The following is a 46474-nucleotide window of genomic DNA, read 5'->3' on the forward strand; positions in this document are numbered from 1 at the left end:
GTAAAATGCTTCAGGGCCAGCGCTTCAGAGCGCGGCTCAACGAAAGGTCTAGCGGTCAAATCCATTGTGGCCGACTTTTGCAACAAAATCGGCCCTAAGCGGAAGTGCGGGTGGAGACGTGTCACGTCGACTGTCAGAGGCAAACCGGACGCCGCGCCCGCTTTAAGTTCACGCCGCCCCCCCGTTGCAGACGTTCTCGGAGGGATCAGGCGATGCCATACATGGTGCGCCCGTGCGCTTTGCTCAAAGGACAGCGCAAAGGCCCGGTTTGATGGGGTTCTCTCCGGGCCTCTGGCTCCGCTTCGTCGCGCGCCGGTTCGGGATCGAGAACCGTCACAGACGAGACGCCGGCAACGATTGCAACCACAGCCTGAGTCGGATGGTGAAATTGAGGCGCAAACAGCGCCGCGTATGCACGGCGATCCGCGTTGGCCTGCGGAGCACCTCAGAAAGACAAGACAAGCAGTGCCACCAGCACGAGGTTGAACGTGCCTAACGCTAGCACGGCGACATCAAAAACCCGGGTCAAACTGATCGTAGTGTCCCCCGATACACGCCAACCGGGTGAAATAGTAGAACTGCCACAGCACCCGATGATGGAAGGCTCTCCACGCAGACTGCAACTGAGTCGATAGGGAAGATCGCCTGAGGAGCCGAGAGCACTTGTCCCAACACTGCTGAAGAAGCGGGTCAGTTAAGAACCTTTGATCCATCTCAAGTCTTGGAAGCAAGTGCGACGTCAGCTTGGCCCGTTCATCGCTCTTCGAGGAGGTGAGAATGATCAGGTTGGTTGCAATTGGCGCGCTCGCTCTGTCTCTCGCGGTGTCGGCGCAAGCCGCGCCCGTTGCTCCTGTGCTCGCGCAGCCGGACAGCATAATCACGGAAATCGCTGCTGCCTGCGGCGCGGGCAGAACTCGGGTGAACGGTGTTTGCGTGGCACGAACAACCGTCCGGCAAACCCGTCGAGCCGTCCGCAGATGTGCGACCGGAATGACCTGCTAGCGCCTGGCTCAAATAGAGCAGTAGTTTCTCTCGCGGTCAGCGTAGCTGATTAGGCGAAGAAACGCGTCTCGACCGGTAGTGCCGTGGCCAATGAGCAAAGCCCCGCATGGATTGAAGAGCACCGCGTGCGCGGTGCACTGGACGACGTGATCATCGTTCCACTTGCTTTCATAGCGATCGCCGCGAACAAGATCCTGCGTTTCACTATCGCGGTTTTAATGCGATTGCTCGACTATACTTTCCCTCTGGTCATGGAGATCGTCTGGCTTCCGCTTTTCGCGGCCAAGGTTCTGGGTAACCTAATGGTCGCTGTCACCGCCGGTGCGCTGTGGATCCTTCCTCTGTCTGAGGCGAGGCGTCGAAATTGGATCGTGTCGATGCGCCGTCGCTGGTCGTGGCTCCGGCGCAAAATTAGCTATCGGGCGTTCGAGCGAAGCCTGCACGTTGCCTTTGCAAAAGGTATGGCGTGGGTGTTTCGAAAATGTCGTCATCTCACCCCGAACACTGCATTGCTTGTAATCGTGGCTGCGGTAGTGTGGCTTCCGATCTCTTTCGGGGTCGCGACAGTGATGCATGCGGTATTGTTTGCCAAATTAGCGTCTTGGCCAGCCTGGATGCAGCTTTTGCATCCGTTGGCTACGGTGATCGCTAAGAGCAAGCTTCTGGTATTGCCGGTTTATCCGGCAGCGTGGCCGCAGGCGAAGAAAAGTTCGTTCGCTCGACTCATGGGCAGGGCCTACGAAAACATCCAGCGTCAGTACGTCATTAAAAAGCTAGGCTACCGTTATAGACAGGCCGATACGGTCGGCCTCGCAGTGCTTCACGCGTTGATGCGCTCAGCCTGTTTTGCGTCGCTCGCCGGATGGCTTCGCAATGCGCACGTCGCTGAACATCTTGGCGTGGAAAGACCCACGCAGAAATTGCGTTCGTTCTTCTCCCGGTGGTCGATCAAGTTTTCAGCCGAATATTACGAAGCACAGGAGCGGCAAGCTTCGAATGTTCCGCGATAGATCGCTGCGAAGACACTGCCGGGCTGGCTACGGAGATAAACCTGTTGCAAGATGCACAGACCGGCGGGAGCCGCCCCGTTCAGTTCCCTGCCACTCCTCCATTTGTCCTTTTCTCGCGCAATTCCAACCCGATGGCGAACGCGCGATGTTCCGTCTTCATCTGATCATCGCGTGCGAGAGTTTGCGCATCAGACGGGGATACGGAGGCCGCCCTCTGGAGACGTTTTCTGACAGCAGCGCTACAAAACCGAGTGGCGGCCACCGCAACATTCTGCAGGCTGATGGGTGAACTGCCCTTTGGCTCCAATAGTCGGGCGACTTCTTGGTAGAGGCATTCTTCTCTATCGGTGACTTCGGCCGCATCGACAATCACGGTGGCCTGGATCGGGTCAAGCTGCGCGTCGGTTCTGCACGATGCGCAAAGGATTGCCACCACAATGAAGAGCAATGCTCGCGTCATCTTTTCATCTCAGAAACCGGAAAGCTCGAGAATTACCAGCCTGTCCCGATCAAAAAAGGGCGATCGCCGAGCGGAAGGTTGATCTAAGTCAACTCTGACGTGCCTGGAGAAGAGCCGGCAGGTCCGACGTTTCAAGATGCTAGGGGGCAAGGGCGGCTTGGTGGCACCAGCAATATTACCACTATCAAGTGGCTTGTAACCGCTTTCTGAACGCGTTGCGGGTCCCGTTATCCAGTGCGAAGTGCTCAGCCGAAGATGCGGCTTGATCTGAATCAATTCTGCCGACGGCAGAGAGCAACATTGCTGTTGGCCCAAGGCATCTAGGGAACGCTTTTCGCCGCGGCTGCGACTGACCAACAGACATGGATGGGCCGGGACAGGCGTAGGAGGAATGCCAGTCGAACCCGGTTTGCTGCAGGGGGACGTGATGCTCGAAACAGTGCTGGGCAGTGCAAGGTTCTTCCGGCGAACTGGTCCGCATCCACTCGCGCTCGTCGCTAGCACGGCGCGGGGTGTGGCAGACGAACGTGAACTATTGCTGGAAGGTTTGGCCCCTTTGCAAGCGGCCGGGCCGACTCAAGTGAGCTTTCTAGACAATCGCCGTTACGCTTCCGCCCTGGATCAAACCTCCGCCGGCGCGGTGCTCGTTCACCCTGATATGGCTTCACGAGTACCAGCGGCAACTGTGGCGATCCAAACGAGCGAACCGTATGCGGCTTGGGCCCGCGTTGCTGCCCTGTTCTACCCTGTACCACCGCCATGTCCTGGTGTTCACCCTTCGGCAATAATAGCGGATGGCGCTCAAATTGATCCTTCAACAGAAGTTGGACCCCTGTGTGTGATCGGAAGCGGAGCGGAAATAGGGCCGGGCTGTCGGATCGGTCCTTGCGCAGTCATCGGAAGCGGCGTCAGCATCGGTAGGGACTGCCGGATTGGCACACATGTGAGCCTGAGTTACGCGGTATTGGGAGCACGCGTTTACGTATATCCGGGTGCGCGGATTGGCCAGGAAGGGTTCGGATTCGCATCCACCAACGGCGGGTTTCTCTCGATCCCCCAGCTTGGGCGAGTTATTCTGGAAGATGATGTCGAAGTTGGTGCCAATTCGACGATTGATCGCGGATCATCGCGTGACACCGTGATCGGCGCTGGCTCCCGCCTCGATAACCTCGTGCAAATCGGCCACAATGTTACTCTCGGCCGCTGTTGCGTTGTAGTTGCACAAGTTGGGATCTCGGGTTCAACCGTGCTTGAGGATTTCGTCCGCGTCGGAGGGCAGGCGGCTATGGCGGGGCACCTCCGGATAGGGCGAGGTTCGGAGATCGGCGCGCAAGCGGGCGTCATTTCGGATCTAGCACCCGGTGCTAGGGTTCTCGGAAGCCCTGCCCAGTCGATAAAAACCTTCTTCCGACAGATTGCCACGCTTAAGAAGATCGCCGCCCAGAGGAACTGAAAAGGCGGCCAGACTGGCTTGATCTACCTCAAGGGTGTTGAGCGGCGATGCGCGTTGAGGACGAGTCGCAGGAGGAGCCTAGGCTTAGGGGGCTTTGGTAATTCCTTATGGTAAAACGCGACCCGTCACTGCCGGATGAACACCGTTGCAAGGGGTGGTCGCGGCGCGACGTAGAAACGCGCTGCGCATCTCACACAGGACAAGTGCTCGGCGATATCAACGCGCAGTCCGGATCGCAATTGGTCCGATCCGCAATCCGGACACTTTCCGACGTTTAGAGATTTAAGAATGTCTGTCTCGCTCATGGCCCACGACGGTCAGACGCCGAACGAACGCTTGATGTGCTTCGCCATAACCATAGCCGCCTCAGTATACTTTCCATTTGATACTTGCTGATCACACAGCAACAAAAAAAGCAGCGCGACAACGGCGATCATAAAGCCTTTGAGCATAACGGTCTCTCCATGAAGAGACTGCCAACCGAGCAGATCTTGATAATGGTAAGTTCAAACGAGTGTCGCCGCCGCGACGATCGCAATGGTCTCAACGTTGGCAAGGACCTATTAAAGTTCCGTAAAACAGAACCGAAGGGGCGAGCGCCCTCGATCTTCGGACCAATCAATAATCCCTCGGTGAAGCATGGGAAGACGCCTCTAACAGGCTGGTCAATATAGTTGGCGTAACCGGCAGGACCTATCAACCCGCGCCCGCTTCAGTTGTGACGAGAGGTTCGGCTATTGATTCGCTTGGTATTCCAGCGTTCCTCGAGGTCGCCCAACGATCCCTTAGAACTCACAGCTTGGATCCGCCAACGATGGCGGGCAAGGGCGCCTAGTCTCATCCGGGCGCCCTTATGCTGAGGTCTTAAGACCCGCGCCAGACGTGCAACACGCCTTCGCGAAAGCCGCCGACGAAATGATCTGACAGGTCCGCTGGCAGCATTTGGGCTGAGATCATCAAACGACCCGCTCACCATGGTCGCGAGCTCGTGTGCCGACGCATGCTCTGCCCAGCGGCGACCCAAGGCCAAACTCGTTGCCGATCTGCCGTTGCGTCCATGGTCCAGGACTATCTCCGCCTCCGTGGCCCCGGCGAAGCGGATGCCGCGCCGGGGCCTGTACGTTCTCGCCAATTCTGAGAAGCTTGGGGGCTGGAAAGAATCGGCAAGGCGCACCGTAGACAAGCAGATCTGCAGCCTGCGGCTACTGCACTTTGTGCCAATGGGTGAATGCCGACCGGAGTCGCTGTCGGGCTGCCGGCAACATCGATCGAAGTCCGCAGATGGTTCGACGAGCGCGTCGCCGCGAACGACCTCGGCGGCTCTCAGCGACACCGGAATCACTCTGGCTCTTTCGGACTACGGCCCTTAGTCAGCCTGTTATGCAGAAACCGCACGCGCCGAAAATGAGACGGCCTCAGTCTGGAAGACTGAGGCCGGGGGGCATTGAGTACCGTTGGGGTCGGTACTCTACAATTCTAATCACGACAGGCAAATTTGCGTATTGACCTAGAGGACAACAGGAGCAGCTTCCCGTATCCGAAGTTGCTTGGCTGCTTGGCTATCGCGAGCTGAGTTCACTCAGACACGCGTTCAAGCGATGGACCGGAATGACACCACGACAGTTCCGGTCCAGGTCTCCACACAGGCGGAGTCGCAGCGCAAAACCCTAATTGCCGTTGATTACTTTCGACGAGCGCAGTGCTTGCCTGCGTGTGGAGCGAAGAAGGGTGACGTCATTGGCGCTCGGGTTTGCAGGCCGGCTCAAGTGCTATTCATAGTGTACTCAAGGACAATGCCCTTCGGTGCAATTGCGAGTCCCTCTGCCCTGCTGCAGCTTGCTCCGGAGCAGTTCACTTGGAAGAGGGGGAGATCATGTCTTGTCATGCCTCGATCCGACGGCACTTCCCGGACCCGTCAATCACGACCGAGGACCGCGAGACGTCGCTGGCGCAAGAACCGCGGCGAGGTTCTATTTTGATGCTCGCAGGATTCCGAACCGAAGTTGAGACCCAATTGGTGATCGATCGACTCTTGAGTGAGTACTTTACGCCCGAATCGCGGCAGGCGTAAGCGCCTTCGCGGTCTCTTGCGCCAGTGCTCGCCATCCTTCCTTCGCGAGGACATACTTTGCTCGAGCCGGAATGGTTGGCAGGGACATTGCTTCGCCGGCGTTGATCTAGATCAACTAGGCAGTCGCCACGACGCCCGAATACAGTTGTCGTCACGGAATGTGTGATCATGCTGTTGCTTGATCTGGTTTCCAATCGTTGCTCGGGAGGTCATCATAATGAGGTGCAGATTGCTTCTGCTTGCGCTGGTCGTAGTCTCCTCAGCTTTCGCCAGTGAGGCGCGCGCCACGACGGCCGATATTCGCAGCATCACCTGTGGCGAATATCTTGCCATGTCGGCTGCCCCGTCAAGCAAGTTTTCGGCTTGGATGACCGGTTGGTTTAGTTATGAAAGTCGGAGGACGTTTGTAGATTTTGACCTGCATCGGGCAAATGTCACAAGCGTAAGAGGGTGGTGCCAATCCAACCCAAATGCCAGTGTGATGGTAGGGCTGGAAAAATCGATAGGCGTAACTGCTGTGCCTACTGCTACGCTGGATTTTAACAAGATCACCTGCGGAACTTGGCTGGCATACGGTCCAGCAGATCAAGATTTCGTAAGATACTTCATGAGTGGCTATTACAACGCAGCGGCAAGCAACAGTGTATTGGATTACGACCGCCTGCAGCGGAATTCCAGTGCGGTCGTTGCGTATTGTAAGAAAAACAAATCCCGGACTCTACCAACGGCCATTCAGAATAGAGCTACCTAGGTCGAACCAGTTTGCAACCGCTTGCGAGCAACGGAGCGCGCTGCATTAGCGTGGCTCCTGCGTAACAGCGCAATTCATTTGAGCTTCGTTCACTGTGGCATGTTGGACTAGACTCGGTTCACCGTGATTTTGGTTTTTGCCAGTTCGTTCGGCTCTGATGAGCACGCATGTGCGAAAGGCTTACCGATAAACGTTTTTAGAAGGAAGCCAACCGCCCACGTCCCGATCTGATCATTGCACTTGTCGCAGTACTGATTTTTTGAGGTCTGCCAAAAGGCGGTAGTCATTCGCCATCTGCAACAGTTTCTCCTTCATCGGCGATCCCGGCGGCAGCGCGGCCGCGTCCTCACGCATCGCGTTCTCAACTTCATCGCACTGAGCCGCGGTCAGCGGTTTTTCACACACCGGTCCCCTCCGCCAATCTGTCTGATTTGAACCAATTCAGAACGGGGCGCTCCGAATGCTTCTTTTGTGCGCGCGCTGAGAAGCTGTCACAGGCTTGTCACACGGCCTATGCGACTTCGGCGCATCTCACAGAAATTTCTTTGCCGTTTTCGCATAGCGTAGCCGTATCGCTCGGTTAGGATTATTGTCATTGCACCCTGAGCGTGTACGCATTGATTTAGTGGGCCCAAAGTGTCGCGGAGCAAAGTACTCGGTTTCGTCGATCCCTTTCAGTACGCGGCAAACGTCCGCTCGGCTGACATTGAGATATTTCCCACGGTTAAAGGCAAATTCAGTGCTCAGCTGACGCAAGTAACGTTCGCCTAACTGTGGATGCAGCGCTTCGAGGAAACTCTCCCGCGCATTCACAGAGGAACGATTAAGCCTGATCGCAAGGTATTCACCTTCCTCACCGAAGATCAACCAGAGGTCTACAACCGCGGCAGGGCTTGCTGAAGTTCTCACCCCCGGTAGCACCGATCGGACAGGCTTTCCCCGAAAGCCATCGACAGCATTTAGCGACCCTGCATCGACGAGGCTGGGCCAATTCTTCGGGTCGGCGGCCGATCAGCATCCTGGCCTTTCCGGCTTCAGCCTCTTGAGCGGCGGGCGCGAGGCTTTCATCGTTCGTCTGGCGTTGGCCGACTTGGCCGAGCGTAGCCTCGACATGCAGTACTACATGTGGGATGGCGATACGACCGGTCGGATCGTCGTCGACCACGTGATGAAGGCTGCCGATCGCGGCGTCAGGGTGCGCCTCCTCGTCGACGATCCCTTCTACAAGGACAGCGATTCCGTCAAAGCGTGCCTCGACGCTCACCCCAATGTTGAGATCCGTCTGTTCAACCCGCTCACTAACCGGCGCTGGTCAATTCTCGATTTCATTTTTGATTTCGGCCGGGTCAATCGACGCATGCATAACAAGTTGATGGTTGCTGACAACGCGGCCGCAATTGTCGGTGGCCGCAACATCGGTGACATCTATTATGGGGTGAACACCATTGCTAATTATCGCGATCTGGACGTGTTGGCAGTTGGGCCTGTCGTCCCAGATCTCTCGAGGGTTTTCGACCAGTACTGGAACAGCTGCTCAACCGTGCCGATCTCAGCCATCGTCGACAGCGAGCATGGCGCAGACGATCTCGATGTCGTCATGTTTCGATTGCGTGAGGCGATTGCGGCGGCCAACTATCCTTATCCAATCGACCATGACCTCTACCAGTTGGCGACCCAGAGCGGCGAGCTTCGCGACAATCTCGTATGGGCTAACGGCTATATTGTCGCCGACGATCCGGAAAGCATCGCCCCCGGCAGGGAGAGTGATAATGTCATTGCTTTCATCCGGGAACGGATCGCACATCTGAAAAAGGAACTTTTGGTCGAATCGCCGTACTTCGTCCTGCCGGCCGGAGCGCAGGCGACCGTTACGGGGCTGCAGCAGCGGAATGTTCGTGTGCGCGTACTGACAAACTCACTCGCTTCGAACGACATGCTTCCGGCCCACTCAGGTTATGCCAAGACCCGACGGCGGCTGCTCGGGCATGGTATGGAGCTATACGAACTGCGCCCGGACACTGACGCTTTTCGGTCTGGTTGGTCGCTCGTTTCCGGGCGGTCACGAGCGGCATTGCATGCCAAGGCCATGGCCTTCGACGGTGAAGCCGTGTTCATCGGTAGCTTCAATCTCGATCCGCGCTCTGCCGTGATCAACACCGAAGCGGGCCTCTACATCGAGAGTGCAGAGCTGACTAAAAGGCTGACTGACTACATGGGGACCGGTGTGGCTCCCGAAAATTGCTACCGCGTCCTCCTCGATCCGAAAGGGGAATTGGTGTGGGAGACGGAGAGGGACGGTCAAAAGGTGAGCTATCGGGACGAGCCCGACGCTGGCTTTCGAAGACGTTTGGCCGCCAACCTATGTAAGCTCCTACCTATCGACTCGCAACTTTGACGCTGGTTCGTTCGCGACCGACGGCGAGCAACAGCCATGACTTCCGAACGAGGCGCAGAGGCCGCTTGCAATTGTGGCCAGCACACTATCCGCGGCAACCCCTAGCGGCTTGGCATTCCACGCCCCCCGTCGAATCGCAGTCCCCGGGCTGGAAGTCTGCGAAATGACTGCCGTTCTGCCGCCTGTGATGCGTCGCCGCGCGTTCAAACAGGCCCATAGCTTGCATTCGCTCGCATGCGAACTGGGCAGGCACGCTCAACCGTTGCAGCGCTGCTGCCCGGCCTCCATCACGCTATGCTCTGCTTTGACGTGGAATTGAGCGCGCAACTCGGCACCAACGCTAGTCGTTAAAGGTTGAAAGGCTTGCTAATGTGTCGATCAATGGTTGCTGACTTATCGTAATGAAGCCGACATTTGGGCGGTCCAGATCGAGTATTACGAATATTACGCTACAGACTAGAGCAGTCGTAATGAGAACAGGAGTTCGAGTCCGGAGCGGGTCAAGCCCGCTTGCATAGCCCGCAAAGCCGCACGCAACAGCAGCCATGCCGGAAAGCATTAGTAAGACAATGTGCGGAATGAAGTTTTGCAACGCCGCAAGACGCTTTCCTTGGTCGTCGATCATCTCGTTAAGCGCTTGGATAAATAACCCTGTTGGCACCATACTATTATCTTTGGCAGAAAGAGCTATTACCTGCTGCCATAGCGCTTCTTGGATCGTGTTCGAACGATCAACAAGCGTCGGAAGTTCCGCAAAAGGCTTGCCGGCCGGAACGATCCGTATCTGGGCATATTCCCGAAGGAGCTTCAGTGATTCGGCCCGATGAGGTGCTGGCAGGAGGCGTGCGCGCAGAGCCGTCGTGCCAATCGCGTTCGCTTCAACGAGAACCGCTTCGCGCCGAGCTTCGAAACGTGTGAGCGCCATCAGAAAAGTGAACCCAATAATCAAAGCTAGCAATCCCAAAAGCGATTGCTCCAGCGCAGAGATGTTGGCGCTCGCGCCGTGACCCTCGGTCCGTATTCCCAGTCGCCATCCAAATTCGCTCGCTAGAAAGACAATGGCGGCGCCAATTGAGAAAATGACGAGAAAGTAGAAGTTGTACAGTTGCCCCACGACCTCACCTTGAAAATTCCCCCGGTCGCTTGTGATGCTCAGAACAACTGATCATACTTTTGATCGAGATCATGGTCTTGGTATTAGTCATCCGCTGACCGGAGCGCGAGCGGGCCTCCACTGCTACCCACAGGGCTTCTGAACATTAATATATTGTCTCGCAGCCGGCCGTCGCCGGATCGCACACAAATGTAGACACATGATCGCCATTGCCTTGATATACTTAAGTTTTTTAGGCCTAAACCTTCCCTACGCAGGGGGATGGTCTGGCCCGAGACCTGTGATGGGCTCAGAGTTGGTCGGTGGCGCAGTCAGGCGACGAGCCGTGGCCCTCCATGCTCCAGGCCCTCGGCGACAGGCTCGCCGACGATCCGCCGCAGCTCGGTCGCGATTCCGTCCAGCACCGCCCGCTTTTCCTTCATCCGTTGGGAGTGGTTGTAGACCTTGCCCGTGACGGTCGGCACGATGGTCTCGCCCTTCTTTGTCACGGCGTGGTCAAGGCATTTGGCGATGGCAGCATCGTCAAAGCCAAGATCGCCGGCCAATGTTGCCGCTGTCCGGCGCAGGTCGTGCGGCGTGAACCGCTTGAGTCCGAGCAACTCGCAGAGACCGGTGGTCTTGGTCTTGTTCTTGTTCGTTTCGTGTTTCGTGCCGCGCAACGCGTCGGCCATCGCTTTGCGGTGGATCGGCTGGCCCTTGTATATCGGGCTCTCGAATACGAACTGCGGATCATCCGAGGTCAGCGCCTCCTTGATGATCTCAAGAGCCAGATCCGACAACGGCTGCTGGATCACCCGCCGCTTCTTGACCCGCTTGAGAGGTACGTCAAAACGCGGATATTTGCCTTTGATGTCAAACAGCTCGTCGCGATGCGCACCGAGCACTTCGCGTGATCTCAGCATGGTCACCAGCTCGAACTTGAGCGCGAGGCGGGTGCGGCGGTCATAGGGCAGATCATTGCGGTCGAGGCCATGCCAGAAAGTCCTGATCTCGTCCTCGGAGAGAACCCGAGTGCGCGGATGCTCGGGATCGAGCTTGGGCAGGTTGATGCAAGGGCTGGCCGTCACATAGTCGCGGCCTGCCTCCGCCGCCCAGTTGAACAGGCCCGACGCTGCCTTGCGCATGTGGCGCGCGTTGCTGACCGAGGGCCTGCCAAACGTCCCCGCGACGATGTCGTTCGATAGCGTCGCGATGTCATGCTTTGTGACATCGCCCGCGAGTGTTTTACCAAGCCGGGCACCGAGGAAGCGGCGCAGGTGGGTCGCCGTATTTTCCCAAGCCTCCAGCCGGGGCCGCATCTCGCCGTCCGGCTTACGGACTGGCTTCTTCATCCAGTCGATCCGCTCCTCGATGATCTCGGCGACGGTCTTGCCGCGCTTTGCATTGTTGGCCTTCTGGTCCCGGAAGGTCTGGGCGAGAGCCTCGCCACCCCTTGCCTTGAGGCCATAGACCCTGCTGCGCGCGTCCTCGACCGTGAAGGTCTCCGCATTGTAGACGCCGAGCCAGCCGGTGCGCTGCTTCCCGGTCTGCCTGTCGGTGAACTTGAACGAGAAGGTTGCTGCGCCAACCGCAGTGATACTGACATAGAGGCCGGCGCATTTGCGGTCGTAGAACTTGGTACGCTTGGCAACCCGCTTCTCGCACAGGCGGTCGGTCAGGATGACGCTGCTGTTGCGGCCGCGCTTGCCGACGGGGGAGGGGGCGATGCTACTATCCATGTGGTTTCGGCTCCTAAGGCTTGGGACCAAAGGGCTCGGCTTGAAGGCTTTCAGTTTGTCGTGCGGACGCTGAAAGACTTAGGGCCGGGCCCTTAAGTTGGTGAAGCCCGCTGAAACAGCCTGCATCAGGGTAGTCGAAAAGCCCTTATTTTAAAGTCTTTTGTTAGTTTCGGCGTGTTTCACCGAATGCCAAAATATAGACGTGTGGTCCTGGCCGTCGTTGCTACGGTCAAGCCCTGACGAATGCGGCATCTGCGTCAACCGGCGCGGTGTCGGTGACTTTCGCTGGGGTGAGGGAGGCCAGAACGAACTCGGCTCCCGGGAGAGCACGGCATAAGCCGTCCAACCATCGCGCAGGGAAGGCCGAGTGATTGGCTACACCTGTATGCCGCTGTGCGGTTTTCCTGCGTGTGCTTTTCGCGCAGCGGACCGCGGGTGCCAGGTCAGCACCCGGCCTTCCCTGCGCCCTCTTGGACAAGAGGGTGGAATGACCAAGCAAAGCTCGGGCGAGATCAGCCGCGAGGCTGCGAAGCTGTGTCTGCAATTCAAAAATGCGAGCTGGAAGCGTCGCGTTACCGCGTCATACTCCGTCATTGCGAGCGCAGCGAAGCAATCCAGAAATGCATCCGTGGAAAATGTCTGGATTGCTTCGTCGCAAGAGCTCCTCGCAATGACGACGTGGAGGCAGTTTCGCTTGATCGCGCTAGGCTTCCCGCATCACCGTCCCGCTGGTGCAGACATCGCGCCGTTGGAATAGCGCGACCAGTCGGGCTCGGTCGGCTGCGACGGCCACAGCGCGGCGTTGGAGTCGCGCACCGACTGGGTGATGGGATGGGGTTGCGCCTTGCGGACATGACGGCGGTCGTTCGCCGCGGCAGTCTGGATGATGGCGGCGGCAATCAGCGTCGCGCCGAGAATGATAAAGGTCTTTTGCATCGTTACTTTCTCCCGTAACGGCGCCCGGCTGTGAGATGTTTGTGTGGTCGCCGTTGCGGCTGACATGGCGATGCGCCCAGCCGATATCAGCGTTCGCGACATCACATTGGGGCGAGCCAATTTTCTAGCCTCGGCTAAATATTCGGCAATCGCGCCCGCAGCCCCGATGGACTTGACCTGCGCAATCCGGTTCAATGGGCCAAATCTGGTTTCTGGGCGACAATGATGTCGAAATATCTGCTGGTCCTTCTGCTGATCGCCTCGCCGGCCGTGGCGCAGGTCAAGCTGACCCCAAAAACCTCGGCGGCGCATCCGGACCCCTGCGCGCCGATCGGACGGACCGCGGACGGCAAGCTGGTCTACTCCATGAAATGCGAGAATTTGCCGGTGCCGCCTCCGCCGCCGCAGGCGGAACTGAGGGAGGCGCCGCAGCCCGCCGCCGAGCCGGAGCCCGAGACGCGGCGGAGCGGCGTTTTCGGCTGGTCCTACGACCGCAGGTAACCGGCCGCGCCCCTTGCGCGAAGCCCGACGGAGTGCTCTTTGCCTGAAAATTCCCCGTGGGGCCACCGCCCCCGATCCAGAGAGATGAGATGACCAAACTCGTGATCCGCGCCGGCGACTTCACCTTCGATGCCCGTTTCGAGGAGCAAGCGGCGCCCAAGACTGTCGCCGCGTTCCGCAAGGCGCTGCCGTTCGAAAGCCACATCATCCACGTGCGCTGGAGCGGCGAGGGCGTGTGGATGCCGCTTGGCGACCTCGATTTCGGTGTCGGCTACGAGAACCACACCAGCTATCCTGCGCCCGGCCAGATCATCCTCTATCCCGGCGGCATCAGCGAGACGGAGATCCTGATGGCCTATGGCGGCGTGCACTTCGCGAGCAAGATGGGCCAGCTCGCCGGCAACCATTTCATCACCTTGACGTCCGGCCTGGAGAATCTGGCGACGCTCGGCAAGAGCGTGCTGTGGAAGGGCGCGCTGCCGATCCGCTTCGAGGAAGTCTGAGTGACTGGTACCCGCTACCCGCGCGATCTCCGCGGTTACGGCCGCAACCCGCCGCACCCGCAATGGCCCGGCAACGCGCGGGTCGCGGTGCAGTTCGTCGTTAATTTCGAGGAGGGCAGCGAAAACAACATCCTGCATGGCGACCCTGCCTCGGAAGCGTTCCTGTCCGACGTGCTCGGCGCACAGCCTTGGCCCGGCCAGCGCCACGCCAATATCGAATCGATGTTCGAATATGGCTCGCGCGCCGGCTTCTGGCGGCTGTGGCGGATATTCAGCCAGCGGAAGTGGCCGACCACCGTGTTCGGCGTCGCCACAGCGCTGAAGCGCAATCCGGAAATCGTTGCTGCCATGAAGGAGGCGGGCTGGGACATCGCCAGCCACAGCCTGAAGTGGATCGAGCACAAGGACATGACCGAGGCGCAGGAGCGCGCGGAGATCGCGGAAGCGATCCGCGTCCACACCGCGGCGACCGGCTCGCGGCCGCTCGGCTGGTACACCGGACGCTCCTCGATCAACACCAACCGTTTGGTGATGGAGGAGGGCGGCTTCCTCTATCTCAGCGATTCCTACGCAGATGATCTGCCCTATTGGGTCAAGGGCGCGAGCGGCAAGCAGCTCGTCATTCCCTACACGCTCGACGCCAACGACATGCGCTTCATCAATCCACAAGGCTTTGCCGAAGGCGAGCAGTTCTTCACCTACCTGAAAGATGCCTTCGACGTGCTCTATGCCGAAGGCGAGAGCGCGCCGAAGATGATGTCGGTAGGCCTGCACTGCCGTCTCGCCGGTCGCCCCGGCCGCGCGGCGGGGCTGATCCGCTTCCTCGACTACATCGGCAAGCACGAGCGCGTCTGGGTGCCGACGCGTTTGCAGATCGCACAGCATTGGCACGACAAGCTCGCGCACCTTGCGGCCGACGCATTCGAGATCGGGTGAGGGCGATGTCGCAGATACCGCTGTCCGATCTCAATGTCGCGAGCTTCGACGATTTCGTCGCAGTACTTGAAAACGTGGTCGAGTACTCGCCTTGGATTGCCCAAGAAGCCGCGGCGCGCCGTCCGTTTGCCGGCATCAATCCACTGCTCGACGCGATCAAGGCGGCGATCGCGAGCGCTGAGCCCGAGGTGCAACTGGCGCTGATACGTGCGCACCCCGACCTTGCCAACAAGACTCAGCGCGCAGCGGGACTCACGCCTGACTCGAGTGCCGAGCAGAATAGCGCCGGCCTCGACCGTCTGTCGGACGCCGAATACGCGGCCTTCGAGCGGGCGAACAATGCATATCGCGAAAAATTTGGTATCCCCTATATCGTCTGCGCGCGCCGGCATACCAGGGATTCCATCCTGCGGGACTTCGAGGCGCGGCTGCAGAACATCGCCAAGACCGAGACACGCCGCGCGCTTGAGGAAATCTCTCGTATCGCTGCTCTGCGTCTCGATCAGCTCGTCATCGCCGATGACAAGCTCAAGGTGCACGGCCGGCTTTCGACCCATGTACTGGACAATCACGCCGGCAAGCCCGCGCCGGGTATTCCGGTCGAGCTGGTCGAGCTCGCCGCGCTCGGGGAAAGCCGCGTCATCGCGCGCACCGTCACCAACGCAGACGGCCGCACCGACCAGCCGCTGATCGGCGGCCGCCCGCTGCCGATCGGCCGCTACGAGCTCCGGTTTAGCGTGGCCAAATATTACGCCGAGCGCAACGTGCAGCTCTCCGACCCGCCGTTCCTCGACGAGATCCCGCTACGCTTTGCGATCAGCGAGCCGGAAAGCCACTACCACGTGCCGCTGCTGGTCACGCCGTGGAGCTATTCGACCTATCGCGGCAGTTAAACATGTTGCGCGGATGAGGCGACCGCTGCTGCATCCGCTTCCGCCGCTGCGCCGCCGCTCAACCCGTTGAAGAAGGCGTTGAGCAGCACCGAGACGATTGCACACAGCAGGATGCCGGACTCCAGCAGCGGCTGCAGATCATGCGGCAAATTCCTGAAGAAGCCGGGTGCGGCGAGCGGGATCAGGCCGAAGCCGATCGAGATCGCGACGATGAAGAGATTGTAGCGATTGGTGCGGAAGTCGACCGAGGTGAGGATACGTGCGCCTGTCGCCGCGACCATGCCGAACATCACGAGGCCGGCGCCGCCGAGCACGACCAGCGGCACGGCCTCGACCAATGCGGCGAGCTTCGGCAACAGGCCGACCACGAGCATGATGCAGCCGCCCGTGACCGTCACCCATCGCGAACGCACGCCCGTGACCGAGACGAGACCGACATTCTGCGAGAACGACGTGTACGGGAAGGTGTTGAAGATGCCGCCGAGCAGCGTGCCGACGCCGTCGGCGCGCAGGCCTCGGCTCAGGGCTTCGCGGTCGACCGTCTTGCCGGTGATGTCGCCGAGCGCCAGGAACATGCCGAGTGATTCGATCATCACCACGATCATGACGACGCACATGGTGATAACTGGTACCAGATGGAATTGCGGCATGCCGAAGCGGAACGGGATCACGACCGCGCCCCAGGAGGCCGCAGCGACCTTGTCGAAATGCATCACGCCCAGAATGGTCGCGAGCACGGCGCCGGCGATGATGCCAAGCAGCACGGCGACGTTGGCGAGGAAGCCGGTGCCCCATTTGATCAAGCCGAGAATGAACAGCAACACGAACAGCGAGATGCCGAGCCCCTTCAACTGTCCGTAGGCCGGATTGGGAAAGCTGCCGGCGACGCCGTCGACCATCCTGGTCAGCGTCGGCAGACCGCCGCCGGCCCAGTTGATGCCGACCCGCATCAGGGAGATGCCGATGACGAGAATGATGCTGCCGGTGACGACGGGCGGGAACAGCGGTAGCAGCCGGCTGACGAACGGCGCCGCGACGATGCCGAACAGGCCGGCGGCGATCACTGAACCGTAGATGCCGAGCAGGCCGATCTCAGGTGAAGCCGCCATCGACAGCATCGGACCGACGGATGCGAACGTCACGCCCATCATCACAGGCAGGCGGATGCCGACACCGGGAAGACCGAGGCATTGCACCAGCGTCGCAAGTCCGCAGGCGAACAGGTCGGCGCTGATCAGGAAGGCGACATCCTCCGGCGGCAGCTTCAGCGCGCGCCCGATGATCAGGGGCACCGCGACCGCGCCGGCATACATCACCAGCACATGCTGAAGCCCGAGCGCCAGCAGGCGCGGGACCGGCAGGACCTCGTCGACGGGATGCACTTCGCTGCTCATGGATTAATCCCCCGAAATATGCCTATCCAAACTTATCGTGCAGCGCCGGAAACAGCCGGTCCGGCTTGAATGGCGGCGCAGTGAAGCGGATGCCGGTGGCATCGGCAATCGCGTTGCCGAGAGCGGCGGCGACCGGATTGTACGGACTCTCGCTCATCGACTTCGCCCCCAGCGGGCCGATCGTGTCGGAGGTCTCGGCGAAGAAGACCTCGGTGCGGGGCACATCGGCGAAGGAGGGCAGGTGGTAGTCTCGGAATTTGGGGTTGGCGACGCGGCCATCCGCATCGATCACCATCTCCTCGTAGAGCGCGGCACCGAGCGCCTGCGCGACACCGCCTTCGACCTGACCACGGCACTGCATGGGATTGGCCACGACGCCGGCGTCCGCTGCATGCACGCTCCTGAGAATCCGGAGCTCGCCAGTGGCCTTGTTCACGGCGACGCGAAAACCCTGCACGTTGAAGCCGACCGAACGCGGCGTGCCGCCGGAATTGCCGGCGCCTGCGAACGGCTGTCCGCGTTCGCGCGCGAGCCTTGCCAGCTCCACAAAGGACATGCGCCGCACGCCACTGACGACGGCTTCGCTATCGAGCGTGCAACTGCCGACGTCGCAGAGCCATGCGCCGGCGGCGGCCGCCTTCAGCTCGGTCGCAAGCTGCATGGCTGCGGCATGCGTCGCCTTGCCTGCCACGAACATGCCGGCGCTGCCATAGGCGCCGGTGTCGTGGCCGCCATGGGCGGTGTCGGACTGGCGCAGGCGGATCCGGTCGACGGTGGTCGCAAGCGTGGTCGCCGCGATCTGCCGGTGCACGGTGCTGGTGCCGTTGCCGAATTCGGCGGTGCCGACGGTGAGGTCGAAGCTGGCGTCGTCGTTGAGCGTGACCATCGCATCCGCGAGATGGCCCGCCGGGGGCACCGTGTCGATCATGGTCAGCGCGACGCCGTCGCCGATCAGCCACTCCGGCGACAGGTCCGGCTGTGGACCATCAGCCTGCATCGCGCGCTCGACGAGGTCGAGGCACTGGTCGAGCCCGTAGGAGCCGTAGTGCACGTCGTGGAATTCCGACGGCGGCGGCGACACCATGGGATCGCCGGGCTTGATGACGTTGCGCCGGCGCATCTCGTAAGGGTTGATGCCGAGCTGCTTGGCCAATTCGTCGATCGCGGCCTCGACCGCGATGAGTGTTTGCGGCAGACCATAACCGCGAAACGCGCCTGCTGGCACCGTATTGGTGTAGACCGCGTAGCCGTCGACCCGCTTGTTCGGGCAATTGTAGACGCTGATGGATTCGGCCAGCGAGTGGAACATCACTGGGCCGGCGTGATTGCCGTAGGCGCCGGTGTTGGAGAGCACGTCGAGCTGGAGCGCCGTGAGCTTGCCGTTCGCGTCGGCACCGGCCCTGACGTGGACCCGCATCGGATGCCGCGTCGAGGTTGCGATGAACTGCTCCTCGCGGGTGAGCTCCAGCTTCACCGGCCGTCCGGTCTTGAGCGCGGCGAGCGCCAGAATGTCTTCGACGAACATCTCCTGCTTGCCACCAAAGCCGCCGCCGACGCGCTCGCAGAAGACGCGGACCTTGTCCATGGGAAGTTCGAAGATATCAGACAGCGCGCGTCGGGTCAGGAACGGCACCTGCGTCGAGGTGCGGACATTGAGCACGCCGGAAGCATCGAGCCAGGCGAGGCCGCCATGGGTTTCCAAAGCGGCATGCTGCACACGGTGACTATGGAAGGTGCCCTCGAAGGTGGCGGCGGATGTCGCGAGCGCAGCCGCCACGTTGCCGAATTCGCCATGCGTCTCCGCAGCGAGGTTGCGCTGGGCATAGGCGATGCGGTTCGCGGTGGTGCGATCGGGATGAATGACGGGCGCGCCGGGCGCCATCGCCTGCTCCGGATCGACCAGCGCGGGCAAAATCTCGTAACTGACCTTCAGCCGGCGGCATGCGTCCTCGGCCGCGGCTTCGCTGTCTGCGACCACGGCGGCGACCTTCTGGCCGATGAAGCGGACGATGTCGTCGAGAACACGGGTATCCTCGGGATCCATCCAGTCCTTCTCATGCCGCGCGGTCGACATCAGAGTGGTTGGCGCATCCTCATGCGTCAGTACCGCGTGCACGCCGGGAACGCGCAGCGCTTCCGACTTGTCGATCGCGACGATCCTCGCGTGGGCGTGCGGCGAACGGAGCAGCTTGATATGCAGCAGGCCGTCGATCTGCGTGTCGAACGTGTAGCGCGCCTTGCCGCGCACGACATCGGGGCCAGCCGGCGCCGGCAGGCTGCGGCCGAATGCGGCGCCGGCTTCGACGCCCGCCTCGACATTGGCCTTGCCGAGCAGCGCGTCCTCGATCGCGCGATAGCCGGTGCAGCGGCAGATATTGCCCTTCAGCGCGACGCCGAGATCGGTGCGCTGCGCCTGGTTCAGCGAGGCACAGGTCAGGATCATGCCGGCGGTGCAAAAGCCGCATTGAAAGCCCTGCGCATCGAGGAAAGCCTGCTGCATCGGATGCGCGCCGCTGTCACCGCCGAGGCCTTCGATCGTCGTGACCGCGCGCCCGTCGGCGCGGAACGCCGGGATCAGACAGCTATGCACCGGCTCGCCGTCCAGCAGCACGGTGCAGGCGCCGCAATCGCCGGCGTCGCAGCCCTTCTTCACGCCGAAATGGCCGAGCTCGCGCAGAAACGTGCGCAGGCACTGGCCGGCGCGCGGCTCCTGTGGAAACGTCGTGCCATTAACCTCGAAGCTCATGCCGGCGGTGCTCCGAGGAGTTCGTCGCGGATCTCTTCGGCGAGCCGCAGTGTCATGTGCTTGCGCCAGAGCGGCTTACCGTGGATGTCGGTATGGTAGAGATCGTCCGTGATCTGCTGCGCGATGGAATCGCGAAGCGCTTTCGTGTCGGGGACCTCGCGAAAGGACAACCGGATCGGCCGCACCGTCGAGGCGGTGACCGTGAGCGTCAGCGTGCCATCGGCATCCAGACTGCCGATCAGGAGCGCCGCCGAGCGGCCGACCGGCGCCAGCGAGATCTGGCGGAAGGCCGTACGACGTTTCAACGCGGCGATCGGAATATCGATCTGCCGGAGCAGGTCCCCCGGCGCCAGACGGTTGAGCTGGTTGCCGCTGACGAAGTCGAAGACGGGCATCACCTGTTCGCCGCCGCCGGCCTTCCAGATGGTGCAGACGCCGTCCAGCGCAGCGGTGAGCGAGATCATCGGTCCCGCCGGAAGCGACATGCAGAGATTGCCGCCGACGGTCGCCGTCTTCCAGATCTTGAACGAAGCCAGGAAGGCGCGGCAGCACTGGTTGATCAGCGGCGCCGCGAACCAGTCGGGTGGGCAGGCGAATCCATCGAGCTGCGCAACGGTGCAGGTGGCCGCGATGCTGAAATGGCTCTCGGTGACCGTCAGCGCCGGCCACTTGAGGTCGGCGAGATCGATGAGCCGAGTAAGGTGAACTTGCGGCTCCGAGAACAGCCAGGTGCCGCCCGCGAGCCAAGCATCACCTGGCGTCCAAACGGGCAGCTGCGTGCGCGTTTGCGGATGGGCGACCGCTGTGATGGTATTCAAGTCCATGGCGACGCCAACGCTTCCAACGAGTGAATCGAACCAGGAGAAAGTCTTGCAAGACGAGCGCCAAGTCGCAACAACAAGTCGCAGCAAAAGTGCAATCAGGCCCGCCCCTGCCTTGCAGGCCTGTCGTCGGCGGATGTGAGGAGGAGCAGGTTGATGAGCGACGCAAAGCCGATCTGGATCAGGGATCCCCTGGCTATCCTCGCCGATGGCGCCGAGCGCGGGATCGTGGTGAGAGGCGGCCGGATCGTCGAGCTGGTGCCGGCCGGCGCTGCGCCTGCAACCGCTGACGTCGCGGTGTTCGATGCTGGCGACCACGTCGTGCTGCCGGGCCTCATCAACACCCATCACCATTTCTACCAGACGCTGACGCGGGCGCTGCCGGCGGCGATGGACCGCGAGCTGTTTCCCTGGCTTCAGGCGCTCTATCCGGTGTGGGCGAAGCTGACGCCTGAAGCTCTCGAGCTCGGCGTCACCGTGGCGATGTCCGAATTGCTGCTGTCGGGCTGCACCACCACGACGGATCATCACTACGTTTTTCCGGCGGGGCTCGAAGACGCCGTCGATATCGAGGTGGCGGTGGCCAGGCGGCTCGGCGTGCGCGTGCTGCTCACGCGCGGCTCGATGAACCTGTCGCAGCGCGACGGCGGTCTGCCGCCCGATAGCGTCGTGCAGGATGAGGACACCATCCTCGCCGACAGCGCGCGGGTGGTCGCCAAGCACCACCAGCGCGGCGCGGATGCGATGGTGCAGATCGCGCTCGCACCTTGCTCGCCGTTCTCGGTGACGACGTCCCTGATGCGCGCCACCGCCGATCTCGCAGACAAGCTCGATGTGCGCCTGCATACCCATCTGGCCGAGACCGAGGACGAGAACAAATTCTGCCAGGAGATGTATGGCTGCCGTCCGCTCGACTATCTCGAACAATGCGGCTGGCTCAATGCGCGGACGTGGCTCGCCCATGGCATCTTCTTCAATGCAGACGAGATGAAGCGGCTCGGCAAGGCGAAGACGACGATCAGTCATTGCGCCTGCAGCAACCAGCTTCTGGCCTCCGGCTGCTGCCCCGTCTGCGAAATGGAGGAGGCCGGTGTGGGCATCGGCATCGGCGTCGATGGCTCGGCCTCGAACGATGGATCGAACCTGATGCAGGAGGTCCGGGCTGCGTTCCTGCTACAGCGGGCGCGCTACGGGGTGACGAAGGTCAGTCATAAGGATGCGCTGCGCTGGGCCACCAAGGGCTCGGCGGCCTGCGTCGGTCGACCGGAACTCGGTGAGATCGCCGTCGGCAAGGCGGCCGATCTCGCGCTGTTCCGGCTCGACGAGCTACGCTTCTCCGGCCATGGCGATCCCCTGGCCGCGGTCGTCCTGTGCGGGGCCCACCGGGCCGATCGGGTCATGGTGGCGGGGAAATGGGCCGTGATCGACGGAGCGATCCCGGGCCTGGATGTCGCCGATCTGATCAGCCGCCACAGTTCCGCGGCGCGGGCGATGCAGGCGGGATAATCAGCAAAATAGAAAGAGGGGGCGACCACAAGTGCCGGGTGCTTCTGGCCACCCCCTCCGAACCTCCTCCGGGAGGAGCAGGTGATTTAGGCGATGCAAGAAGCGTGCTACTTGCCCGGCAGCTTGTCGTCGATGCCTTTGACATAGAAATTCATGCCGAGGATCTGGCCGTCGTCGAGATTGGCGCCGCCCTTGCACTCGACAGGCTTGCCGTCCTGCCCAAGGACCGGGCACTTGAACGGATGCAGCTTGCCCGCGGTGATCGCGGCCTGGGCATTCTCGGCGATCTTCTTCACGTCGTCAGGCATGTTGGTGTAGGGCGCCATCGCGAACATGTGGCTGTCGAGGCCGCCCCAACTGTCCTCGGATTTCCAGGTTCCGTCGAGCTCGGCCTTGACCCGGGCGATGTAGTAGGGACCCCAGGTATCGAGGATCGAGGTCAGCTGGGTCTTCGGCCCGAACTTGATCATCTCGGAATCCTGGCCGAAGGCGAGCTTGCCGCGTTCGCTGGCGATCTGCATTGCCGCGGGCGAATCCGTGTGCTGCATGATCACATCCGCGCCCTGGTCGATCAGCGCCTTGGCGGCGTCGGCCTCCTTGCCCGGGTCGAACCAGGTGTTGGCCCAGATGATCTTGACCTTGATGTTCGGGTTGATGGTCTGCGCGGCGAGGATCGTCGCGTTGATGCCGGAGACGACCTCGGGAATCGGGAACGAGCCGATATAGCCGAGCACGCCGGACTTCGACATCTTGGCCGCGATCAGGCCCTGGATGTAGCGGCCCTGGAACCATTTGGCCGAATAGGTCGACATGTTCGGGTTGCGCTTGTATCCGGTCGCGTGCTCGAAATGTACGTTCGGATATTTCTTCGCGACCTTCAGCGTCGGATCCATGTAGCCGAACGAGGTGGTGAAGATCAGCTTGTTGCCGGCGCGGACGAGCTGCTCGATGGAGCGCTCGGCGTCGGGGCCCTCAGGCACGTTTTCGAGAAAAGTGGTCTCGATCTTGTCGCCGAGCTCCTTCACCAGGGCCTGGCGTGCCAGCTCATGCTGATAGGTCCAGCCGAGGTCACCGACCGGGCCGAGGTAGATAAATCCGACTTTCAGCTTGTCGGCGGCGGAGGCTGCACTGACGCCCCCGGCAAGCAAGAGCCCGGCAGTCAGCGCAAGAAGTGATTTCCTCATCATCAATCTCCAAACATCAGGGGAAAGCCACGATCCGCAACGTGCGCGCCCCATCGCGCCCGCCCCGGAAATGAAACGCTAGCGGTCAGGCACGAACACGGTGCCAAGCGCAGCCGGTGCGGTGGATCCGCCCGTGCGCGCGCGGGAGAGCAGGACCAGGACGATGACAGTCGCAAGGTAAGGCAGCGCCGACATCAACTGCGAGGGAATGCCGACGCCCCAGCCCTGCGCGTGCAGCTGCAGGATCGTCACCGCGCCGAATAGATACGCGCCGACCACGAGGCGGCCCGGCCGCCAGGACGAGAACACCACCAGCGCCAGCGCGATCCAGCCGCGGCCTGCGGTCATGCCCGGAATGAAGAACGGCGTATAGGCGAGCGGCAGATAAGCGCCGGCAAGTCCGGCGCAGGCGCCGCCGAACATCACGGCGAAGGTGCGGATGCGCAGCACGGGGTAGCCGAGTGCATGCGCAGACACGTGGTTGTCGCCGCAGGAGCGCAGGATCAATCCTGGCCGCGTGCGGTACAGGAACCACCAGACGCCGGCGACCAGCGCCAGCGAGAAATAGACGAAGGCGTCCTCGCCGAACAACACGCGGCCGACCAGCGGAATATCCGTGAGACCGGGAATGTTGAGATGCAGCGCCGGCGTGATGCGCTCGCCGACGAAACCGGCGCCGATCAGGCCGGAGAGTCCGACGCCCAGGATGGTCAGCGCCAGCCCTGTCGCAACCTGGTTGACCGCAAGCCCGAGCGCCATCAGTGCGAAGACCAGTGACATCAACGTGCCGGCGACGATGCCGAACAGTGCGCCAATAAAGATCGAGCCGGTCAGCCACGCACCTGCAAAGCCACATGCGGCGCCGACGATCATCATGCCCTCGACACCGAGATTGAGCACGCCGGATCGCTCGGTCACGAGCTCGCCGGTCGCCGCGATCAGGAGCGGCGTCGAGGCGGCGAGCACCGCGAGGATGATGGCTTCAATGAGTTCCACGAGCCACCTGTCGGTTCGGGAAGACCAGCTTGAAGCGGTAGAGAATGAGGGAATCGCAGGCGAGCACGTAAAACAGCAGGATGCCTTGAAAAACCTTGGTGACGTCCAACGGGATCTTCATCGCGATCTGCGCCTGCTCGCCGCCGATAAAGGTCAACGCGAGAAAAAGGCCTGCAATTAATATTCCAAGCGGGTTCAGCCGGCCGAGAAAGGCGACGATGATCGCGGTAAAACCGTAACCCGGCGAGATGCCGGGCTGGAGATGCCCGACCGGACCTGCGACCTCGATGATGCCGGCGAGACCCGCCAGCGCGCCCGAGACGGCGAAGGTCAGGATGATCAACTGGTTGGAATTGAAGCCGCCGAACCGTGCGGCGCGGGGCGCCGCACCGACCACGCGAATCTCGAATCCCTTGATCGTTCGCCCGAGCAGGATCGCCACCGCCGCGACGACAAGAAGGGCGATGATGGAGCCAAGATGCAGCCGGCCGCCTTCGATCAGCAGCGGCACCGTTGCGACCGGATCGAACTCGGCGGTGGTCGGGAAGTTGAAACCGTGCGGATCGCGCCAGGGGCCGCGCACGAGATAGTCGAGGAAGAGATCGGCGACATAGACCAGCATCAGGCTGGTCAGGATCTCGCTGGCGCCGAACTTCACCTTGCAGATTGCCGGGATCAGCGCGTAGAGCGCGCCTGCGGCAGCGGCGAGCACCAGCATGACCGGCAGCACCCAGATGCCAGCGTCGGTGCCCTGCGTCTTCACCGCAATCCAGCTTCCGGCGACCGCGCCGATCAGGAACTGCCCTTCGGCGCCGATGTTCCAGGCATTGGCGAGATAGCAGAGCGACAGCCCGATCGCGATCATCACCAGCGGTGTCGCCTTCACCGCGATTTCCTGCAGCGAATAGCTGTCGGTCAAAGGCGCGATGAAATACGCGTGCAGCGCGAGCAGCGGATTCTTGCCAAGGATCGCGAACAGGATGACCATGGTCACGATCGTGAGGCCGATCGCGATCAGCGGAGAGATCAGCGCGATCGTGTTGGAGCGCTCGGCGCGCTTCTCAAGCACCAACTGCATGCGCGGCCTCCCTCGGCTCCAGCGTGCTGCCGCCCATCAACAGGCCGAGTTTTTCGCGCGTCGCCTCGCTGGTGGCGAGCGGTGCGGACAGATGGCCATGGAACATCACCGCGATGCGGTCGGCGATTTCCGCGAGTTCGTCGAGGTCCTGGCTGGTCACGAGCACGGCAGCGCCTGCGGTTGCGAGATCAAGCAGCGCCTGGCGGATGACGGCGGCTGCACCGGCGTCGACGCCCCAGGTCGGTTGGCTCACCACCAGCACCGCGGGATTGCGCAGGATCTCGCGTCCCACGATGAATTTTTGCAAATTGCCGCCGGAGAGGGATGCTGCTTCCGGATCGCGCTTGGCCTTGCGGACGTCGAAGGTCTCGGTTGCGCGGTCGACCGTCTTCAGGGTGGCCGCAGTATCGATGAAGCCGTGATGGACCATGCCGCTGGCGGCGTGCCCGGTGAGCAGCGCATTCTCCGAAAGTTTCATGCGCGGCGCGGTGCCGTGGCCGAGCCGCTCCTCGGGAACGAAAGCCGCGCCGAGCTTGCGGCGCTGCGTGATCGAGAGATGGCCGGCAGCAAGGCCTTCGATCACGATCGTGCCGGGATCCTTCGACAGGCGTTCGCCGGACAGCGCGGCGAACAGTTCGTCTTGGCCGTTGCCGGCGACCCCGGCGATGCCGAGGATCTCGCCGCCTTTCAACTCGAACGAGATGTGCTCGAGCCGCACGCCATGCGCCTCGCCGGGGGCGAGCGAGAGATCGTTGACGACGAGGCGCGGCACCGTGGTCTGCCGGCCGGCGGCCGCCTTCACCTCCTTGATCTCGCCGCCGACCATCATGCGCGCGAGCGAAGCGGCGGTCTCAAGCCTGGGATTGCAGGTCTCCACCTTCTTGCCGCCGCGCAGGATCGTTGCCGTGTCGCACAGGCGCTTCACCTCTTCGAGCTTGTGGCTGATATAGAGGATGGCGCGACCTTCGGCCTTGAGCCGCTCCAGCACGACGAAGAGCTGGTCGGCTTCCTGTGGCGTCAGCACCGCGGTGGGCTCGTCAAGGATCAGGAATTGCGGATCCTGCATCAGCGCGCGGACGATCTCGATGCGCTGGCGCTCGCCGACGGACAATTGCCAGACCTCGCGTTTGGGATCGAGCGGCAATCCATAAGTCTTCGACACCTGCTCGAGCCGCGCCGACATGTCCTTGAAAGATTCTTTCCCGTCGAGGCCGAGCGCAACGTTCTCAGCGACGGTGAGATTGTCGAACAACGAGAAATGCTGGAACACCATACCAATGCCGCGGCTGCGCGCTTCCGAGGGACCGGACAGCACGATCGGCTCCCCCTGCCAGCAAATCTGGCCGGCGCTGGGCTGGATCAGCCCGTAAATCGCCTTGACCAGCGTCGACTTGCCGGCGCCGTTCTCGCCCAGCAGCGCGTGGATTTCCGTTGGCCAGATATCGATGTCGATGGCATCGTTGGCGAGGAAATCCCCATAGCGCTTGGTAAGCCCGATCGTCCTGAGGAGCGGGGACTCGCCGGAATGCAGGCCGTTAGTCGTTGAATCCAACATTCGCTGATGCGCTTGCATGGGGAGAAGTGCCTCAATACTGAGCTAGTTTGAACCGCCGCGTAAGGTGTGAAAAAGCGTCATCCCTTGCTCAACGCTTCGGCAGCACGAGGTGTCGGCGAGTCGCGGCTCTCGCCAGTGGCGATCGTCCTCAGATACCTTCCGAGCAGCCTTGGCAGTCACGGCTTGCGTGTAACGCCTGTTGCAAATTTGTGACGGCTCAAGCCAAATCGGAACCCGCTATGCAGGCTTGGCGTGAAGTTGAGCAGAGACGCGCCATCGAGCGTATGCATTTGCGAACACCTCGACAGTGGCTCCCGCCCATCTTGTCTGCATTGTCCGGCCGACATGAAAAGGCGAGCGAAATCAAATGGGAATATCCGGCAATGGCCACTCTCGCCCGACGGCGTGGCGGTGACTTTGGCCTTCCAAATCCGCCGGTGAAACGCAGCGCCCTGTGCAAACAAGCGGCATGCCTTGAAACAAGTTGAGGCTTCTCACTCCGGGAGATCGGCGCAAGTGTCGCACCCAAGGGACGTTCATTTTTACGTGTCCAAACTTGGGGGTATTCAGGATGTCGTTTCGTTTCAAGGCAATTGCAGCAGGCGCGCTGTCACTTGCTACGGTTGCTACCAGTGGCCTGGCTCAGGCGGCGGATCTGCCGGTCAAGGCTGCCAAGAAAGCGGCCGACCTTCCGTTCTTCCTGGTGATCGACGACCGCGTCACCTTCTCCTATATCTTCAATGCCTCGCAGCCCGGTGCGTTCACCAACACCAACGGCGTGATCAACGCCAAGACGACGAAGCAGGTCTACTCCTTCACCCACTTCGATGCCTGGACCTACGGCACCAATTTCTTCACCATCTCGATGTTCAAGTCGGACCACAACGATCCGGCAGGCCCGTGTACCGCCACAGGCGTGGTCGTTTCGCCGGCTGCGGGCTTCGCAGCGACGCCGACGAGCTGTGCCGGCGCGACAGAAATCTACGGCCTTTTCCGCTCGACCTTCGGCTGGAACGAGATCTTCAACACCAAGGCCTTCACGCAGGGCCCGCTGCATAACATCTCGTTCGAGGTTGGCATGGATGCCAACACGGAGAACCGGTATTTCGGCGCCGCCAAGCGCGACGTCGTCGCCGGTCTGCAGTTCGCCTTCGATCTTCCCTATAAGGGCTACTTCAACGTCGCGCCGCTCGTGTACTGGGAGTTCGCCAACCACAACTCCTTCTCGCAGTGCGGCGCCGGTTGGTCCGCTCCGTGTATTGCCGACGGCAACACGTCGTTCAAGCCGACCTGGGCGATCGAAACCAACTACTATATGGACCTCGGCTTCCTGCCGCAGAACATGCAGTATTTCTCGATCAGCGGCCGCGCGGCGTGGTACGGCAAGAAGGGCACCGACACTGAGCCGCTTCCCGCCAGCGTCGCCAACGGCGTCTATCCCACCAAGGTCGAGTTCAACTCCGAGCCGATCCGCCTGACCCTCGATGCTTCGAAGGCGGTTTGGGGTGAGAAGTACTCGCACTTCGTGGACGTCTGGGTCGCCTACCGCTATTGGCAGAACAAGTTCGGCCTCGATCACAACAACGCCGTGGCCTGCACCACCCTGGCCGGTGGCGCGAGGGTGAGCACCGGCTCCTGCACCGAGTCCTCGCTCTACTCCGGTGTCACTGTGAAGTTCTAGCCACCTGACACGCTTCAGGTGAACGACGATGGCGCCGCGTCAAACCTCCGCGGCGTCATCTTCGTTTGTGGGTAGGAACGTAGGGGATGAGCCGTCGGCGCGCTCTACGAAATTGAATTGGTGTTTGCTACTTCGTCCACACGCCATCGTGCAGCGCTTCGGCCTCGTCTTCGAGCAGCGGCCCCGCAACCTCTGTCGGCCGCTGGCCACTGGCAAAGACCTCGCGACAGGGCAGGTCGAGCGTCGGGTTCTCCGGATGATCGCCGGTGATGCCGCGCAGGCGGTGCTCGCTGAGCCCATAGACGACACGACCGATGCCGGCCCAGTAGATCGCGCCGGCGCACATCGCGCAGGGCTCGGCGGAGGAATAGAGCGTGGCCTTCGCCAACACCTCGCGTCCGAGCGTGCGGCAGGCCTGCGTGGCGGCGAGGCGCTCGGCATGCGCGGTGCCGTCGTGATCCGGCATGTAGCCGTTCTCGGCCTCGATCAGCATCTTGCCTTCAGCATCGACGACGATGCAACCGAAGGGATGATTGCCGTGGGTGAGGGAACGGCGGGCGACCGCAAACGAAAGGCGGAGGAAGTGCTCGTCGCGCTCGGACCCGCCGCTCATCGCTCTTCCCTGGTCAATGCCCCGCCATATGCCGGCCGACAACGGTCAGATCGGCTTCGCTGGTCCGTGCTTCATACACGAATTCGCCGTGGAACATCACCACCAGCCGATCGGAGAGTTCAAGGAGTTCGTCGAGGTCCTCGCTGACCAACAGCACCGCGGCGCCGCGGTTACGCGCGGCCATGATCTCGGCATGGATTTGCGCCACCGCTGCGAAATCGAGCCCGAAACAGGGATTGGCTGCGATCAGCACCTCGACGTCGCCGCCGAGCTCGCGGGCCAGCACGGCGCGCTGGACATTGCCGCCCGACAATGCCGAGATCGGCGTGTCAGGCGTGCGGGTCTTGATCTTGTACTGGGCGATCTTCTTCCCGGCGTCGACGCGGAAGGCGCCGCGGTTGAGCCACCAGCCGCCGCTTGCGAAGGGCGCGCGGTCGAACTCGCGGAAGGCGATGTTGTCGGCGACACTCATGCCGCCGACACAGGCGTTCTTCAGCGGCTCCTCCGGCAGGAGCGACATATTGTGCCGCCGCATCTCCTCGCGGCTGGCATGATAGGGATCGCCGGCGACGCGGATCTCGCCACTTTCAGCTTCGCGCTGCCCGGCCAGCACCTCGACGAGCTGGCGCTGGCCGTTGCCGGAGACGCCGGCGATGCCGACGATCTCGCCGGCACGGACCGTGAGGGAGACGTCGTGCACGGCGATGGCGCCGGCGTCGTCGCGCGCGCGCATCTTCGCCAGCTCCAGCCTCGCCTTGCCAGCCTCACCGGTGCGCGGCGGCTGTACCGTCAGCTCCTCGGCGCCGATCATGGTGCGCGCCATCGCGTCCGGCGTCAGTTCGGAAACCTTGCCGGCGCCGGCGAGCTTGCCGCGGCGCAGGATCGTGACGTCGTCGGCGAAGGCCATGACCTCGCGGAACTTGTGCGTGATCATCAGGATGGTGAGCTCGCCCTTGACGACCATGTCGCGGAGCATGCCGAGCACTTCGTCGGCTTCCGCAGGCGTCAGCACTGATGTCGGTTCGTCCAGGATCAGGAAGCGGCGCTTCAGGTAGAGCTGCTTGAGGATCTCGCATTTCTGCCGTTCGCCCGCGGAGATGTCGGAGACTCTTGAGCTGAGCGGCACCTTGAACGGCATGCGCGCGAGAAAGGCCTCGAGCTCCTTCATCTCTTTCGGCCAGTTCACGACGGCCGGCACGTCATCGCGCGCCAGCACCAGATTTTCGGCGACCGTCATCGCCGGCACCAGCGTGAAATGCTGGTAGACCATGCCGAGGCCGAGGGCGTGGGCGTCCTTCGGATTGCCGATCGCCTGCTCGCGCCCCCCGACGAGGATGTCGCCTTCGGTGGCGTGATAGTAGCCCATGATGCATTTGACGAGGGTCGACTTGCCGGCGCCGTTCTCGCCGAGCAGCGCATGGAACGAACCCGGCCGCACTTTCAGCGCGACATTGTCCAGCGCCAGGAAATCACCGAAGCGCATGGTCATGGCGATGGCATCGATGCCGAAGGCGCCCGAGGGCGGCGGCGTTTCGCCGACGATCACGAAATCTCTCCGATGAAAGCGTCGGAGGTCGAGACCGCACCGAACACGCCGCCCTGCATCTTGATCATCTTCAGCGCGTGCTCGTGATTGCTCTTGTCGGTCGCACCGCAGCAGTCATGCAACAGCACGCATTCGAAGCCGCGGTCGTTGGCCTCACGCATGGTGGTGTGAACGCAAACGTCGGTGGTGATCCCGGTGAGCACGATGTTCTCGATGCCGCGCACGCGCAGAATCAGCTCCAGATCGGTGGCGCAGAACGAGCCCTTGCCGGGTTTGTCGATGATGGGTTCGCCAGGCAGCGGCGCGAGCTCCGGGATGATGTCCCACCCGGGCTCGCCGCGCACCAGGATGCGGCCGCACGGGCCGGGATCGCCAATGCCGGCGCCGATCTGCCGGGAACGCCAGCGCTTGTTGGCGGGCAGATCCGAGAGATCGGGACGGTGGCCTTCGCGGGTATGGATGATGTGAAAGCCTTGGACGCGCATAGCTGTCAGCAATTTCTTGATCGGCTCGATCGGCGCCCGCGTTAGGGACAGGTCATAGCCCATCTTGTCGACATAGCCGCCGACGCCGCAGAAATCGGTCTGCATGTCGATGATGATGAGCGCGGTGTTCTCGGGGCGGAGATCGCCGTTATAGGGCCAGGCATACGGATCGGACTTGATGGTGCGCTCGGGCATGGTTTCGCTCTCTAGCGGGTGATCGACAATTCGGCCGGGGCTCCGGTCAGCGTGCGTTTCGGCGAGCAGGTGATGATCATGATCGCCAGCGTCAGGATGTAGGGTGCGGCGTTGAAGAGGTGGTAGCCGGAGGTGACGCCGACCGATTGCAGCGCCGGGCCCAGTGCTGCAGCACCGCCAAAGGCGAGCGAGGCCCACAGACACAGCATCGGGTCCCAGCGCGCGAAGATCACGAGCGCCACGGCCGTGATGCCCTGGCCCGAGGACAGGCCCTCGTTCCAGCTTCCGGGATAGAACAGCGACAGGAACGAACCGCCGATGCCGGCGAGGAAGCCGCCGACCATGGTCGCGCGCAGGCGGATCAGCAGCACGGAGTGGCCCATCGCACGCGCAGCGTCCGAACTCTCGCCGGCGGTGCGGATCAGGAGGCCCCAGCGCGTGGTCCGGAAGGCCCAGTAGAGAATTGGCGCGAGCGCGACGCCGATCAGGAACAGCACGTTGACCCGTAGGGCCGCCCGTACCTGCGGAATGTCGCTCCACCAGCCGAAATCGATTGCGGGCAGTCGAGGCGCTGTCGGCTCGATCAACGGTTTGCCGAGATAGAAAGCTAGGCCGGTGCCGAACAGCATCAGCGCGATGCCGACCGCAATGTCGTTGACGCGCGGCAGTGAGCAGATGCCGGCATGCAGGGCGCCCAGAAGCGCACCGGTAATGCCAGCGGCGAGCACGCCCAGCCACGGCGATCCCGTGAGGTAGGAAATGCCGTAGGCGCTCATCGCGCCCATCACCAGCGTGCCCTCGAGGCCGAGATTGATGCGGCCGGAGCGCTCGGTGATGCATTCGCCCAGGCTCACGAACAGGAACGGCGTCGAGACGCGAATGGCGCCGCCGAGCACGGCGAGTGGGACGGTCCAGAGTCCGATCGAGCCGTCTGCCATCTCAGGACTTTCCCTTCAGAAACCCGATGCGGCCATAGAGCGCATCGCTGGCCAGCACGAAGACGAAGATGATGCCTTGCAGCACCAGCACGGATGCATCCGGCAATCCGAGGCGGCGCTGCAACAGCCCGCCGCTGGCGCTGATACCCCCGAGCAGGATCGCGACGGGGATAATGGCGAGCGGATTTTGCCGCGCCAGGAAGGCGACGAGAATCCCTGTGAAGCCGTAGCCTGCGGCGAGGTTGGCATTGGTGCGCCCCTGCACGGCGGCGACCTCGACCATGCCGGCAAGGCCAGCGGCGCCGCCGGCGAGGAAGCAGACGGTCAGGATCAGCTTGCTGACATTGAGACCGACGATCTTCGCAGCGCGGATGTTGCCGCCGGCAACGCGCGCGGCGAAGCCGAATACGGTGTGATAGATCAGGATATAGGCGGCAATCGCGGCGATCAGGCCGAACACCAGACCCCAATGCACGTCGGTGCCGGGGATCGATCCGATCATGTTGGCCGCGCCGATCTCGCGGGTCGACGGCTTGTTGAGGCTGGCGGGGTCGCGCATCGCGCCTTCGACGAGATGGTTGAGGACCGCGAGCGCGATGTAGACGAGCAACAGGCTCGATATCGTCTCGTTGACGCCGCGATATTGCCGCAGCGCGCCCGAAAGCATGACCCACAGGCCACCGCCGATCACGCCGCCGACGACCATGGCGATCTGAACGATCAGCGGCGGCATGCCCTGAAGCACCAGTGCTGCGCTGGTTGCCGACAGCGCGCCGATCAGGAGTGCGCCTTCGCCGCCGATGATGACCATGCCGAGCTGCGCAGGCAGCGCCGTGCAGAGCGCGGTGAGGATCAGCGGCGCCGCGCGCGTCAGCGTGTTCTGCCATGAGAACCAGGTGCCGAACGCGCCGTAGTACATGTAGAAATAGAGGTCGAGCGGGTTCTTGCCGAACATCGCGACGAAGATGCCGAAGACCACGAGCGCGCCGGCCAGCGCCGCGCCCGGGATCAGGATATATTCGATCGCTCCGCCGTGACGCTGGAGGAATCCCGGATCGGCGGCCGGGGCAACTGTCCCGACCGCTTCAACGGGATCCGCAGCTTCCGCCGTCACGAAGTCGCCCCGACCACGCCCTCCACGAGATAGTCCATCTTCTCGAGTTCGGGGTCCTTCTGGCCGCGATCGGTGCCGGCCGCGATCACCGTCTTGCCCTTGTTGTCGACCAGCCCTCCCTTGAAGATGGCGTAGCCGTCACCGGACAAGAACTTGGCCTTGACGTCGTCGGCGTGCTTGCGCGCCTCGGCGGAGACCGCTTCGCCATAGGGCGAGGTCTTGACGATCTCTTCCTTGAGGCCGCCGCGATAGAAGTTCGGGATGCTCTCGCCGGCGGCGATCATCTTGACGAATTTGGGGTACAGCGCTTCCCAGTTCCACTCGGCGCCCGTGAGATACGCCTTCGGCGCGAGCGGCGACTGGTTGACGTGATAGCCGCACACCATGGCGCCCCGACGCGCGGCGTTCTCGACCATGGTCTTCGGACCGTCGACATGGCAAGTGAGGACGTCGACGCCCTGATCGATCAGGCTGTTGGTGGCCTCGGCTTCCTTGACCGGCATCGACCAGTCACCGGTGAAGATGACCTGCGTGGTGGCCTTGGGATTGGCAAGCCTCGCGCCGAGCGCGAATGCGTTGATGTTGCGCAGCACTTGCGGGATCGGCTTGGCGGCGACGAAGCCGAGCTTGCCGCTCTTGGAGCTATAGCCGGCGACGATGCCCGAGATGTACTGGGCTTCATCGATATAGCCGAAATAGCTGCCGGCGTTCTTCGGGTCCTTGTCGCTCCACAGGCCGCCACAATGCTCGAAGTGCAGCTTCGGGAATTTGTTGGCCATCTTGACCATGTGCGGATTGTAGTAACCGAACGAGGTCGGGAAGAGCAGGGTGGCGCCGTCGAGATTGATCATGGACTCGATCGTCTTCTCGACCGCGTCGGTCTCGGGCACCTTCTCTTCTTCCACGACTTTGAGGCCGGGAATCTTCTTCAGCGCCGCCGCGCCCTGCGCATGCGCCTGGTTGTAGCCATAGTCGTCGCGCGAGCCGACGTAGATGAATCCGATGGTGATCTCGGCCGCGAAGACGGGACGAATGCCCGTCGCCGCACCGAGGGTGACGGCCGCACCGCCCTGCAACAAATGACGTCGTGAGATCCTGCCAAATTCCATTGCTTGCTCCCCTTGGCGGATGCACCGCCTCATCTCGCTGCGCCGGTCTGGCGGAGCCCGGGATCAATTGTCGCAAGCTTCGTGCCAGAGGCTATTGAGAGAGCATTTCCGAATAAGCCATTGGAAATATATTGTTATTTCATGTGTTCCGAACCTGAGCATGAAAGCAGCAGATGAAATTATAGGCATTATTTTATAGTTGTATGCAATGGAGTTAAGCAGGTCTTACCCGGCTTGAACATGTGCATGACGAGGGCCGGGCGGTCTGCCGGCGGCGGCATTCCATGCTAACCACGCGCTGCTTGGACCGGCGTCGGCAGCGTGATTTCGCTGGCACCGAACTTGAATCGATTGCCGCCAGGACCGCCGTCGCCGCGGTCCCAAGAGATGGAAAGCTCGCCGAGATGGCTGCTGGTAACGCCGTTCAGAATGGTTCGCTCGGCGAAGAGATCGTGCGAGGGATCAACGAGCTCGCGGCGATCTCGGAAGAAGGCGACAAGCTCACCCGCGTCTATCTGACCAGCGAGCTGCGCAAGGCGGCGGACCTCATCCTGAGCTGGATGCGCGACGCCGGCATGAGTGCGCGTCTCGACGCGATCGGCAATGTCTGCGGGCGCTACGAAGGTGAGCGGCCTGGCGCGCCTTGCCTGATGCTCGGCTCGCACTACGACACCGTCCGCGATGCCGGCAAATGGGACGGGCCACTGGGCGTGATCACGGCGATCGCCTGCGTCGCCGATCTCAACCGCCGCGGCAAGCGCCTGCCGTTCGCGATCGAAATCGTCGGTTTTGCGGATGAGGAAGGGGTGCGCTTTGCCTCGACCCTGCTCGGCAGCCGCGCGGTAGCCGGCACTTTTGACGAAAGCGTCCTCAACACACGCGACAGCGATGGCGTCGCCATGCGCGATGCGCTGGTGCAGTTCGGGCTCGATCCCGATCATATCGGCGCGGCCGCTCGGGCCCGGCGCGAGCTGCTTGCCTATCTCGAGCTGCACATCGAGCAAGGGCCGGTGCTGGAAGCGCAAAACCTGCCCGTCGGGGTGGTCACCGCGATCGCGGGCGCGACACGGCTTGCCGCGCGGCTGACCGGCATGGCGGGGCACGCGGGCACGGTGCCGATGGCGCTCCGGCGCGATGCGTTGGCGGGCGCGGCCGAATGCATCGGCGCGATCGAGCAGTTTTGCCGCACCGACGAAGGCGGGCTGGTCGGCACCGTCGGCTACATCCAGGCGAGGCCCGGCGCGACCAACGTCATTCCGGGCGAGGTGTCGTTCACCATCGACATGCGGGCGCCGACCGACATGCACCGCAAGCGCGCGGTCGCCGATGCCGTCAGGCAAATCGAAGCCATCGCAAAGCGGCGTCAATTGACGCTTCAGCTCGACGTCACCCACGAGAACCGCACCGCGCCTTGTGCGCCCTGGCTCAAGGAGCAGATCGCGCAGGCGATCAAAGCGGAAGGTTTTTCCGTCTTCGAGCTGCCGAGCGGGGCCGGGCATGACGGCATGGCCATGATCGATATTGCCGATGTCGCCATGATCTTCGTCCGCTGCCGCGGCGGCATCAGCCATCACCCGGACGAGCATGTCGAGCTCGCCGATGCCGACGCCGGCGCGCGGGTGTTGCTGCGCGTGATCGAGAACTTTCGGCCGCGGGAAGGCTAAACTGAGCCCGCAAGTCACGGGATAGAGACACGAATCAGACAGGTCTGGAGCCGCGACGGCCTCCCGCCGGACCACGAGACCCATTCGACGGCGCCTATGAACAGCGGCATCTCTTCTCCATCTCATCGCGGAAACCGGTTTTACCAAGGCCTGACGGCGACCTTCGTTGCCAACGCGCTTCAGGCGGTGAACTTTCTCGGTGATCGATTCCTGAGGAAGTCGCATCATCCGTTCACGTCCATCGAGGACCTTTACCGGCACTCGATGGACAGTGCCTTTGCGGTATCTGAGTCCTTTCTCGTCACCGGCGCGCCGCACGCCTCTGCGTATTATCCGCGCGACTTCGCCTGGTTCTATCCCGACATCCTCGATCCCGACACCATCATGGATTCGCAGGATGCGGTGCGCCGGGCTCGTCTGCTCGACAAGAGCGTCCGGCTGCTGCTGGAAGCGGTTCGCGCCAACGTCGTCACGACGACCATCGTCCCGGCCGGGCGCGCCCGGTATCTCGGCGTGAACTATTTCTCGCGCCCTTCGGATACGCTGCTCGGCATTCTGGCCGGCCTGCGGCAGATGATCTCGGCCGAGGAGAGAGCGTCATCCTATCTGGCGATGTCGCAATGCGCGCATGCCGGCCGCCTGCTGCTGGCCGAATATTGCGGCGATCTGAAGCGTGCGATCCTCCAGCTCGCAAGCGAGCTCGAACCGTTCAATGATGATGGCTCCACCTATTTGCTGTGCGACGCCAGTGCTCCGCGCTCCGCGGCAACCGACACGCGCGCCGAGCGCAGGCGTTTCGTCACCAATGCCTGCGTCTACACGACGTTCGTGTGGGGCGTGCAGCTCGGAATCGTCGACGAGAACGAGCTGAAGCGGCGGCTCGGACGCGACCTGGCGCAGTACAAGAGGGACCTGCTCCGCCTGTTCGGCAAGGACGGCTATATCAGCCATTCCCTGGACGGCCCCACGGGCCCGCCGGCGTCCTCGGTCGCGCTGGATTTCGCCAGTGTGCATCGCGGCTTCTGGGATATGAGCGAGCCGGCCGAGCGCGCGCTGTTCGCGGCCACGGCGGATCTGATCATTGCGGAGCCGCGCTTTCGCATCCCCAGCACATTCCACTTCCTGGTGTCCGCGGATAATCCGCGGAACAAGATGATCCACAAGATCGCGGCTCCCGCCTACCAGGGACGTTCCTCCTGGCCGACGTTCAACGTCGAGTTCGCGGATCGCATGCTGGATTATGACGAATTCTCGGGGAGCGATACCTACCGATCCTGCGCCCAGGGAATTCTGAAGGACATTCGCACCGCGACCGAGGTCCACGGCGGCTATCAGGAACTGATCTCGGAACAGGGCCTGAAATATCGCACCTGGGCTTACAAGGGGGCCGTGGCCCACTCCTGGTTTCCGCGTTTCCTCTCCGTCTGGAGGAGGGCGCATGGAACGCCGCTCCTCCAGTGGAATGACTGAACGGCGGTCATTACCCCGCCGTCACGTCCACAAGCTCGCCACCGTCGAGCACCTTGGCCGCCTTGGCGCGGTCAAGGTCGCCTTCCCAGGCGGCCACAACCACGGTCGCAACGCAATTGCCGGTGAGGTTGCCGACCGCGCGAGCCATGCCGATGAACCAGTCGACCGACAAAACCAGCACGAGGCCGATCGCAGGGATGCTCGGCACCGCGTTCAGCGTCGCCGCCAGAATCACGATCGCGGAGCCCGGCACGCCATGCGCGCCCTTCGAGGTGATCAGGGAGACGCCGAGCACCAGCAGGAGATCGCCGAAGGACAGCGGCGTGTTGGTCGCCTGCGCGATGAAAACGACTGCGAGCGTGAGGTAGATCGAGAAGGCGTCGAGGTTGAAGGAATATCCGGTCGGGATGACGAGGCCGACGACGGAATCCTTCACGCCCATCCGCTCCAGCTTCTTCATGATCTGCGGCAGCACGGCGTCGGACGAGGCGGTCGCGAGCACGATGGTCAACTCCTCGCGCAGGTAGGCGAGGAATTTGAGGATGTTGATGCCGGCGAGCGCCATGACGCCGCCGAGCACGCCCAGCACGAAGATGCCGACCGAGACGTAGAACAGCGCCACCAGTGAGACGAGCTGCTTGAGCGAGCCGACGCCGTATTTGCCGACGGTGTAGGCGACTGCGCCGAGCACGCCGAGTGGAGCAACGCGGACGATAAGCCCCATGACGCGGAACAGCACGGTCGAGGCGGCATCGATCATCGACGTGACGAGCTTGCCTTTCTCGCCGCCGACCAGTGCGAGGCCTACGCCGAACAGCACGGCGAAGAACAGCACCTGGAGCACGTCGTTGCGCGACAACGCGTCGAACGAGGTGCTCGGGATTACGTTGAGGAGGAAGGAGCCGATGCCGCCGCCCTGAAGCTTGTGGGCGTTGTCGGCATAGGTATTGAGGGCCTTGGCGTCCAGCGTCGAGGGATCGATGTTCATGCCGTGGCCGGGGCCGAAAGTGTAGGCCAGGATGAGACCTACCACGAGCGCGACTGTGGTCATCACCTCGAAATAGACCAGCGCCTTGACGCCGACCCGTCCGACCTTCTTGAGGTCGCCCGCGCCGGCAATGCCGTGCACGACGACGCAGAACACGATCGGCGCCACGATCATCGAAATCAGCTTCAGGAAGGCGTCGCTCAGGATCTTGAGGGAGATGGCAAAATCCGGCGCGGCCACACCCAGGATGATGCCGAGGATCAGCGCGGCCAGGACCTGGACGAACAGCGATGTGTAGAGCGGCTTTGGCTCGGCGGCCGGGGCCGCGGTAATGGTCGACATGGTGACTCCCCCGTTTTGACGACGTCTCGATCGTCGAAAGGAGCAACTAGCGTGCCAGATTGTCGCGGTTTTCGCTGAGGAGGAGGTCTATTTGGTCGCTTTTGCGGTGCGACCGGGCATCCGCATCGGCACCGGGAAACCGTTCGAGGTGCCGTCGGTCACTGGACAGGCGATTTTGCGGTCCTACGGTCACGTTCCGCACGCGGGTGGCCGCGTCACGCCGCGAGATCTAGCAGCCGACACGATCCGCGTACCAGCACCTTGCGTCCATTCGGGGTCATGACCGGGACGCCGTCGCAGACGACGACAAGACCGAGCTTGACGAGGCTCTCGATGAGATAGGCCTTGGAAAGGCGACCGTTCGACACCGGATTGCGAAGCGCCTTCAGGACCTCCCATTGGTCTGGCGAAAGATCGAAGTCGATGTCGCTGCTCATGCTGCCTCAAGCCATAGTGCCGTTCGTGCGCCTCTGTTAGTGGCGCTGCATGAAGACCGTGCGACGACAATGAGTCGGGAATTCGGTGAGGTATTTAGAACTTCTCTTCACAAATTGCTGCACGCCATTGCGCCACAAGAGTTAAGACCGCTCGATCACTAGGATCGTCCGGAGCCTCGATCACATATTGATGATGTGGGCTTGATGTTGGTCCGCGAACAACCGCACTGCACGGGAAGCGCTGCTGTCCCATTCTGCGTCGCAATATGCACAGAAATCATGAGACGAAGGGTTGGAGATTTTGTTACGCTGATTCGCGGGGAATAGCTTCACACGGCAGGAGTGGAGTGCATGAACAGACTGGTCGAAATTCGCAGTCAGGAATCCCTGTGCCGGGAGCGCGCCGCGCTTGATTTCCAGCGCCGGGTTTTCTGGCTTGCGCAAGCTCAAGAATGGGAGCAGCGCGCGCTTGACGAGATCGCCTATCATTTCCGGGAGTGCAATGTGGCTCAGACGGAGCTGGTGCGAAACTGACGTCGGCTGTGGGTAAGGCCTACTGATAAGTCGCCACAATATCGGACACCGCGCGCTCGAGCTGCTGCGCGGTCGCGCACTGGCGCACCACGCTGCAGAAGGTCGCATAGCGCGGCATCTCGGAATCGCCAAAGCCCCAGGCGAGACGTCCTTCGGGATTGAGCCACACCAGCCGTTTCGAGCGCTCCGAGATGCGGCGCAGGATGTCGGCGCGCGGATCGAGATTGTTGCTGCGGGCATCGCCCAGCACGATCACCGTGGTCTGCGGCGTCAGCGCGCTCATGAACTCCTTCTCGAAATCGACCAGCGAAGAGCCGTAGTCGGAGGAGCCGAAGCCGACCTTGGACATGATCTCGGCCATCGCCTCTTCCGGCGGTTTCGATTCAAGGATGTCGCTGACTTCGATCAGATGCGAGGAGAAGGCGAAGGAATGGACGTCGTCGACGACCTCGTGCAGCGAATGGATCAGGAGCAGGAAGAAATCCGAGACCTGCGCGACTGAGCCCGAGACATCGCAGAGCGCCACGATCTTCGGCCGGTCGCGATGCTTGCGCTTCCAGGCTGTGAGAAAGGGGATGCCGCCCCAGGCGGCGTTCCGGCGCAGCGTGCGGCGGACGTCGAGATGACCGCGCCGTTGGCGCTTGCGTGGTTTCGAATAGCGCTCGCGCAGGCGCCGTGCGATCTGGCGGATGAGAGCGCGCATCTCCGCGACATGGCGCCGCTCGATGCGGGCAAGCGGCGCGTTGCGCAGAATCTCGTTGCGGAGGTTTTCAGCCTCCTCGCGGGCATAGAGCGCAAGCCCCTGCGCGACGGTGTCGCGAACGGCTTCGCGCAAGGCATCGAGCGCGGCGCGAAGCCGCTCGGCCAGTGCGGGATTGGTCGGGGTCAGCTCGTCGAGATCGTCGCGTAGCCGCTGGAGCCCCATGGCGTCGAGGATGCGGCTGGAGAAGATGCCGCGCTGGGTGGAGTAGCGGATGTCGGACAGGGAGGCCGCACCTGAGGCGCTGGCGATCGCGGCGGTGATCGCGTTGCGATCCTGCGACAGCAGCATCTGCGCGAGGGGGCCCAATTCTGCGGGAGGCGAACCGCCGCTTGCATCGCTGGCCTCACCAGATGATGGAGATTGATCCGCGTCCTCCGAAACATCGTTGCTGTCGGCTTCAGATTGTTCCTGCCGCGGCTCCGGCTGGCTGAAGAACAGGTCGAAGCAGTCACCGAGCGCGAGCTTTTCGTCCTGCGACTTGGCGAGCGTCAGAAGGAGCGCATCGCGCAGGATGGTCCGGTCGGAAACGCCGACCTGCGCGACCGCGCGCATCGCATCGATGCTTTCGGCAGGCGAGACATGGACGCCGGCGCCCCGTGCCGCACGGAAAAAACGATGAATATTCTCGCGCATCGGCGTCAACCGAAGACGTTGGATCGTGCTGCCTTGGCAATGAAGGTCGTAATCTGAGGCTGAGCCGCCTCGATGTCGGCCTCGTATTTCAGGAGCACGTTGAGCGTGTCCTTGACGATCTCGCTGTCGAGCTCCGAGGCCTGCAAGAGCACCAGCACGCGCGCCCAGTCGATGGTCTCGCTGACTGAAGGCAGCTTCTTCAGGTCGAGCGAGCGGATTTCGTGGATGAAGCCGACCATCTGCCGCCGCAGCGTCTGCGAGATGTTGGGGACGCGGCTCTCGACGATGCGCTCCTCGAGCCGCTGCTCGGGGAAGCCGATGTGCAGATGCAGGCAGCGCCGCTTCAGGGCATCGCCGAGATCGCGCTCGCTGTTGGAGGTGAGGATCACCGTTGGCGGCGTGATTGCGGAGACGGTGCCGAGTTCGGGGATCGTGACCTGGAAATCGGAGAGAATTTCCAGCAGCAACGATTCGAACTCCGCATCCGACTTGTCGATCTCGTCGATCAGGAGCACGCAGCCGCCCGGCTGCTCCAGCGCTTGCAGCAGCGGCCGCGGCTCGACAAACTCCTTTGAGAAGAACACGTCGCCGAAATCGTGGAGCTGATTAAGTGCAGCGTGCAGAGTCTGCGCGCCGCCCAGGACTTCGCCGAGCTTGTCCTTGAGGATCTGCGTGTAGAGAAGCTGCTTGGCGTATTTCCATTCATAGAGCGCCTTGGCCTCGTCGAGGCCTTCGTAGCATTGCAGGCGGATCATCTTCAGGCCGCGCCAGGCCGCGATCGCCTTGGCAAGCTCGGTCTTGCCGACGCCCGCGGGCCCTTCGACCAGGATCGGCTTCTCGATCTGTTGCGACAAATACACGGCGGTCGCGATCTGCCGGCTCGCGATGTAGCCTTGCGCGGCGAGGCCGCTCTCCACTGCCTCGATCGCTGTCGAGGGCTTCTGTTCAGCCACGAGAAGGCGCTCCCAAAGGTCTTGATTGAGGCTTGTTCTGCCTGCGTTCACGGCAAAGAACAAGCCTCGTTTGGGAGAGGCCAGACCCGCGCCAATGGGCGTTTCTTCCGCTCAACGCAAATAGTCGGGCGGCTACCGGCCGCGCGATCAGTGCCGCAGCAACTCCGGCTTGCGGATCGTCTGTCTGACCTCGGCGCCGCAATCTGCGCATTCATAGACGAAGTCGATCTTGGCAAGACTCCAATGCGGTTCGACCTCGCGCACATACATCGGAAGGAACCCCATGCAAGCGGGGCAAATCACAGGCGCGATCTCGATATCCTGATGATGCTTTACATAAGCTGGCATCTCGGCTCTCCTTCGCAGACGACCTCCAAACCCGCGCGAAGGCTACTGCCGGCCGGCGCAAGGCCGACATCAACTCTTTCGAACAGAGGCGGAACAGCGGAGGTTTGTCGTTCGCTGTGACATTCTTGTTACGTCTCTGTACTGTGACGGGCGGACCAAATACCTATTTCAAAAGCCCGATCCGGTATTCGGACTCTGACCTCAACGATAAGGGAGCAACGCCCATGACGCATGCCATTCGCTTTCACAAGACCGGTGGTCCGGAAGTGCTGGTCTGGGAGGAGGTCAGTGTCGGCAAGCCCGGACCGGGCGAGGCGCGAATCCGCCATACCGCCGTCGGTCTCAACTTCGTCGATATCTACAACCGTTCGGGCCTTTACCCGGCGCAACTGCCGAGCGGGCTTGGTAGCGAGGCTGCTGGCGTCGTCGAGGAGGTCGGGCCCGGTGTCACCGATGTGAAGCCGGGCGATCGCGTCGCCTACGGCGCCTCGCCGCTCGGCGCCTATTCCGAGGCGCGGCTGATCCCGGCCGACCGACTGCTGAAGCTGCCGGACAGTATCGACGACAAGACCGCGGCGGCGATGATGCTGAAGGGGCTCACCACGCAATATCTGATCCGGCAGACCTATCGCGTGAAGGCCGGCGACACCATCCTGCTCCATGCGGCCGCCGGTGGCGTCGGCCTGATTCTCTGCCAGTGGGCCAAGCATCTCGGCGCGACCGTGATCGGCACCGTCAGCAACGACGAGAAGGCCAAGCTCGCCAAGGCGCATGGCTGCGACCATGTCATCATCTATAGCCACGAGGATTTCGTGAAGCGCGTGGACGAAATCACTGGCGGCAAAAAGGTGCCGGTGGTCTATGACTCCGTCGGCAAGGATACGTTCTTGAAGTCGCTCGACTGCCTCGCGCCGCTCGGAGTCGCCGCGCTGTTCGGTGCGTCCTCCGGCGCTGTCGAGCCGCTCAATCTCGGTTTGCTCGCGCAGAAGGGCTCGCTCTACGTCACCCGACCGACGCTGTTCACCTACGCCGCCAAGCGTGAAAGCCTGGTCGCGATGGCAGGCGAGCTGTTCGACGTCGTCAAGTCCGGCGCGGTCAAGATCGAGGTGCACCAGACCTATCCACTGAAGGACGCCGCCAAAGCCCATGCCGATCTCGCCGCGCGCAAGACCACGGGATCAACCGTTCTCACGGTGTGATCTCCGAACGGGCTGTGGCGCAAGCCGCTTGGGCCTGCGTCACGTCCGCTCATGCTTGCGCAGATCGCGGGCGTGATCGAGGCGCAGGGCCTGGAGGTCGACTTCTTCGGGCGGGATCCGGGGCAGGGCAGCCTCGGCGAGGATCGCCTCGGTCACGTCTTCGACCGAGTTCTCCACGATCTCCTGGATGAACGAGATATTCCGATACTCACCTGAGGCGACGCGGGAAATGACCTCGCGCCTGGTGATTTCAGGGTCGACGACCGCTTCCCGGCCGCGGCGCCCATAGTCGATCATCACGACGAAATACTGCATGAAACGATCCTGCCGTGCCCCATGGTCGGGCACGGCAGAGTATTTCCGAAAAACGGAATCAAGTCAAGGTGCATTTCGAAAAAACGGAATTAGAGCCTACTTGCTCCGCTTGCGAGGGCGCGCCGACTTGGCGCGCAACCGCTCCAGCTGCCCCTTGGGCATGGACAGGCAGATCTCGCCGACCCACTCCAGTTTCACGCCGACGATCTGCTTGGCATTGAAGCTGGTGAGATTGACGACGGAGGGGGATTTACCCCGCTCGATAGTCTTCAGATAGCGCTCGCCGGTCTTGAGCCGGACCACGGCCTCCTCGCCGTAGAAGCTCGACAGCGGATGGCGCTGGTCCTTGTAGACCACGATGACGTCGCCGCTCTCGTATTTGGGCAGCATCGAATCGCCCACGATCTCGAATGCGATGGTCTCCTCCATGATCGGAAAGGGCAGCGCGATGTCGCCAAGGCCTTCCGGGGGAACCTGCTCATAATCCGGCTCGATCACGGCACCGGCCCCGACGCGACCCATGATCGGCGCGAGATTGAGCTCGAGATATTCCATGATCGGGATGATTTCCGAAGCCTTCACAAGGCGCTCGCCGCCGAGGATCTCCGAGACAGCGCCGGGGCGAACGCCCATGGCAGCCGCCAGGCCACCCTTGCTCTTGCCCGTCTTTTCCAGGCCCCGTTCGATCATTGCAGCGTCCAACATGGTGATTCCCTCGATTGTCCATCGTCCCGCCTCTTGTAATCCGAAATTCGGAATTGATGCAATTATGAATATCAGAATTGTCGCTTGACTTCGACTTCGGAATACCGGAATGTGGGCTCCGCCTCGCGATCGTGCGATCGGAGGAGGCGCATCACAGGACAGCAGCATGGAACCGGGCCATTGGTCGTCGGAGTACTCCGACGCGCTTCGCGACTATTTTCTCAAGGGAATGTCTTATGCGGAGATCGGAAGACGGATTAACGCAAGGTTTGGAACGGCTTACACGCGCAACGCGGTGGTCGGCCGCGCCAAGCGGCTCGCGCTGGTCGTGCAGATACGGACGACGAGCCCGTCGATCGTCCCGGCGTTGCCGTCGGGAGCCTGTCTTGTCCTGCCGCACCGCCCCACGGGGCTGACCCTGCCGCCGAAATCCGCGATGAAGCCTGCCGCGCCCGTCAAGTTGCGCTGCGTCGGCGTCCAGCCCCGCTTGGTCCCGTTGGTCGAACTCGCTAGCGAGGACTGTCGCTATCCCTATGGCGGCGACAAGGACGGGGAGGAGATCACCTTCTGCGGCCATCCGCGGGAGCCGGGCTCGAGCTATTGCACGCCGCATGCGCGCCTGACGCGCCGCGCCGGAGCTGGATCCGCCCGCGTCGCCGGCCCCGTCGTGCTGAGGCTGGTCTCTGCCGCCTGACCTGACGACCGCCCGTTCAATCGTCAATTTCGCAAGGAGTATCCGAGTGGCACGTGTCCGACGCAACAGGTCCTATAAATTGGCGAATGTCTATGACCGACGCTCACGTGAGATACCGTTCAATGCGGAGGTGGCGGAAGTCGAGGTGGACAATCCGCTGGCGCTCGACCCCGGCGAGAAGATCATGGCCGTGCGGTCGATCCGCTGCGATCCGCTCGGCCGGCTGCACGCGCACCATCAGATCGACGAGGCACAGTATCGCGGCGGGCGCGCCTTCCAGAACGATTGGGAGAGGGCCGAACGAGGCCTTCAGGCAATGGACCCGACTCGCGAATATGTCGACGGGGCGCGCACGCGCGAGCCGGTCACCGAGAGCCAACGCGAGGCGGTGCTGCGGCTGAACCGGATCGAGCGCGAACTCGGCACAGACGGTGCCGCGCTAGTGCACGACGTGTTGGTGCTGGGCCTGACCATGGACGAGATCGGCCAGCGTCGCGCCGTCCGTACGCAGCGCTGGATCGACTATTTTGCGCGGCGTTTTCGTGAATGTCTGGACCGGCTGGCACTGATCTATGGCTTTGCCACGGAAACGGGGACACGGCGTTCAGGGCAACACAAATGAGACCGGCGGGGGGGGGCGCCCGCGGGCGGGGGGGGGGGGGGGGGGGGGGGGGGGGGGGGGTGGGGGGGGGGGGGGGGGGGGGGGCCCCCCCGGGGCGGGTGGG

Annotated in this window: 43 protein-coding genes and 1 pseudogene; 18 read left to right on the plus strand and 26 right to left on the minus strand. The window is 62.3% G+C overall.

Annotated features, from left to right (window positions below):
• Positions 1 to 1085 precede the first annotated feature (1085 nt).
• Positions 1086 to 2012, plus strand: coding sequence for a hypothetical protein (locus ABIB91_RS38185; RefSeq protein ID WP_354059941.1), 927 nt, complete (start codon positions 1086 to 1088; stop codon positions 2010 to 2012).
• A 79-nt stretch (positions 2013 to 2091) separates the two neighbouring features.
• On the opposite strand, the gene ABIB91_RS38190 is transcribed toward ABIB91_RS38185, so the two are convergent.
• Complete coding sequence (locus tag ABIB91_RS38190; RefSeq protein WP_354172130.1) at positions 2092 to 2472, minus strand: hypothetical protein; 381 nt, start codon at positions 2470 to 2472, stop codon at positions 2092 to 2094.
• A gap of 427 nt (positions 2473 to 2899) precedes the next feature.
• Between ABIB91_RS38190 and lpxD the strand changes: the two genes are divergently transcribed.
• Entirely contained in the window at positions 2900 to 3925 is a 1026-nt protein-coding gene (gene lpxD, locus ABIB91_RS38195) for a UDP-3-O-(3-hydroxymyristoyl)glucosamine N-acyltransferase (protein ID WP_354172132.1), read from the plus strand.
• A 317-nt stretch (positions 3926 to 4242) separates the two neighbouring features.
• On the opposite strand, the gene ABIB91_RS38200 is transcribed toward lpxD, so the two are convergent.
• Complete coding sequence (locus tag ABIB91_RS38200; RefSeq protein WP_354172134.1) at positions 4243 to 4377, minus strand: hypothetical protein; 135 nt, start codon at positions 4375 to 4377, stop codon at positions 4243 to 4245.
• A 1078-nt stretch (positions 4378 to 5455) separates the two neighbouring features.
• Here ABIB91_RS38200 and ABIB91_RS38205 point away from each other — a divergent pair.
• Both ABIB91_RS38205 and ABIB91_RS38210 read left to right on the plus strand, forming a co-directional pair.
• Positions 5456 to 5596, plus strand: a pseudogene (locus ABIB91_RS38205) (helix-turn-helix domain-containing protein); the annotation flags it as partial.
• A gap of 629 nt (positions 5597 to 6225) precedes the next feature.
• Positions 6226 to 6747: an HdeA/HdeB family chaperone gene (locus tag ABIB91_RS38210; RefSeq protein ID WP_354059945.1), complete on the plus strand. Its 522-nt coding sequence runs from the start codon at positions 6226 to 6228 to the stop codon at positions 6745 to 6747.
• Between the two features lie 231 nt (positions 6748 to 6978).
• Here ABIB91_RS38210 and ABIB91_RS38215 read toward each other — a convergent pair whose 3' ends face one another.
• Entirely contained in the window at positions 6979 to 7152 is a 174-nt protein-coding gene (locus ABIB91_RS38215; protein ID WP_354059947.1) for a hypothetical protein, read from the minus strand.
• Between the two features lie 637 nt (positions 7153 to 7789).
• On the opposite strand from ABIB91_RS38215, the gene ABIB91_RS38220 reads away from it, so the two are divergent.
• Positions 7790 to 9142, plus strand: a complete 1353-nt coding sequence (locus ABIB91_RS38220) for a phospholipase D family protein (protein ID WP_354172137.1) — start codon at positions 7790 to 7792, stop codon at positions 9140 to 9142.
• A 340-nt stretch (positions 9143 to 9482) separates the two neighbouring features.
• Here the strand turns inward: ABIB91_RS38220 and ABIB91_RS38225 are convergent, their stop codons facing one another.
• Positions 9483 to 10256, minus strand: coding sequence for a bestrophin-like domain (locus ABIB91_RS38225; protein WP_354172139.1), 774 nt, complete (start codon positions 10254 to 10256; stop codon positions 9483 to 9485).
• A gap of 311 nt (positions 10257 to 10567) precedes the next feature.
• Positions 10568 to 11974 carry a tyrosine-type recombinase/integrase gene (locus ABIB91_RS38230; RefSeq protein WP_354172141.1) on the minus strand — a complete coding sequence of 469 codons (1407 nt, stop codon included), beginning with the start codon at positions 11972 to 11974 and terminating at the stop codon, positions 10568 to 10570.
• A gap of 487 nt (positions 11975 to 12461) precedes the next feature.
• On the opposite strand from ABIB91_RS38230, the gene ABIB91_RS38235 reads away from it, so the two are divergent.
• Complete coding sequence (locus tag ABIB91_RS38235) at positions 12462 to 12731, plus strand: hypothetical protein (protein ID WP_007601443.1); 270 nt, start codon at positions 12462 to 12464, stop codon at positions 12729 to 12731.
• Here the strand turns inward: ABIB91_RS38235 and ABIB91_RS38240 are convergent.
• On the minus strand, positions 12692 to 12910 hold the full coding sequence (locus ABIB91_RS38240; RefSeq protein WP_354129194.1) for a hypothetical protein: 219 nt from the start codon (positions 12908 to 12910) through the stop codon (positions 12692 to 12694). The two genes, ABIB91_RS38235 and ABIB91_RS38240, sit on opposite strands and share 40 nt — an antisense overlap.
• A 222-nt stretch (positions 12911 to 13132) precedes the next feature.
• Between ABIB91_RS38240 and ABIB91_RS38245 the strand changes: the two genes are divergently transcribed.
• The 4 genes from ABIB91_RS38245 to uraD all read left to right on the plus strand — a co-directional run bounded on the left by ABIB91_RS38245 (position 13133) and on the right by uraD (position 15743).
• Positions 13133 to 13411 carry a hypothetical protein gene (locus ABIB91_RS38245; RefSeq protein WP_007601447.1) on the plus strand — a complete coding sequence of 93 codons (279 nt, stop codon included), beginning with the start codon at positions 13133 to 13135 and terminating at the stop codon, positions 13409 to 13411.
• Between the two features lie 89 nt (positions 13412 to 13500).
• Complete coding sequence (locus ABIB91_RS38250) at positions 13501 to 13914, plus strand: DUF3830 family protein (protein WP_007601448.1); 414 nt, start codon at positions 13501 to 13503, stop codon at positions 13912 to 13914.
• Complete coding sequence (puuE, locus tag ABIB91_RS38255) at positions 13915 to 14850, plus strand: allantoinase PuuE (protein WP_354172144.1); 936 nt, start codon at positions 13915 to 13917, stop codon at positions 14848 to 14850. It abuts the gene before it with no gap.
• A gap of 5 nt (positions 14851 to 14855) precedes the next feature.
• Positions 14856 to 15743 (plus strand): 2-oxo-4-hydroxy-4-carboxy-5-ureidoimidazoline decarboxylase, encoded by an 888-nt coding sequence (gene uraD, locus ABIB91_RS38260; protein WP_219685274.1) that lies wholly within the window; start codon positions 14856 to 14858, stop codon positions 15741 to 15743.
• Here the strand turns inward: uraD and ABIB91_RS38265 are convergent.
• The 3 genes from ABIB91_RS38265 to ABIB91_RS38275 are packed head-to-tail and all read right to left on the minus strand — an operon-like array spanning position 15740 to position 20707.
• Positions 15740 to 17137 (minus strand): nucleobase:cation symporter-2 family protein, encoded by a 1398-nt coding sequence (locus ABIB91_RS38265; protein ID WP_354172147.1) that lies wholly within the window; start codon positions 17135 to 17137, stop codon positions 15740 to 15742. The two genes, uraD and ABIB91_RS38265, sit on opposite strands and share 4 nt — an antisense overlap.
• A 22-nt stretch (positions 17138 to 17159) precedes the next feature.
• On the minus strand, positions 17160 to 19883 hold the full coding sequence (locus tag ABIB91_RS38270; protein ID WP_354172149.1) for a molybdopterin-dependent oxidoreductase: 2724 nt from the start codon (positions 19881 to 19883) through the stop codon (positions 17160 to 17162).
• A complete protein-coding gene (locus ABIB91_RS38275) occupies positions 19880 to 20707 on the minus strand; it encodes an FAD binding domain-containing protein (protein ID WP_354172151.1) in 828 nt (275 codons plus the stop codon). The genes ABIB91_RS38270 and ABIB91_RS38275 overlap by 4 nt, the downstream gene beginning before the upstream one ends.
• A 153-nt stretch (positions 20708 to 20860) precedes the next feature.
• Between ABIB91_RS38275 and ABIB91_RS38280 the strand changes: the two genes are divergently transcribed.
• Positions 20861 to 22210 carry an 8-oxoguanine deaminase gene (locus ABIB91_RS38280; RefSeq protein WP_354172153.1) on the plus strand — a complete coding sequence of 450 codons (1350 nt, stop codon included), beginning with the start codon at positions 20861 to 20863 and terminating at the stop codon, positions 22208 to 22210.
• 107 nt (positions 22211 to 22317) lie between these two features.
• Here ABIB91_RS38280 and ABIB91_RS38285 read toward each other — a convergent pair whose 3' ends face one another.
• The 4 genes from ABIB91_RS38285 to ABIB91_RS38300 form a co-directional block, all read right to left on the minus strand.
• Positions 22318 to 23394 carry a BMP family ABC transporter substrate-binding protein gene (locus ABIB91_RS38285; protein ID WP_354172155.1) on the minus strand — a complete coding sequence of 359 codons (1077 nt, stop codon included), beginning with the start codon at positions 23392 to 23394 and terminating at the stop codon, positions 22318 to 22320.
• A gap of 78 nt (positions 23395 to 23472) precedes the next feature.
• Positions 23473 to 24390: an ABC transporter permease gene (locus ABIB91_RS38290; protein ID WP_354172157.1), complete on the minus strand. Its 918-nt coding sequence runs from the start codon at positions 24388 to 24390 to the stop codon at positions 23473 to 23475.
• Positions 24377 to 25468 carry an ABC transporter permease gene (locus ABIB91_RS38295; RefSeq protein WP_354172159.1) on the minus strand — a complete coding sequence of 364 codons (1092 nt, stop codon included), beginning with the start codon at positions 25466 to 25468 and terminating at the stop codon, positions 24377 to 24379. Before ABIB91_RS38295 ends, ABIB91_RS38290 begins: the two co-directional genes overlap by 14 nt.
• Positions 25452 to 27023, minus strand: a complete 1572-nt coding sequence (locus ABIB91_RS38300; RefSeq protein WP_354172161.1) for an ABC transporter ATP-binding protein — start codon at positions 27021 to 27023, stop codon at positions 25452 to 25454. Before ABIB91_RS38300 ends, ABIB91_RS38295 begins: the two co-directional genes overlap by 17 nt.
• 571 nt (positions 27024 to 27594) lie before the next feature.
• On the opposite strand from ABIB91_RS38300, the gene ABIB91_RS38305 reads away from it, so the two are divergent.
• On the plus strand, positions 27595 to 28704 hold the full coding sequence (locus ABIB91_RS38305) for a hypothetical protein (RefSeq protein WP_007601464.1): 1110 nt from the start codon (positions 27595 to 27597) through the stop codon (positions 28702 to 28704).
• A gap of 127 nt (positions 28705 to 28831) precedes the next feature.
• On the opposite strand, the gene ABIB91_RS38310 is transcribed toward ABIB91_RS38305, so the two are convergent.
• The 6 genes from ABIB91_RS38310 to ABIB91_RS38335 are packed head-to-tail and all read right to left on the minus strand — an operon-like array spanning position 28832 to position 34704.
• Positions 28832 to 29317, minus strand: coding sequence for a nucleoside deaminase (locus tag ABIB91_RS38310; RefSeq protein ID WP_007601465.1), 486 nt, complete (start codon positions 29315 to 29317; stop codon positions 28832 to 28834).
• 13 nt (positions 29318 to 29330) lie between these two features.
• Positions 29331 to 30863 (minus strand): ABC transporter ATP-binding protein, encoded by a 1533-nt coding sequence (locus ABIB91_RS38315; protein WP_354172164.1) that lies wholly within the window; start codon positions 30861 to 30863, stop codon positions 29331 to 29333.
• The gene (gene biuH / locus ABIB91_RS38320) at positions 30860 to 31543 is read right to left on the minus strand and encodes a biuret amidohydrolase (protein ID WP_354172166.1); all 684 of its coding nucleotides are present in this window, start codon (positions 31541 to 31543) and stop codon (positions 30860 to 30862) included. The genes ABIB91_RS38315 and biuH overlap by 4 nt, the downstream gene beginning before the upstream one ends.
• A gap of 11 nt (positions 31544 to 31554) precedes the next feature.
• Positions 31555 to 32481 carry an ABC transporter permease gene (locus ABIB91_RS38325; protein ID WP_282524256.1) on the minus strand — a complete coding sequence of 309 codons (927 nt, stop codon included), beginning with the start codon at positions 32479 to 32481 and terminating at the stop codon, positions 31555 to 31557.
• Between the two features lies 1 nt (position 32482).
• Positions 32483 to 33595: an ABC transporter permease gene (locus ABIB91_RS38330; RefSeq protein ID WP_354172168.1), complete on the minus strand. Its 1113-nt coding sequence runs from the start codon at positions 33593 to 33595 to the stop codon at positions 32483 to 32485.
• Complete coding sequence (locus ABIB91_RS38335; protein WP_354172170.1) at positions 33592 to 34704, minus strand: BMP family ABC transporter substrate-binding protein; 1113 nt, start codon at positions 34702 to 34704, stop codon at positions 33592 to 33594. Before ABIB91_RS38335 ends, ABIB91_RS38330 begins: the two co-directional genes overlap by 4 nt.
• A 404-nt stretch (positions 34705 to 35108) precedes the next feature.
• On the opposite strand from ABIB91_RS38335, the gene ABIB91_RS38340 reads away from it, so the two are divergent.
• Both ABIB91_RS38340 and ABIB91_RS38345 read left to right on the plus strand, forming a co-directional pair.
• Positions 35109 to 36368 carry an allantoate amidohydrolase gene (locus ABIB91_RS38340; protein ID WP_035995577.1) on the plus strand — a complete coding sequence of 420 codons (1260 nt, stop codon included), beginning with the start codon at positions 35109 to 35111 and terminating at the stop codon, positions 36366 to 36368.
• Positions 36369 to 36464: 96 nt separating this feature from the next.
• On the plus strand, positions 36465 to 37838 hold the full coding sequence (locus tag ABIB91_RS38345; protein WP_354172172.1) for a hypothetical protein: 1374 nt from the start codon (positions 36465 to 36467) through the stop codon (positions 37836 to 37838).
• A gap of 10 nt (positions 37839 to 37848) precedes the next feature.
• Here the strand turns inward: ABIB91_RS38345 and ABIB91_RS38350 are convergent, their stop codons facing one another.
• The gene (locus tag ABIB91_RS38350; RefSeq protein WP_354172174.1) at positions 37849 to 39168 is read right to left on the minus strand and encodes a dicarboxylate/amino acid:cation symporter; all 1320 of its coding nucleotides are present in this window, start codon (positions 39166 to 39168) and stop codon (positions 37849 to 37851) included.
• A 215-nt stretch (positions 39169 to 39383) separates the two neighbouring features.
• Positions 39384 to 39605 carry a hypothetical protein gene (locus ABIB91_RS38355; RefSeq protein WP_007601477.1) on the minus strand — a complete coding sequence of 74 codons (222 nt, stop codon included), beginning with the start codon at positions 39603 to 39605 and terminating at the stop codon, positions 39384 to 39386.
• Between the two features lie 351 nt (positions 39606 to 39956).
• Between ABIB91_RS38355 and ABIB91_RS38360 the strand changes: the two genes are divergently transcribed.
• Positions 39957 to 40139 carry a hypothetical protein gene (locus ABIB91_RS38360; protein ID WP_007601478.1) on the plus strand — a complete coding sequence of 61 codons (183 nt, stop codon included), beginning with the start codon at positions 39957 to 39959 and terminating at the stop codon, positions 40137 to 40139.
• Between the two features lie 19 nt (positions 40140 to 40158).
• Here the strand turns inward: ABIB91_RS38360 and ABIB91_RS38365 are convergent, their stop codons facing one another.
• The 3 genes from ABIB91_RS38365 to ABIB91_RS38375 form a co-directional block, all read right to left on the minus strand.
• Positions 40159 to 41535 (minus strand): vWA domain-containing protein, encoded by a 1377-nt coding sequence (locus ABIB91_RS38365; RefSeq protein ID WP_007601481.1) that lies wholly within the window; start codon positions 41533 to 41535, stop codon positions 40159 to 40161.
• Between the two features lie 5 nt (positions 41536 to 41540).
• Complete coding sequence (locus tag ABIB91_RS38370; protein ID WP_354129180.1) at positions 41541 to 42488, minus strand: AAA family ATPase; 948 nt, start codon at positions 42486 to 42488, stop codon at positions 41541 to 41543.
• Positions 42489 to 42635: 147 nt separating this feature from the next.
• Positions 42636 to 42836, minus strand: a complete 201-nt coding sequence (locus ABIB91_RS38375; RefSeq protein WP_007601483.1) for a hypothetical protein — start codon at positions 42834 to 42836, stop codon at positions 42636 to 42638.
• Positions 42837 to 43060: 224 nt separating this feature from the next.
• Here ABIB91_RS38375 and ABIB91_RS38380 point away from each other — a divergent pair, with 224 nt between their 5' ends.
• Positions 43061 to 44035, plus strand: coding sequence for a quinone oxidoreductase family protein (locus ABIB91_RS38380; protein ID WP_007601484.1), 975 nt, complete (start codon positions 43061 to 43063; stop codon positions 44033 to 44035).
• Between the two features lie 39 nt (positions 44036 to 44074).
• Here ABIB91_RS38380 and ABIB91_RS38385 read toward each other — a convergent pair whose 3' ends face one another.
• Together ABIB91_RS38385 and ABIB91_RS38390 are read right to left on the minus strand one after the other, a co-directional pair.
• Entirely contained in the window at positions 44075 to 44350 is a 276-nt protein-coding gene (locus ABIB91_RS38385) for a hypothetical protein (protein WP_085395314.1), read from the minus strand.
• 96 nt (positions 44351 to 44446) lie between these two features.
• Positions 44447 to 45055: a S24 family peptidase gene (locus ABIB91_RS38390; protein WP_007601486.1), complete on the minus strand. Its 609-nt coding sequence runs from the start codon at positions 45053 to 45055 to the stop codon at positions 44447 to 44449.
• A 166-nt stretch (positions 45056 to 45221) separates the two neighbouring features.
• Between ABIB91_RS38390 and ABIB91_RS38395 the strand changes: the two genes are divergently transcribed.
• Positions 45222 to 45749 carry a GcrA family cell cycle regulator gene (locus tag ABIB91_RS38395; RefSeq protein ID WP_354172179.1) on the plus strand — a complete coding sequence of 176 codons (528 nt, stop codon included), beginning with the start codon at positions 45222 to 45224 and terminating at the stop codon, positions 45747 to 45749.
• 46 nt (positions 45750 to 45795) lie between these two features.
• Positions 45796 to 46371, plus strand: a complete 576-nt coding sequence (locus ABIB91_RS38400; protein WP_007601488.1) for a hypothetical protein — start codon at positions 45796 to 45798, stop codon at positions 46369 to 46371.
• The last annotated feature ends 103 nt before the right edge of the window (positions 46372 to 46474 follow it).

It is taken from the genome of Bradyrhizobium sp. JR4.3 (assembly GCF_040547695.1).
Lineage (GTDB): Bacteria > Pseudomonadota > Alphaproteobacteria > Rhizobiales > Xanthobacteraceae > Bradyrhizobium > Bradyrhizobium canariense.

Bases quoted from the DNA above. Each gene is read 5' to 3' on its own strand.
- ABIB91_RS38325 (WP_282524256.1), bottom strand. From the start codon at position 32,481: ATGGCAGACGGCTCGATCGGACTCTGGACCGTCCCACTCGCCGTGCTC.
- ABIB91_RS38265 (WP_354172147.1), bottom strand. From the start codon at position 17,137: ATGAGCAGCGAAGTGCATCCCGTCGACGAGGTCCTGCCGGTCCCGCGC.
- ABIB91_RS38340 (WP_035995577.1), top strand. From the start codon at position 35,109: ATGGCTGCTGGTAACGCCGTTCAGAATGGTTCGCTCGGCGAAGAGATC.
- lpxD (WP_354172132.1), top strand. From the start codon at position 2,900: ATGCTCGAAACAGTGCTGGGCAGTGCAAGGTTCTTCCGGCGAACTGGT.
- ABIB91_RS38230 (WP_354172141.1), bottom strand. From the start codon at position 11,974: ATGGATAGTAGCATCGCCCCCTCCCCCGTCGGCAAGCGCGGCCGCAAC.
- ABIB91_RS38235 (WP_007601443.1), top strand. From the start codon at position 12,462: ATGACCAAGCAAAGCTCGGGCGAGATCAGCCGCGAGGCTGCGAAGCTG.
- ABIB91_RS38335 (WP_354172170.1), bottom strand. From the start codon at position 34,704: ATGGAATTTGGCAGGATCTCACGACGTCATTTGTTGCAGGGCGGTGCG.
- ABIB91_RS38250 (WP_007601448.1), top strand. From the start codon at position 13,501: ATGACCAAACTCGTGATCCGCGCCGGCGACTTCACCTTCGATGCCCGT.
- ABIB91_RS38380 (WP_007601484.1), top strand. From the start codon at position 43,061: ATGACGCATGCCATTCGCTTTCACAAGACCGGTGGTCCGGAAGTGCTG.
- ABIB91_RS38200 (WP_354172134.1), bottom strand. From the start codon at position 4,377: ATGCTCAAAGGCTTTATGATCGCCGTTGTCGCGCTGCTTTTTTTGTTG.
- uraD (WP_219685274.1), top strand. From the start codon at position 14,856: ATGTCGCAGATACCGCTGTCCGATCTCAATGTCGCGAGCTTCGACGAT.
- ABIB91_RS38350 (WP_354172174.1), bottom strand. From the start codon at position 39,168: ATGTCGACCATTACCGCGGCCCCGGCCGCCGAGCCAAAGCCGCTCTAC.
- ABIB91_RS38295 (WP_354172159.1), bottom strand. From the start codon at position 25,468: ATGCAGTTGGTGCTTGAGAAGCGCGCCGAGCGCTCCAACACGATCGCG.
- ABIB91_RS38280 (WP_354172153.1), top strand. From the start codon at position 20,861: ATGAGCGACGCAAAGCCGATCTGGATCAGGGATCCCCTGGCTATCCTC.
- ABIB91_RS38395 (WP_354172179.1), top strand. From the start codon at position 45,222: ATGGAACCGGGCCATTGGTCGTCGGAGTACTCCGACGCGCTTCGCGAC.
- ABIB91_RS38310 (WP_007601465.1), bottom strand. From the start codon at position 29,317: ATGAGCGGCGGGTCCGAGCGCGACGAGCACTTCCTCCGCCTTTCGTTT.
- ABIB91_RS38345 (WP_354172172.1), top strand. From the start codon at position 36,465: ATGAACAGCGGCATCTCTTCTCCATCTCATCGCGGAAACCGGTTTTAC.
- ABIB91_RS38360 (WP_007601478.1), top strand. From the start codon at position 39,957: ATGAACAGACTGGTCGAAATTCGCAGTCAGGAATCCCTGTGCCGGGAG.
- ABIB91_RS38275 (WP_354172151.1), bottom strand. From the start codon at position 20,707: ATGGACTTGAATACCATCACAGCGGTCGCCCATCCGCAAACGCGCACG.
- ABIB91_RS38270 (WP_354172149.1), bottom strand. From the start codon at position 19,883: ATGAGCTTCGAGGTTAATGGCACGACGTTTCCACAGGAGCCGCGCGCC.
- ABIB91_RS38305 (WP_007601464.1), top strand. From the start codon at position 27,595: ATGTCGTTTCGTTTCAAGGCAATTGCAGCAGGCGCGCTGTCACTTGCT.
- ABIB91_RS38375 (WP_007601483.1), bottom strand. From the start codon at position 42,836: ATGCCAGCTTATGTAAAGCATCATCAGGATATCGAGATCGCGCCTGTG.
- ABIB91_RS38300 (WP_354172161.1), bottom strand. From the start codon at position 27,023: ATGTTGGATTCAACGACTAACGGCCTGCATTCCGGCGAGTCCCCGCTC.
- ABIB91_RS38240 (WP_354129194.1), bottom strand. From the start codon at position 12,910: ATGCAAAAGACCTTTATCATTCTCGGCGCGACGCTGATTGCCGCCGCC.
- ABIB91_RS38285 (WP_354172155.1), bottom strand. From the start codon at position 23,394: ATGAGGAAATCACTTCTTGCGCTGACTGCCGGGCTCTTGCTTGCCGGG.
- ABIB91_RS38245 (WP_007601447.1), top strand. From the start codon at position 13,133: ATGATGTCGAAATATCTGCTGGTCCTTCTGCTGATCGCCTCGCCGGCC.
- biuH (WP_354172166.1), bottom strand. From the start codon at position 31,543: ATGCCCGAGCGCACCATCAAGTCCGATCCGTATGCCTGGCCCTATAAC.
- ABIB91_RS38385 (WP_085395314.1), bottom strand. From the start codon at position 44,350: ATGCAGTATTTCGTCGTGATGATCGACTATGGGCGCCGCGGCCGGGAA.
- ABIB91_RS38365 (WP_007601481.1), bottom strand. From the start codon at position 41,535: ATGCGCGAGAATATTCATCGTTTTTTCCGTGCGGCACGGGGCGCCGGC.
- ABIB91_RS38190 (WP_354172130.1), bottom strand. From the start codon at position 2,472: ATGACGCGAGCATTGCTCTTCATTGTGGTGGCAATCCTTTGCGCATCG.
- ABIB91_RS38355 (WP_007601477.1), bottom strand. From the start codon at position 39,605: ATGAGCAGCGACATCGACTTCGATCTTTCGCCAGACCAATGGGAGGTC.
- ABIB91_RS38390 (WP_007601486.1), bottom strand. From the start codon at position 45,055: ATGTTGGACGCTGCAATGATCGAACGGGGCCTGGAAAAGACGGGCAAG.